At 52.9% G+C, this 57671-nt stretch carries 50 protein-coding genes, 1 pseudogene and 1 riboswitch; of the genes and pseudogenes, 43 read left to right on the top strand and 8 right to left on the bottom strand.

What is annotated here, in order from left to right:
• Nucleotides 1-239 precede the first annotated feature (239 nt).
• From JMF85_RS21355 to JMF85_RS21240, 24 genes are all read left to right on the top strand, one after another.
• Nucleotides 240-1370 (top strand): ROK family transcriptional regulator, encoded by a 1131-nt coding sequence (locus JMF85_RS21355; RefSeq protein ID WP_372813946.1) that lies wholly within the window; start codon nucleotides 240-242, stop codon nucleotides 1368-1370.
• A gap of 62 nt (nucleotides 1371-1432) precedes the next feature.
• Nucleotides 1433-2512 carry an extracellular solute-binding protein gene (locus tag JMF85_RS21350; RefSeq protein WP_127606609.1) on the top strand — a complete coding sequence of 360 codons (1080 nt, stop codon included), beginning with the start codon at nucleotides 1433-1435 and terminating at the stop codon, nucleotides 2510-2512.
• Between the two features lie 58 nt (nucleotides 2513-2570).
• The gene (locus tag JMF85_RS21345; RefSeq protein ID WP_054797264.1) at nucleotides 2571-3665 is read left to right on the top strand and encodes an ABC transporter ATP-binding protein; all 1095 of its coding nucleotides are present in this window, start codon (nucleotides 2571-2573) and stop codon (nucleotides 3663-3665) included.
• 3 nt (nucleotides 3666-3668) lie between these two features.
• Nucleotides 3669-5399 carry an ABC transporter permease gene (locus JMF85_RS21340; RefSeq protein WP_127606425.1) on the top strand — a complete coding sequence of 577 codons (1731 nt, stop codon included), beginning with the start codon at nucleotides 3669-3671 and terminating at the stop codon, nucleotides 5397-5399.
• Nucleotides 5400-5542: 143 nt separating this feature from the next.
• Entirely contained in the window at nucleotides 5543-8077 is a 2535-nt protein-coding gene (locus tag JMF85_RS21335; RefSeq protein WP_127606423.1) for an NEW3 domain-containing protein, read from the top strand.
• A 74-nt stretch (nucleotides 8078-8151) separates the two neighbouring features.
• Entirely contained in the window at nucleotides 8152-8886 is a 735-nt protein-coding gene (locus JMF85_RS21330) for a creatininase family protein (RefSeq protein ID WP_127606421.1), read from the top strand.
• A 28-nt stretch (nucleotides 8887-8914) separates the two neighbouring features.
• Complete coding sequence (gene argH, locus JMF85_RS21325) at nucleotides 8915-10423, top strand: argininosuccinate lyase (RefSeq protein WP_127606419.1); 1509 nt, start codon at nucleotides 8915-8917, stop codon at nucleotides 10421-10423.
• Entirely contained in the window at nucleotides 10423-11412 is a 990-nt protein-coding gene (locus JMF85_RS21320; RefSeq protein WP_201318862.1) for an N-acetylglucosamine kinase, read from the top strand. Before argH ends, JMF85_RS21320 begins: the two co-directional genes overlap by 1 nt.
• Nucleotides 11413-11437: 25 nt before the next feature.
• Entirely contained in the window at nucleotides 11438-12187 is a 750-nt protein-coding gene (locus JMF85_RS21315; protein ID WP_127606415.1) for a PIG-L deacetylase family protein, read from the top strand.
• Nucleotides 12188-12281: 94 nt separating this feature from the next.
• On the top strand, nucleotides 12282-13523 hold the full coding sequence (locus JMF85_RS21310) for an MFS transporter (protein WP_127606413.1): 1242 nt from the start codon (nucleotides 12282-12284) through the stop codon (nucleotides 13521-13523).
• A 73-nt stretch (nucleotides 13524-13596) separates the two neighbouring features.
• Nucleotides 13597-13818 (top strand): hypothetical protein, encoded by a 222-nt coding sequence (locus JMF85_RS21305; RefSeq protein ID WP_201318861.1) that lies wholly within the window; start codon nucleotides 13597-13599, stop codon nucleotides 13816-13818.
• Between the two features lie 792 nt (nucleotides 13819-14610).
• Nucleotides 14611-15627, top strand: coding sequence for a LacI family DNA-binding transcriptional regulator (locus JMF85_RS21300; protein WP_127606409.1), 1017 nt, complete (start codon nucleotides 14611-14613; stop codon nucleotides 15625-15627).
• Between the two features lie 246 nt (nucleotides 15628-15873).
• On the top strand, nucleotides 15874-16938 hold the full coding sequence (locus JMF85_RS21295) for a LacI family DNA-binding transcriptional regulator (RefSeq protein WP_201318860.1): 1065 nt from the start codon (nucleotides 15874-15876) through the stop codon (nucleotides 16936-16938).
• Between the two features lie 58 nt (nucleotides 16939-16996).
• The gene (locus JMF85_RS21290; protein ID WP_201318859.1) at nucleotides 16997-18325 is read left to right on the top strand and encodes an ABC transporter substrate-binding protein; all 1329 of its coding nucleotides are present in this window, start codon (nucleotides 16997-16999) and stop codon (nucleotides 18323-18325) included.
• A gap of 112 nt (nucleotides 18326-18437) precedes the next feature.
• Nucleotides 18438-19295: a carbohydrate ABC transporter permease gene (locus JMF85_RS21285; RefSeq protein ID WP_127606403.1), complete on the top strand. Its 858-nt coding sequence runs from the start codon at nucleotides 18438-18440 to the stop codon at nucleotides 19293-19295.
• A gap of 14 nt (nucleotides 19296-19309) precedes the next feature.
• A complete protein-coding gene (locus tag JMF85_RS21280; RefSeq protein WP_054799787.1) occupies nucleotides 19310-20137 on the top strand; it encodes a carbohydrate ABC transporter permease in 828 nt (275 codons plus the stop codon).
• Nucleotides 20138-20160: 23 nt separating this feature from the next.
• A complete protein-coding gene (locus JMF85_RS21275; RefSeq protein ID WP_127606401.1) occupies nucleotides 20161-21180 on the top strand; it encodes a sialidase family protein in 1020 nt (339 codons plus the stop codon).
• A gap of 49 nt (nucleotides 21181-21229) precedes the next feature.
• Nucleotides 21230-22153 (top strand): dihydrodipicolinate synthase family protein, encoded by a 924-nt coding sequence (locus tag JMF85_RS21270; RefSeq protein WP_127606399.1) that lies wholly within the window; start codon nucleotides 21230-21232, stop codon nucleotides 22151-22153.
• Between the two features lie 35 nt (nucleotides 22154-22188).
• The gene (locus tag JMF85_RS21265) at nucleotides 22189-23982 is read left to right on the top strand and encodes an L-fucose isomerase (RefSeq protein WP_141334645.1); all 1794 of its coding nucleotides are present in this window, start codon (nucleotides 22189-22191) and stop codon (nucleotides 23980-23982) included.
• Between the two features lie 16 nt (nucleotides 23983-23998).
• Nucleotides 23999-25675 carry a ribulokinase gene (locus tag JMF85_RS21260; RefSeq protein WP_141334647.1) on the top strand — a complete coding sequence of 559 codons (1677 nt, stop codon included), beginning with the start codon at nucleotides 23999-24001 and terminating at the stop codon, nucleotides 25673-25675.
• Between the two features lie 166 nt (nucleotides 25676-25841).
• Nucleotides 25842-26537: a metal-dependent hydrolase gene (locus JMF85_RS21255; RefSeq protein ID WP_054797247.1), complete on the top strand. Its 696-nt coding sequence runs from the start codon at nucleotides 25842-25844 to the stop codon at nucleotides 26535-26537.
• A gap of 334 nt (nucleotides 26538-26871) precedes the next feature.
• Nucleotides 26872-28161, top strand: coding sequence for a diguanylate cyclase domain-containing protein (locus JMF85_RS21250; protein WP_155614214.1), 1290 nt, complete (start codon nucleotides 26872-26874; stop codon nucleotides 28159-28161).
• Between the two features lie 279 nt (nucleotides 28162-28440).
• Nucleotides 28441-28839, top strand: a complete 399-nt coding sequence (locus JMF85_RS21245) for a hypothetical protein (RefSeq protein WP_201318858.1) — start codon at nucleotides 28441-28443, stop codon at nucleotides 28837-28839.
• 75 nt (nucleotides 28840-28914) lie between these two features.
• A complete protein-coding gene (locus JMF85_RS21240) occupies nucleotides 28915-30033 on the top strand; it encodes an NADH-dependent flavin oxidoreductase (protein WP_127606386.1) in 1119 nt (372 codons plus the stop codon).
• Between the two features lie 154 nt (nucleotides 30034-30187).
• On the opposite strand, the gene sleB is transcribed toward JMF85_RS21240, so the two are convergent.
• Nucleotides 30188-30844, bottom strand: coding sequence for a spore cortex-lytic enzyme (gene sleB, locus JMF85_RS21235; RefSeq protein ID WP_155614215.1), 657 nt, complete (start codon nucleotides 30842-30844; stop codon nucleotides 30188-30190).
• 212 nt (nucleotides 30845-31056) lie between these two features.
• Between sleB and JMF85_RS21230 the strand changes: the two genes are divergently transcribed.
• Nucleotides 31057-32997, top strand: coding sequence for a TOMM precursor leader peptide-binding protein (locus JMF85_RS21230; RefSeq protein ID WP_201318857.1), 1941 nt, complete (start codon nucleotides 31057-31059; stop codon nucleotides 32995-32997).
• 63 nt (nucleotides 32998-33060) lie between these two features.
• Here the strand turns inward: JMF85_RS21230 and JMF85_RS28185 are convergent.
• Nucleotides 33061-33153 (bottom strand): annotated as a pseudogene (locus tag JMF85_RS28185) (sporulation protein YjcZ); the annotation flags it as partial.
• Between the two features lie 200 nt (nucleotides 33154-33353).
• Here JMF85_RS28185 and JMF85_RS21225 point away from each other — a divergent pair.
• On the top strand, nucleotides 33354-34004 hold the full coding sequence (locus JMF85_RS21225) for an SGNH/GDSL hydrolase family protein (RefSeq protein WP_164751763.1): 651 nt from the start codon (nucleotides 33354-33356) through the stop codon (nucleotides 34002-34004).
• Nucleotides 34005-34105: 101 nt separating this feature from the next.
• On the opposite strand, the gene shc is transcribed toward JMF85_RS21225, so the two are convergent.
• Complete coding sequence (gene shc / locus JMF85_RS21220) at nucleotides 34106-36031, bottom strand: squalene--hopene cyclase (protein WP_397376003.1); 1926 nt, start codon at nucleotides 36029-36031, stop codon at nucleotides 34106-34108.
• Between the two features lie 233 nt (nucleotides 36032-36264).
• Here shc and JMF85_RS21215 point away from each other — a divergent pair, with 233 nt between their 5' ends.
• The 11 genes from JMF85_RS21215 to yhfH all read left to right on the top strand — a co-directional run bounded on the left by JMF85_RS21215 (nucleotide 36265) and on the right by yhfH (nucleotide 47208).
• Nucleotides 36265-36993: an amino acid ABC transporter ATP-binding protein gene (locus JMF85_RS21215; protein WP_141334658.1), complete on the top strand. Its 729-nt coding sequence runs from the start codon at nucleotides 36265-36267 to the stop codon at nucleotides 36991-36993.
• Nucleotides 36994-37019: 26 nt separating this feature from the next.
• The gene (locus JMF85_RS21210) at nucleotides 37020-37871 is read left to right on the top strand and encodes a transporter substrate-binding domain-containing protein (protein WP_127606378.1); all 852 of its coding nucleotides are present in this window, start codon (nucleotides 37020-37022) and stop codon (nucleotides 37869-37871) included.
• 39 nt (nucleotides 37872-37910) lie between these two features.
• Nucleotides 37911-38564 (top strand): amino acid ABC transporter permease, encoded by a 654-nt coding sequence (locus JMF85_RS21205; RefSeq protein WP_054799779.1) that lies wholly within the window; start codon nucleotides 37911-37913, stop codon nucleotides 38562-38564.
• A gap of 12 nt (nucleotides 38565-38576) precedes the next feature.
• Nucleotides 38577-39227: an amino acid ABC transporter permease gene (locus JMF85_RS21200; RefSeq protein ID WP_054797255.1), complete on the top strand. Its 651-nt coding sequence runs from the start codon at nucleotides 38577-38579 to the stop codon at nucleotides 39225-39227.
• A gap of 79 nt (nucleotides 39228-39306) precedes the next feature.
• Nucleotides 39307-40590 (top strand): sensor histidine kinase, encoded by a 1284-nt coding sequence (locus JMF85_RS21195; protein WP_127606376.1) that lies wholly within the window; start codon nucleotides 39307-39309, stop codon nucleotides 40588-40590.
• The gene (locus tag JMF85_RS21190) at nucleotides 40572-41510 is read left to right on the top strand and encodes a response regulator (RefSeq protein ID WP_054797256.1); all 939 of its coding nucleotides are present in this window, start codon (nucleotides 40572-40574) and stop codon (nucleotides 41508-41510) included. Before JMF85_RS21195 ends, JMF85_RS21190 begins: the two co-directional genes overlap by 19 nt.
• 767 nt (nucleotides 41511-42277) lie before the next feature.
• A complete protein-coding gene (locus JMF85_RS21185) occupies nucleotides 42278-42445 on the top strand; it encodes a hypothetical protein (RefSeq protein WP_155614220.1) in 168 nt (55 codons plus the stop codon).
• Nucleotides 42446-42472: 27 nt separating this feature from the next.
• Nucleotides 42473-43753, top strand: coding sequence for an isocitrate lyase (gene aceA, locus JMF85_RS21180; RefSeq protein ID WP_201318856.1), 1281 nt, complete (start codon nucleotides 42473-42475; stop codon nucleotides 43751-43753).
• A 31-nt stretch (nucleotides 43754-43784) separates the two neighbouring features.
• Nucleotides 43785-45389: a malate synthase A gene (gene aceB, locus JMF85_RS21175; RefSeq protein WP_127606372.1), complete on the top strand. Its 1605-nt coding sequence runs from the start codon at nucleotides 43785-43787 to the stop codon at nucleotides 45387-45389.
• Nucleotides 45390-45493: 104 nt separating this feature from the next.
• Nucleotides 45494-46822 carry a DRTGG domain-containing protein gene (locus tag JMF85_RS21170; protein ID WP_127606370.1) on the top strand — a complete coding sequence of 443 codons (1329 nt, stop codon included), beginning with the start codon at nucleotides 45494-45496 and terminating at the stop codon, nucleotides 46820-46822.
• Nucleotides 46823-47025: 203 nt separating this feature from the next.
• On the top strand, nucleotides 47026-47208 hold the full coding sequence (gene yhfH, locus JMF85_RS21165) for a protein YhfH (protein WP_164751762.1): 183 nt from the start codon (nucleotides 47026-47028) through the stop codon (nucleotides 47206-47208).
• Between the two features lie 209 nt (nucleotides 47209-47417).
• On the opposite strand, the gene JMF85_RS21160 is transcribed toward yhfH, so the two are convergent.
• Nucleotides 47418-49568: a methyl-accepting chemotaxis protein gene (locus JMF85_RS21160; protein ID WP_201318855.1), complete on the bottom strand. Its 2151-nt coding sequence runs from the start codon at nucleotides 49566-49568 to the stop codon at nucleotides 47418-47420.
• Nucleotides 49569-49653: 85 nt separating this feature from the next.
• A riboswitch (cyclic di-GMP riboswitch) is annotated at nucleotides 49654-49744 on the bottom strand.
• A 210-nt stretch (nucleotides 49745-49954) separates the two neighbouring features.
• Nucleotides 49955-50161, bottom strand: coding sequence for a YrzA family protein (locus JMF85_RS21155; protein ID WP_127606364.1), 207 nt, complete (start codon nucleotides 50159-50161; stop codon nucleotides 49955-49957).
• Between the two features lie 172 nt (nucleotides 50162-50333).
• Between JMF85_RS21155 and JMF85_RS21150 the strand changes: the two genes are divergently transcribed.
• On the top strand, nucleotides 50334-51752 hold the full coding sequence (locus JMF85_RS21150) for a hypothetical protein (protein WP_201318854.1): 1419 nt from the start codon (nucleotides 50334-50336) through the stop codon (nucleotides 51750-51752).
• Between the two features lie 151 nt (nucleotides 51753-51903).
• Here JMF85_RS21150 and JMF85_RS21145 read toward each other — a convergent pair whose 3' ends face one another.
• Nucleotides 51904-52413, bottom strand: coding sequence for a C40 family peptidase (locus JMF85_RS21145; protein ID WP_127606362.1), 510 nt, complete (start codon nucleotides 52411-52413; stop codon nucleotides 51904-51906).
• A 206-nt stretch (nucleotides 52414-52619) separates the two neighbouring features.
• Here JMF85_RS21145 and JMF85_RS21140 point away from each other — a divergent pair, with 206 nt between their 5' ends.
• The 3 genes from JMF85_RS21140 (at nucleotide 52620) to JMF85_RS21125 (ending at nucleotide 54514) form a co-directional block, all read left to right on the top strand.
• Nucleotides 52620-53102, top strand: a complete 483-nt coding sequence (locus JMF85_RS21140) for a DUF2569 family protein (protein WP_201318853.1) — start codon at nucleotides 52620-52622, stop codon at nucleotides 53100-53102.
• A gap of 252 nt (nucleotides 53103-53354) precedes the next feature.
• On the top strand, nucleotides 53355-54095 hold the full coding sequence (locus JMF85_RS21130) for a hypothetical protein (RefSeq protein WP_201318851.1): 741 nt from the start codon (nucleotides 53355-53357) through the stop codon (nucleotides 54093-54095).
• Between the two features lie 122 nt (nucleotides 54096-54217).
• Nucleotides 54218-54514, top strand: a complete 297-nt coding sequence (locus JMF85_RS21125; protein ID WP_054797261.1) for a DUF6509 family protein — start codon at nucleotides 54218-54220, stop codon at nucleotides 54512-54514.
• 127 nt (nucleotides 54515-54641) lie between these two features.
• On the opposite strand, the gene JMF85_RS21120 is transcribed toward JMF85_RS21125, so the two are convergent.
• Together JMF85_RS21120 and JMF85_RS21115 are read right to left on the bottom strand one after the other, a co-directional pair.
• Nucleotides 54642-54854, bottom strand: coding sequence for a cold-shock protein (locus tag JMF85_RS21120; RefSeq protein WP_201318850.1), 213 nt, complete (start codon nucleotides 54852-54854; stop codon nucleotides 54642-54644).
• Between the two features lie 130 nt (nucleotides 54855-54984).
• The gene (locus tag JMF85_RS21115) at nucleotides 54985-55365 is read right to left on the bottom strand and encodes a cytochrome-c oxidase (RefSeq protein ID WP_141334055.1); all 381 of its coding nucleotides are present in this window, start codon (nucleotides 55363-55365) and stop codon (nucleotides 54985-54987) included.
• A 280-nt stretch (nucleotides 55366-55645) separates the two neighbouring features.
• Here JMF85_RS21115 and JMF85_RS28180 point away from each other — a divergent pair, with 280 nt between their 5' ends.
• Both JMF85_RS28180 and JMF85_RS21105 read left to right on the top strand, forming a co-directional pair.
• Complete coding sequence (locus JMF85_RS28180; protein ID WP_174817567.1) at nucleotides 55646-56203, top strand: NTTRR-F1 domain; 558 nt, start codon at nucleotides 55646-55648, stop codon at nucleotides 56201-56203.
• 774 nt (nucleotides 56204-56977) lie between these two features.
• On the top strand, nucleotides 56978-57671 hold a 694-nt coding region (locus tag JMF85_RS21105), incomplete at its 3' end, for an NTTRR-F1 domain (RefSeq protein ID WP_201318849.1).

Raw genomic sequence — 57671 nt, 5'->3', positions numbered from 1 at the left:
ACCGCGTAAAAAGATGTTTGTGAGAATTGCCGAAATTTGAGCAAGTACATATGGAAGGATATACAAATAAAAGAAAAAGATACAATTTATCATTGAACATGTAAGTGCTTTCATTTACAATTAAACCCATCATACTTAGTTAGTCATTTTAACTAAGTAAGTTCTGCCGACGAAAGGCGGTGAACCAAGCTGCATTGAGAACGAGAGGTCAAACGGGAAATACCAAATTCGTGAAACAGATGAATCGTGAAGGCATTCTTTATCAGCTGAAGCAGAAAAGAATGTCCCGAGCGGAGCTCGCTGCGGAGACGAAATTGAGCCGTCCGTGCATCTCTTCTCTGGTGGATGAGATGATCGGCGAAGGACTGATCCGGGAAATTGGGACGGGACAGTCTCGGGGAGGCCGCAAGCCCGTTCTGCTGGAATACAATTCGCAGGCGTATGCGGTCGTTGGCGCTGTGTATGAGGGCAACTGCATCCACATGGCGATTGCCGATCTGCATGGGCACATCCTGTCCCGTTATCAAGCCCGCTTGAAGCCGCCTGCCGACGGGGAAAAGGCGCTTGCCGCTTTGGAAGCCGGACTGACGAAGCTGCTGGGGCAATGTTCTTTTGAGAGGAGCCAACTGCACGGCATCGGGATCGGGCTGCCTGGCATAACCGAGCGCAACAAAGGCACGATTTCCTTCGCGCCCAGCACAGGGTGGATGGGGCAGCCAGTCCGGCAGGCATTGGAGGAGAGATTGGGACTTCCCGTATTTATTGACAATGACGTTAATATGATGACCATAGGTGAATTTTATCAAGGCGCCGGTCGGGGAGCGAAGAACCTCATCCAGATTTATGTCGGCTCGGGCATCGGCGCAGGCATCGTCATTAACGGGCAGCTGTACAGGGGAAGCAAGGAGGCCGCCGGCGAGATCGGGTACATGATGATTGGCCCATTCCGCAACCGCAGCCAAAGAGAATACGGCGTGTTCGAGAGCAATTTCGGCGTACCTGGCATCTTGTCCAAGGCACAGCCCTTGCTGCCTTCATGGGAGGAAGGAGCGCCTATTCTTCCTCAGCTTCAGGCGGCGGCTGCGGAAGGCCATCCGGAGGCGCGCGCCCTTCTGCAAGATACCTACCGGCACTGGGCGTTCGGCATGGCCAATGTGGCCAGCATTATGGATCCGGAACTGCTGGTTCTCGGCGGAGAAATGATCCATCTCGATGAACAAGGGCTCCAAACGATTCAAGAGCTATTGTCCCGTCTCATTCCCGTCGTGCCGGTAATCAAGACGGCATCGCTTGGCGATCAGGCGGGCATTATCGGCGCGGTCCATTGCGTGCTTGAATCGTTTCCGAACCATAGGTCCTGGAGTGAATAAAACTTAAGGGGGAATTCGAATTGAATTTTGGAGTAGGAAAAGCAGCAAAATGGTTTAACGGCATGCTTGTCAGCTCGCTCGTTCTTGCTTTAGCCGCCTGCAGCGGGGGCGGGGCAAGCGTACAGCCGGCAGAAAAACCGGCGGAGAAGCCCGCCGAGAAACCGGCCGATCCGCCGAAGCCGGCTGAAGCGAAGAAGCTGGTTATTTATACGGCCAGGGATAAAACGGTCGTGGATGAAATCGTCCCCAAATTCAAGGAGCAGAACCCGGGCGTCGAGGTGGAAGTGTTGACGATGGGCGCGCAGCAGGTTCTTGAGCGCGTTCGTGGAGAAAAAGCGAACCCGCAGGGCGATTTCTGGTGGGGCGGTACGCAATCCATGTTTATGACAGCGGCCGACGAAGATTTGTTGGCGGCCTACAAGCCAACCTTTGCGGGTACGGTTCCGGCTCAGTACAAGGACGGCAAAGACCGCTGGTACGGCGAGATGCTGCTTCCGGAAGTCATCATGTACAACCCGCAAATGTTGAAAAAAGAAGATGCGCCGAAAGATTGGGATGACCTGCTCGATCCCAAATATAAAGGAAAAATTTTGATTCGCGGCGTGCTCGCCTCCGGAACGATGCGTACGATTTACTCCGCGATGATTTTCAGACAGGGTGCCGGCGACCCGGCCAAAGGCTACGAATGGCTGAAGAAGCTGGATGTCAACACGAAAGAATATACCCAGGACCCTACGAATCTTTACTTGAAAATGGCTCGCCAGGAAGGCTCGCTTTCGTTGTGGAATCTGCAGGACATCATGATTCAAAAGGAGACGAAAAATCAGCCGTTTGACTTCATCTATCCGGCCAGCGGAGCTCCGATCCTGGTGGATGGCGTAGGCATCATCAAGGGCAGCAAAAACGAAGAAATTGCCAAGAAGTTCTATGAGTTCCTGTTCGAACCGAAGCTTCGTTCGGAGCTTGCGGAGAAGCTGTTCCAAATTCCTACACGCAGTGATATCAGTAAAGATACGCTCCCGGCGTGGCTGAAAGGCATTGAACTCAAGCCGATGGAACTGGACTGGGCAACGATGGCCGCCAAGGAAAAGGAATGGATGGACTATTGGGATCAAAACATTAAAGGCAAAGGCGCAAAATAAAGGGCATGCGGGCGGAGTGAAAGCTCCGCCCCAACATTCCAGCCGGGGGGTTACCGTTTTGATTGATGTGACTTTGGAGCATGTAGGCAAGCTGTTCGGCACGGTCAAGGGCGTGGACGACGTCCATATCCAAATTAAGCCGGGGGAATTTTTCACGTTTCTGGGACCGAGCGGCTGCGGCAAAACGACGACGCTGCGTATGATCGCGGGCTTCTACATCCCCAGCTCGGGCCGAATTTTGTTCGGCAACCGCGAGGTCACGGGGCTGCCTCCCCACAAACGCAATACCGGTATGGTGTTTCAAAACTACGCGCTATTCCCCCATTTGACGGTGTTTGAGAATATTGCCTTCGGTCTGCAAGTCCGCAAAAAATCAAAAGCCGAAATTAAGGAAAAAGTGGAACAAGCTCAAAGATTGGTTCATCTTGAAGGATACGGCAGCCGCCGAATCGATCAGCTGTCGGGGGGCCAGCAGCAGCGTGTCGCTTTAGCGCGCGCATTAGTCATCGAGCCGCAAATCTTGCTGCTTGACGAACCCTTGTCCAATTTGGACGCCAAGCTAAGGGAAGAAACCAGACTCGAAATCAAGAGGCTTCAGCTGGAGCTCGGCATCACGACGATATACGTCACGCACGACCAATCCGAAGCGATGTCCATGTCGGACCGCATTATGGTCATGCAAGGCGGAGTCGTGCAGCAGATCGGAAGCCCTCAAGACATATATAACAAGCCCGTCAACCGGTTTGTCGCTTCGTTTATCGGCGAGACCAATCTATGGGAGGGAACGGTGGAACGGGTGGAGGACGGAGAAGCCTGCGTGCGCTTGACTCCGGATACGGTCATCCGGGGTTACTGCCGGAACGCATCCTCCGGGAACGTCATCCGACCGGGCTCCCGGATCACCGTTTCCGTCCGCCCGGAACGAATTCGCGAAGCGGATGCCGGTTCCGCGGATGAGACGAATACGGTTCAAGGCGATGTGGTGATCTCCGAGTTTACCGGAGTCAGTATGAATTATATAACGGAAACCGGCTTCGGCCCGTTGAAGGCGATGTTCCTGGGTCAAGGACACAATCTGAAGGCAAGCGGCGACCGGGTTTTCTTGATCATCCCGAAAGAGAGCGTCTATTTCTTAAATGACGGGAGGGAGTGACTGATGAAGACGCCGTTGGAGCCAGCAGCCCCGCCCGTCAACCGCTGGACGCTGCTCACTTCGTCCCGTTATTTCATTTATGTGCTTGTCGCCCCCTTGTTCCTGGTGCTGCTTGCTTATGTGGTGTTTCCGTTTTTTCAAACGTTTGTCGACAGCTTTAGGATTCAAGGGCAATTCTCGATGCAAAATTACGCCAAGTTTTTCAGCCTGAAGCATTCCGCGAACCTGGAGGCGCTTTGGACCTCCGTTTACATTTCCGTGATTAGCGTCATCACCTGTGCGATCGTCGGCGTCACGATGGCTTTTCTGCTGGAGCGGTACGAATTTCCGGGCCGCAAAATGTTAACGGTGCTGGCTATGGTGCCGATGGCGCTGCCTCCTTTAATCGGGGTGCTGTCGTTTACCTTTTTATACAGCGAAAGCGGAATTATTCCCCGCACATTGAAGCTGTGGTTCGATCTGGAGCAGGTTCCTTTTTCGTTAAAAGGTTTCTGGGGCGTTATTATGGTTCATACGTTCACGATGTACACGTATTTCTACATGACCGCCTCCACGGCGATTAAAGGTCTGGACCCTTCTCTTGAGGAAGCGGCCGCCTCGTTAGGCGCAGGACGCTTGTACGTATGGAGACGCGTCATCCTGCCGATGCTGACGCCGGCGATGGTTGCCTCCTCCTTGCTGGTATTCATGATCTCGATGGCTTCGTATACGGCTCCGCTTATTTTCGGCATCGACCGTACGATGACCATGCAAATTTATTTGTCGCGGACGAACGGCTCTCTGGATATGGCGGCGACGCAATCCACGATCCTATCGATCGTATCGATCCTCTTCCTGCTGCTGATGCGCTGGTATCAAGGGCTTCGCAGCTACCAGAATGCGAGCAAGGGGGTCAGCATTCACCGGACCGAAGTCAAGAGCGCGCTAGGCAAGTATACCGCTATGGCGCTGTCGACGCTCGGCGTGACGATCCTGCTGCTGCCCATTCTCGTGCTCGTGCTTATTTCCTTTTCCGTGGACGGGACGTGGACGTACCAAATCCTGCCGCCGGAATATACGACCAGACACTATGTAGAGCTGTTTACCGACAGCAAAACGTGGAGACCGATAGCGAATTCGTTCGAGATGAGCGCGATTGCCACCCTTGGCAACGTCCTGTTCGGCGTAGCGGCTGCGTATGCGATGGTTCGTCTGAAATTTAAAGGTAAATTTCTGCTCGACCTGCTGATCATGCTGCCTTGGGCGCTGCCCGGTACGGTCGTAGCGGTCAATCTGATTTCCGCGTTCAGCGAACCGTCCGTTTTCTCCTTCAATCAGGTGCTGATCGGGACGTTCTGGATTTTGCCGATGGCTTATTTCGTCCGGCATTTGCCGCTGGTCTTCCGCTCTACCTCGGCGACGCTGATGCAGATGGACAGTTCGGTAGAGGAAGCCGCACGGAATTTGGGCGCTACGTGGTGGTACAGCTTTCGGCGCGTTGTGTTTCCGATGGCTTTAAGCGGTATTCTCGCGGGAACGCTGCTCGCTTTCGTGCAGGGCATCGGGGAGTTCGTTTCTTCGATCCTTCTGTTTACGAGCAGAACGTCGCCGATTTCGGTAGAGATTTTCCAGCGTATGTACGCCTTTGACTTTGGTACCGCATGCGCCTATGGGGTGCTGCAAATTGTACTGATCGTTATCGTTCTGTTCGTCACCCGGAAAATGACCGGAGGCAATGCCGGGACCGCCATCTAAGGGGCTCCCGGAGGCACCCTTGTTCGCCAACCATTCGTTCGATCATCTCGCGGTGAATTCCTAGGGTTCGAATGCCGCGTTGTGATATAGGGCGGGAAACGGCCGTTTCCGCTTAATTAGGAAGGGATATAAGGAGGAACAGGATGAGTCTACGTGCACGCGTTACGAAGAAATATGTATCCGCCGTTACCGGTCTTGCCGTGGCAGGCACACTAGTTCTGTCGATGGCACCCGCGCCGGCGAATGCGGATCGTGGAGTCGTGGATCTGTGGAAGTCGATCAAGCCGTTAACGACCGTCGCTTCCGCCATGAACACAGGCGCCCACCCGGACGATGAGCACAGCGCGACGCTGGCTTACCTTTCTTTGGGCAAAGGGGTGAACACTTACAGTATCATCGCGAATCGCGGCGAGGGCGGACAGAACGAAATCGGCAGCGAGCTGGGCAACGCTCTCGGCATCATACGGACCCGTGAATTGCAGGAAGCCTCCAAAATTACGAATGTCTCGCTCCGTATGCTGAGTGAAACCATCAACGACCCGATCTATGATTTCGGTTTCTCCAAAAGCCCGGATGAAACTTTGCTGAAATGGGGAGATTCGGTTGTCTACGAACGGCTGATCAGGCAAATTCGCGAGCTGCGTCCCGACGTGGTCGTGCCTGCCTTTCTGAACGAAGATTCGACCCACGGGCACCACCGGGCTATTAATGTGATCACGGTGAGAGCTTATCAAGATGCCGCAGACCCGAAAGTGTTCCCTGAACATTTGCAGAACGGGCTGCAGCCTTGGCAAATTAAAAAACTGTACGTGCCGGCAAACGACAAGACATACAGCGTAGCCGTTCCCGTGGGAGATTACGATGAAATTTACGGCGCCTCCTACACGCAGCTCGGGGAAGAATCCCGCTTCATGCATAAGAGCCAGGGCATGGGCCGCCATGTGGATGAAGGTCCGATCAACAGCTATTATACGTTATTGCAATCCACCGTACCCGGTAAGGAGAAGGAAAAGGACTTCTTCGAAGGGATCGCTTTTACGTTTGAAGATTTGGCCAAAGAGCTGGAAGCGAAAGGAAAGGATGCTCAAGTTGTCAAGGATTTGCGCAGGCTGCAAACCGATGCCGATCAGGTGATTGCCGCTTATCCCGCGTTTTCCGAAGTTGCCGGGAAAGTGGAGGCCATGAAAGCCGGCGTTCAGAACGCTTTGACGGATGTAGCGAAATCCGCTTTGGATCAGGCGACGAAATATGATCTGACTTACCGTCTGCACGTGAAGGAAGAACAGTTGAACAAAGCAAGCATGGAAGCTGCATCTTTGGTGGCCAAGGTGAAGCCGGAGACCGGTGAGCTCGTGCCGGGCCAAACGATGAAAATAACGGTAACCGCCTATAACGGCGGGAAGGTGCTGCTGAAGAACGTTACGCTGAAGCTGAACGTTCCGGAAGGATGGACGGCCAAGGCGGCGGGCAGCAACGTTGTCGGGCTTCTCGCTTATAACCAGACGGCTTCAACGGTTTTTGAAGTAAACGTGCCGGAGGACGCGGCGGAATTTAAGCCTTATGACAAACCGATTATTACCAGCGATGTCGAATACGAAGTGAATGGAGTGAAGAACAAGGTTCAGGTTGTGCCGCCCAATGCGGTCGCCGTGCTTCCTCCGTTCTCCATGTCACTCAGCCCAAGCGCGGCGATCTTGAATACATTGAAGACCGATGAGCCGATTCCTGTGAAAGTGACCGTGCGCAACTACAACCCGGGCGCAGCCAAGGCATCCATTTCGCTGAAGCTGCCGGAAGGCTGGAAGACGGATGCGGCGCAGGAACTGAGCTTCGCGGCCAAAGGGGAAGTGAAGTCCGCAGGCTTCTCGGTCGTCCCTGCTGCGCAAGTGGCGAACGGCAGCTACACGATTCAAGCCGTGGCTACGAGCGGCAGCAGCCAAACCTCGAGAGGCGCACAGGTGATTCAATACGCTCATATCGGCAAAACCTATATGCTGCAGCCTGCGGAGGTGAAGGTGGAGGCCTTCGATCTGGAAGTGCCGAAAGGCTTGAAGGTCGGCTACGTATCCAGCGGGTTCGACAACATTGACCAATACCTGCAGCAGGTCGGAGTCGACGTAACGAAGCTGGAGGAGAAGGACATCCAGTTCGGCGATTTGTCTTCCTATGACACCATCGTTCTGGGCATTCGCGCCTATGCTTTCCGGCCGGAATTGATTCCAAGCAATCAGCGGCTCTTAAGCTACGTGGAGAACGGCGGAAATCTCGTCGTACAGTACCATAAGCCGGAAGACAAGTGGTCGCCGGGCTTGGCTCCGTATCCGATTAAAATCGGAGAACCGTTGATTAAATGGCGCGTTACGGACGAAAATTCCAGAGTGACCCTGCTGGCGCCGGATCATCCGATGTTCAACTATCCGAACAAAATTACGGATGCCGACTGGAATAACTGGATTCAGGATCGTTCCGCTTATAACCCGGCGGAATGGGGTAAGGAGTACACGGCTTTAATTTCCAACGGCGATCCTGGAGAGAAGGAGTTTACCGGCACGTTCCTGACGGCTCCATACGGCAAGGGCATCTATACGTACAGCTCTTTGGTCTGGTATCGCGAAATTCCGAGTCTTGTTCCAGGCTCGATCCGGTTGTTCGTTAACATGATCTCCCAGCATCAGTAAAGGCGCGAACCGGAGGACCTTCCCGGGTCCTCCGGCATTCGAAAATTTCAGGTGAAGCGAGGCAACAGGAATCCATGAATGTAATGACGATCCACGGAAGAGATGCCGGGAAGCTTATGGCACAGGCACGATTTGCCGTTGTGCCTTTAGGGTCGATTGAGTATCACGGGCCGCATTCCCCGCTGGGAACGGATGTCCTGCTGGCTCAAGGCTTTGCCGAGAGGATCGATCCGGACCTGCAGCCGTTGGTCTATCCTCCCATACCCTATACGGCCTGCCCCGGTAAAACTCGTGATTATCCCGGGACGATTTCCATTCGACCGTCCGTATTCATCGAGTATTTGACGGACTTAACCGAGGGCATCTGTTCCTCGGGAATTCGCCGCATTTTGCTGCTTAACGCTCATGATGCCAACATGGGGCCTTCCAGAACCGTCGCGGAAGCCGTGACGGCCCAGTACCCTGACGCCGGCTTTTTATTGGTCAATTGGTGGCAGATGGTGGAGACGGGGCTCATGGAGCGGAAGGGATTGTTCCACGGAACGGCCGGACGCGGGCACGGAGGTCCTTATGAAATGTCCGCGGTCAAAGCGATGCATCCCGGCTTGGTCGAAGTGTCCGATTCCGACGTGGAGTTAGATTCATGTCCTCCTTTATCGCCGCTGCCTTATGTGCTTGTAGAAGGCAAACCTCAAGGCTGGGACGGCTATACAGGCAGAATCAAGCAAACTTCGCTGGAGGCCGGCAAAGTCATTGTGGAGGAAGCCTCGCGCCAGATGAACATGCTGATCCGGAACTGGCTGAAATGAGTAGAAAATAAACGGGAGGAATAGCCGTATGAGCTGCAAAGATCAGATTATCCAGTCGGAAGGTCATCTGTTTCCTGGGAAAACCTATGCCGAATGCGTATTGGAGCCCGCCTTTAACGAAGCCAAGAGGCATCTGCTGGGTCCGATGATGGCGATTAACAAAGCCCATCTCATCATGCTTGCGGAGCAAAAGCTTGTATCCCCCGAAGAAGCGGGGGCGATCGCCAAGGCTCTTCACGGGATCGATCTGAATAAACTCAGGCAATGCTCGTACACGGGACAATTTGAAGACCTGTTCTTCCAGGTCGAACATGAGCTGCTGGACAAAGCCGGGGATATCGCCGGCAATTTGCATCTGGCCAGAAGCCGCAACGACATGGGCATCGCCATCTACAGGATGACGCTTCGGGAGAAGCTGCTGGTTACGGTATCCTCCGCCTTGTACTTAAAGGAAAACCTGCTCGCTTTCGCCGAGGAGCATGTCCATACGATCATGATCGGCTACACGCATACGCAGCAGGCTCAGCCTACTACTATGGCTCATTACACCATGGCCGTCGTCGATTCCTTAAGCCGGGACGTAGAAAGGATGTTTCGCGCCTACGCAAACTGCAACCGCAGTTCCATGGGCGCGGCGGCTTTGACGACATCCGGTTTTGCTATTTCCCGGGAAAGAATGCGTGAATTGCTCGGGTTTGACGGCTTGGTCGAAAATTCTTATGACGCGATCGGAGGAGCCGATTATGTGGCCGAGATCTGCACGGCGGCTCAGCTGGCTGCGATAAATCTGGGCCGTGTCGTGCAGGATCTGCTGCTCTGGTGCACGCAGGAATTCGCCGTGCTTCAAGTATCCGCTCCATATGTGCAAATTTCATCGATCATGCCGCAAAAGCGCAATCCGGTTTCTCTCGAGCATATGCGATCCCTGCTGTCCTCCTGCGTGGGCAGCGCGAATACGGTACTGACGATGATTCATAATACGCCTTTCGGCGATATTGTCGATACGGAGGACGACCTGCAGCCGTATGCCTGGAAAGCGCTGGCGATTCTGGATAACATCTATCGGCTGTTGGCTTCCGTAATTGGCACCATGGAGGTCAATAAAGAAGTGCTGCGCAAACGAACCGAGGGCAGCTTCGCTACCGTAACCGAGCTTGCCGACACCTTGGTGCGAACGGACGGGCTGTCCTTCCGCAAGTCCCACCATATCGTAAGCGGCATCGTAAACAAGGCGCTTGCGCAGGGCTTGGCGGCTAACGGCATTACGCTTGAACTGGTGAATGAAGCTGCGCAAGACGTGATCGGCCGCAGCGTTACTTTGAATGAGGATCAGCTGAGGCAAGCCCTGGATCCCGTTCATTTCGTCACGATCCGTTCGCTGCCGGGCGGGCCGAGTCCCCTTGAGATGGAGCGCATGATCGCAGACCGGAGGGAGCGGCATATCAGCCATTTGGAGTGGAATTATGCGTCCGAAGAAAGATCCCGTCAGGCGCTTCAACATTTGGACACGGTCATTCAAGACTGGAGCCGGTCTTAGTGGGCGCGCGGACATTCTCTCTGCTGGCCGTCGATGGCGGAGGCACGAAGTGCCGTGCGGTCGTTGCGGATGTTCGGGGCGGTTGGCTCGGTGAAGGTCGGGCCGGCTCCAGCAATTATCAAAGCGTCGGCCAAGACGCGGCCGCGCGGGAAGTTTCCCTTGCCGTGAAGGCGGCTTTGACAGACGCGGGTTATGCGCCGGAGCGGGACGGAAGCGGCGGCGTCAAGCTCGGCTGTGCGGTATTTGCTTTGGCGGGGCTGGATACGGAACAGGATCGGACTGTGCTGACGGCATTGGTAGTGGAAGTTCTTCACGGGCTGGACATTCAGGTTGACCGGTTAATCATTGAGAATGACGGCTTCGCCGCTCTGCTGGGAGCAACCGATGGGGCGCCCGGCGTTCTCGTTATCGCCGGCACCGGATCGATCGTGTACGGCGTGAATAAGGAAGGGATGAACTGCCGGGCGGGGGGCTGGGGACACCTCGTAGGCGACGAAGGCAGCGGCTACTGGATCGGCAAAAAAGCCATCACGGCGGTTATGAAAGCCGAAGACGGCCGGGGGCGACCGACCCGGTTAACGGAACGGCTCCTCTCCCATCTCGGCTTGAATAATGCCGAAGAGCTGTACAATTGGACCTTCTCTCCGGAATATTCGGTTGAACGGGTAGCCCAGCTGTGGGAAGTCGTCAGCCAAGCCTTGAACGACGGGGATGAGGCCAGCCGCTTGTTAGTTGAAGAGGCGGCTGATGAACTGTACCAGGGAGCGTCTGCCGTCATCCGCAATTTGAGTATGGAGAACGAGAAATTTTCCGTTATTTTGCAGGGAGGCGTACTGCAAAACGCGCCGTACTTGCGAGGGCTGATTTGCGGGCGGATCCGTTCCGATTTTCCTTCGGCTCAGTGGGATTCGGCCAAGAAAGAACCGGTTTACGGCGTTATTTCCATGGGACTGGCTCATATACGCCAAATAGGGCTGCACGAATCGTAGCTCCAATCTTATGGAGGTGAATGGCATGGAAAACAAAAAGAAACTGCTCTTTATTTTTGCGCATCCCGACGATGAATCGTTTGCCTGCGGGGGGACGATGGCCAAATGCTCCAGCATGGGTCATGAGCTCGTTCTGGTATGCGCCACATCGGGTTGTAAAGGCAGATGCGGCCCGTTTTCCTTCCAAACGCGTGAGCAATTGGTTGCCCATCGGGAAGGGGAGCTGAGGCAGGCCTGTCATATTCTTGGCGTCTCGAGCTTGATTCTTTACCGGTATCCGGACGGATATTTGAAGGACCAGGACCGCACGGAACTGATCGGGAAATTGAAAGACACGATTGTCGATCAGCAGCCTGACGTTGTCGTTACTTTTCCGCCGGACGGGGTTACGGGACATCCCGACCATATCGCGATCTCGGAAGCTGCGGAGCAGGCGATGCTGCTGGCGGAGGAGCTGCTTGCACGGAACCGGCTCCCGGCGTTCTATTATTCGTCGATTCCTCATTACTATAAGCACTGCGCGGACAAAGGCCCGGACCGGTTATTTCCGATTACCGGCAAGGTCGATATTCGTGAATTCCGCGCGATCAAGGGACAGGCGCTGCAAGCCCACCAAAGCCAGGTTTACTCGGTTAATCGCGCTTACCCCGGCGTCATGGAGGGCGACTTATCGGTCATCGGACCTTACGAATACTTCACGCTGGTTCGTCAACATGGACAACCGGTACCTATAAACAAGGATGTCAAGGACATTCCGCTCATGGAGCTGATCTAAAACATTCCATGCGGGTATTTCCGTTTAGGGATGCGTATTCTTGTCAAAAATGAGATACTAAATGCACTAAAAGACGGGGAAAAGGGGCCTGAACATGAATAAAGCGGGTTTGCTGCGTGAACCGAAACAACGGAAGCTGCTGTTCAGCGCTGGACTTAGCTGGTTATTCGATGCGATGGAAGTCGGGATGATCTCATTTATCGTTGCTGCGCTAGCTGTCGATTGGCATTTAAACGCGCAGCAGGTTGGATTTCTGACAGCGGTTAATTCAATCGGAATGGCCGTCGGAGCGGCAGTGGCGGGCTCGTTTGCGGATCGGTACGGACGCCGGGCCGTGTTGCTCTGGACGCTTCTCATTTTCTCTGCCGCAAGCGGGCTGTCCGCCCTGGCGACCAGCTTTGCCGTATTGTGCGCGCTTCGCTTCATCGCAGGCTTCGGATTAGGCGGGGAGCTTCCGGTCGCTTCAACGCTTGTCTCCGAGTCGGTGCCTGCCCATGAGAGGGGGCGTGCCGTTGTGCTGCTCGAGAGCTTCTGGGCCGGCGGATGGATCGTCTCCGCACTGATCGCCTATTTCATCATTCCTCATTATGGCTGGAAGACTGCCTTTATCATCGGCGCTTTACCGGCATTATACGCTTTGTACCTAAGACGGGCGATACAGGATTCGCCTCGTTATACCGCGCAGCAAGACCGAAAGCTGTCGTTTGGGGAGCGGCTGGCTTCCGTATGGTCATCGTCGCACCGCAGATCCACGATCACGCTCTGGATCTTGTGGTTGATGGTCGTATTCTCCTATTACGGCATGTTTCTGTGGCTTCCGTCCGTTATGGTGATGAAGGGCTTTAGTCTCGTGAAAAGCTTTCAGTACGTCTTCATCATGACGCTTGCACAGCTGCCCGGATATTTTACCGCCGCTTACTTGATTGAAAAGCTCGGCCGAAAGTTCGTGCTCGTCACCTACCTGCTGCTTACGGCTGCCAGCGCTGTATGGTTCGGTAACGCCGGTACGGAAGCGATGCTGATCGCGGCCGGGGCTTCCCTCTCCTTCTTTAACCTTGGGGCCTGGGGAGCCATGTATGCCTACACACCGGAGTTGTACCCGACGGCAGTCCGCTCCACGGGTGTCGGGCTTGCGGCTGCCTTCGGACGGATCGGCGGTGTAATGGGTCCCTACCTTGTAGGCATACTGATAGCACAAAACGTTGCGCTTAGTTCGATATTTATAATATTTTTCGTTGCCATTATTATCGGAGCGCTTGCCGTGTTATTCTTCGGAAAGGAAACAAAAGGGACGAACCCGGATCAAGTCGCCGATGAGCGCAAGGGCAGGCAGTGAAACAAATAGGCCCGCGATCTCGTCTGAATTTGGAAGGGTGACGATAATCGTATAAACGGAGAAGGATTACAGGATGCAAAATCGGATAAAGACATTGGAATTTAAAAGAAAATGTTTGGAATTTCATTATAGTCAAGCGGCAAATGCGGCTAACGCATTGACGCCTGATCGTTTCCATGTATGCGTGAGCGAGTTTGCAGCTATGATGGAGGTCATGCATACCTGTATTGAAATCGCCTTATTATCAACAAAGGGAATTAGTTCCTTATATGATGAAAGTAAAAGGTTTGGCTGAACAAGTCATATCAAGATTTGATGGACCTGTACAGGCAGGATCATATAAGCTTTGATCAAAGCTGGAGAACGGTTGATGGGTACAGAAGCTCTCTGGCTTGTAAAGCTTGCGGTACGCAGGTTACAAGGACGCTAAGGCACCTGGGGGATTTGAGAGAAATTTCTTTAAAAGAAAAAAGAAAGTTATGTACCGCGGTTTTCCTATGTTTATGGGCATGAAATCATTAGGGCCGATCTTCTTCCCTACCAGGGTGCGAATGAAATAACGGATGCTGAACTTATCGTCCATATCGAAAGTCTGGATACGACGACAATCCGAAAGACAGCGGGCGGATGCTGCGGTCCTGATGCATCGGTTTTTAATATTTTTTGTAAAAACGGACATCCTATCGGAAAAGAAGGTTCCGATTGCTGGATGCCGCACTTTATACGCATTCCTTTGCAAGGTATCAAGAAGCATGACCTGATCAGATCGAAAGTTCGTCAAATACAGTCTCCTTCCCGCGCTCAATCGCAGAGGATTAGCCCATAAGGACCTGGCGGTGATCTTCCGCCAGGTTTTTCTTCGTTCGCGCGCCTCGCGCCCAGCCAGTAGGGGCACAACTAACGGGAGCGAGTCCGGTCGAGGCAAGCAAGTGTCCAAGTGTCCCCGGCTTGTCATCCGTTGACATAGCAGGATTTGCCAAGTAAGATAAATTAACGGATTCGCACAGTTGATTTGAAACCTTATACAATACTTGTAAGCATGACGATGCGACGTCCATTTTTATCAATATATCGGGGTGCAATTTTTATGGCAAGCATTAAAGAAATCGCCCAATTGGCTAACGTTTCCCAGGGAACCGCCTCTATTGTGCTAAACGGCAAAGGAGATCAATACCGCATTTCCGCCCTCACGCAGCAAAAAATATATGAGGTTGCCAGGCAGCTCAACTATCGGCCCAATATTTCGGCCAGACGTCTTCGAAGCGGAGGCGAAACGGTACTGCCGATCATCGCTCTCTTCTGGGCGCTGGATACCCGAACCGTGTTAATCAGCCGGTTTTTGCACGGGCTGCAGAAGGAGCTTGCTTCCATAGAAAGTGAGTACGAGCTGCTCATTCAGCCTTATGTCGGCACCAAATTGAAAGAAATGCGAAGCTTGATTACGGGCACAAGGTTTAACGGTGCAATTATCGCTATTCCTACGGAAGAAGACGAGGAATTTTTGGAGCAGGCTCAATTGAATGTGCCTATCGTGCTGTATCAGAGAAGTTCGGCAAAATATGCTTCGGTGTACGTTGACAGCTACGGAACGGGGAAAGACGTTGCCGCCATGTTTGCCGCGCGGGGACACCGTAAAGTAGGGGCGCTCGTGCCGAACGTTTCGTCCAAGGCGATACGGCTTCGCAAGGAAGGCTTCTTGGCGAAAGCCGCAGAGCTCGGTCTGCATGTGGAGCCGGAGCATATCCTATTCTCCGATTTCTCGGAACGCGGAGGGTATGAGGCGATTCAGCGGATGGTTGAGACCGACGGGCAGCTGCCGTCCGCATTGTTTGTCATCAGCGATCAAATGGCGGTCGGTGCATTGTCGGCGCTGCACACCTATGGAAAGCGCGTCCCGCAGGACATCGAAATGATCGGCTATGACGACGATGAAGTGACCCGGTTTACGATCCCGTCCTTGTCAACCGTACACTTGCCTGTAGAAGAAATGGCCGGCGAGTGCGTCCGTATGCTGACGGATTTAATGCATCACAAAACGACGGGGCCGTCATCAAAAATCTTCGATGCGCATATCGTCGTTCGCCAGTCGTGCGGGGCCAATTGAATCAAGCGAAAGCGAAGGAAGACGGGCCGGGCGCTCAACCGATGGGAATCGGTTGAAGCGCCCGGTCCTTTTTTTAACCGCCGAAAGGGGCTCCGATCAGCTGCTTTTTTTCTTGCTAAAACGTTTTTACAAAAAGGATTGACGTGAAAACGTTTGTAAAATATAATAAAAACGTATTAGCAATACGATTTAGCAAAACGTATTAGCAAGAAGCGTCAGACCGCATTGCTTGCAAGGAGGTGAAGCATGGCCAGTATTAAGGAGATCGCTCAATTAGCAAACGTATCTCAAGGAACGGCATCCATGGTACTGAACGGCAAGGGCGATCATTATCGGATATCGGCCGCTACGCAGGAGAAGATTATGGAGGCGGCCAGGCGGTTAAACTATCAACCGAACATCTCGGCCAGACGCTTGCGAAGCGGTGGAGAAACCGTTCTTCCGATCATTGCGTTATTTTGGTCGATCGATACCCGAGCCGCGCTCATCAACCGGTTTTTGAAAGGGCTTCAACAATCCATCAATGCCATAGCGGATGAGCAAGAATACGAGATATTGATTCAGCCTTACGTTGGCACCAAGCTGAATGAAGTTCACAGTCTGCTAACGGGCACGCGATTTAACGGGGCGATCATTGCGAACCCGACAGAGCAGGATGAAGCGTACTTGGAAGAAGTAACCCCGATGGTGCCGATTGTATTGTACCAACGCAGTTCCAACAAATACTCGTATGTCAATGTCGACAGTTATTTGACCGGCGAGAAAGTGGCGGAGTTGTTTGCGAGCCGCGGCCATCGTCAGGTGGGAGTGATTGTACCGGACGTTTCTTCCAGCGCGATCCGGCTGCGTATGGAAGGGTTTCTGAATAAAGGACGCGAGCTGGGCATGGAAATTCAGGAGCAGCATCTGGTGTTTGAAGATTTTTCCGAAAGAGGCGGTTATCAAGCCGTGCAGCGTCTGCTCGATCATGGGAGCGCTCTTCCTACGGCGTTATTCTCCGCGAGCGACCAAATGGCGGTCGGCGCGTTGATGGCATTAAACGAAGCGGGGAAAGCGGTTCCGCAAGATGTGGAAATCGTGGGTCATGACGATGATGAAATTACGCAATACACAGTGCCGACGCTGACGACGGTTCATCTGCCCGTTGAACAAATGGCGGACGCCTGCTTCCATTTGCTGGCCGGGATGATGCAGCATCGGTATCAGCAATCCGTCAGTAAAGTGTTTGAGACGCATCTGGTTATTCGCCGGTCCTGCGGCGATTTTCAAGGAAGAACAAGCAGCTTAAATGCGGATTCGGACGTCACATAGCAGGATCGACGCTGGAACGCTTTAAGATATAACCAACAACTACGGGAGGGTTTCACGAATGAAATTCAAAAGGGTGTCGGCGATTCTTGCATCAACCGCGTTATTTACAGTATTTGCAGGTTGTTCGAACAATAGCGACCAGCCTGGCGCCGGACAGCCGGCCGCGAGCGGCGGAACGGCTTCGCAGAGCGGACCGGTCAAGATCGATTATTGGGGCGGCTGGACGGGTCCCGACCTGGAAACGATGAAAGGCTTGGTTGAAAAGTTCAATGCCGAGCAGAGCAAAATTCATGTTGAATTCAGCTCGATGCAGTGGACGCCGTTGTTTACGAAATTTTTGACCGAAATGAAGGGCGGAGAACCGCCGGAGGTTCTGGCTATGCATCCGTTCGAAATCGGACAATTTGCCGAGATGGGCGTATTGGATGCGAAAACCGTTGAGGCGGTCAAGATGAATAAAGCGGATTACTCCGAATTTGCCTGGGGCGGTACGCTGTATAAAGGAACGCAATATGCGGTGCCGCTTGATGTGCATATGCACGGTGTTTTCTATAACAAAGATCTGTTCGCTAAAGCCGGTGTAAGCGCTCCACCGACAACGGGAGAAGAACTTATCGCCGCCGCCCAGAAGCTGACGGTAGACAAGAACGGCAAGCATCCGAACGAAGCGGGCTTTGACGAGAACAACATTACACAGTACGGCTTAGGGTTCAGCATGAACCATCACGCGTTCTATCAGTTCTACGCTTTGCTCAACCAACAAGGAGACAATCCGTTCAAGGAAGATATGAAGAAGCTGGTGCTCGACGAGCAAAAAGCGGCTAAAGCTTTAGGCTTCCTGGAGGATCTGATCTTTAAATACAAAGTGGTGCCTAAAGGCCAAAAATCTCCTGTCGATGACTTTACGTCCGGCAAAGTGGCAATGATCGTGGACGGCCCGTGGCAAATGCCGAAGCTGGAAGCTTCCGGCATCCAGTGGGGCAGCGCGCCATACCCGAAAGTGTTCGATAAGCAGGCCGCATGGGGCGCAGCAGAAGTTCTGACCTTCCCGGTGAACTCGAAGGCAAGCGCGGAAGAGAAAGCCGCTGCCGTTGAATTCGTGAAATGGCTGGACAAAAACTCGGGCGATTGGGCCAAATCCGGACAGCTTCCTTCCAGCAACGCAGGTATGGAAGTCGCCAAGAAAATGCCGGGCCGCGATGCATTTGTGAACAGCCTGAACAACGCGGTTCTCTTGCCAGCGCATCCGAAAGCCGCTCAGTTGTTCTCCAGCACGGCGCCAAGCCCGATCTTGACGGCTGCGCAGGATGCTGTGTTGAACAACAAGGATCCGCTTGAAATCGTGAAGAAGCTGCAGAAGGATATGGACGCCTTGCTCGCGGAATAATCCCGATCCCACCAAGGATACGGCCGAATGAACGTTCGATCGATCGTCCGTTCGGCCGTATCCGATTCACTTATCAACTACATGTTATTTTAGCGGAAGGGTTGTAGAATCTATGAAAAAACAAGGAAAGGTTGCGGCGCTGTTTCTCTTGCCTTACTTGTTGGTCTTTCTCGTATTCCGTTTCGGACCGAGTGTGGCCGGCTTATTCGTCGGCTTTATGAAGTGGAACATCGTAGGCACGGCATCCTTCGCAGGCTTGAACAACTTTATTAAGCTGTTTCGCGATCCGATTTTTTACACATCGTTAAAAAACACATTGGTTTTTCTGCTTATGACACTGCCGCCGCTCGTTGTATTCAGCTTGCTGCTGGCGATCCTGCTTAACCAAAAATTGCGGTTTCGCAATGCGGTACGGACCATTTCGATCATTCCGTACGTCTTGATTCCGGCTGTCGTCGGGATTATCTGGAACTGGCTGTATGACAACAACTTCGGGATTTTGAACTATTATTTGAAGCTGGTCGGGCTGAACCCGGTTGAATGGCTGACGAATGAAAAATACGCGCTGTTCTCCGTAGCGATCGTGACCGTGTGGTCTTTCCTGGGCTATAACATGATTCTTTATTTGGCCGGTTTGCAGGACATTTCCAAAGACTTGTATGAGGCGTCGGAGATTGACGGAGCGAACAAGTACCAGACGTTTCTGAAAATCACGTTCCCGTTATTGAAGCCGATCACCTCAATGATCATCACGCTAACGCTCATTAACACGATTCAAGTGTTTGACCAAATTTTCGTCATGACCAACGGCGGACCAGGCACGGCGACCCTGACGCTTGTTCAATACTTGTACGGCACCGCTTTCCAAAATTACAACTTGGGTTACGGATCGGCGCTCGGTGTTGCCATCTTGGCTATCTTGATCGTGATGGTTCAAATCCAATCCAAATTGCTGAAGCTGGATGACTAGGAGTGAATGTTAGCATGAATGCGAAAAAGTTACCGGTATACCTTGTCATGATTGTCGTTAGCATCATATTCTTGTTCCCTTTGCTCTGGTCATTCCTATCGTCGCTCAAGCCGGAGGCCCAGATCGTAAGCTACCCGCCGAAATGGGTGCCGGAAGTCATTACACTGGAAAACTACACGATGGTTTTGAAAAACTATCCCTACCTTAGCTGGATGATGAACAGTGTCGGGATGACCGTCGCTTCGACTTTGTTTGTTCTCGCCTTGACGACACTCGCCGCCTATGCGTTCGGCCGCTTGCATTTTACGGGCAAGAAAGTGATCTTCACGCTCGTCGTATCGATGCTTTTAATTCCGATTCAAGCGTACATCGTTCCGTTATTTCTCTTGGTATCCAAGTTAGGCCTTCTGAACAGCTATTATGCCATTGTTCTTGTGGCGGGCGCCAACGTTACGAGTGTCTTTATTCTTACCAGCTTCTTCAAGAGTATTCCTAAAGAGCTGGAGGAAGCGGCTCGGATTGACGGCTGCCAGGATTTCGGGATTTTCGGTAAAATCATGCTTCCGCTTGCGAAGCCTGCCGTATCCACCGTCACCATTCTCATGTTCATTACGAACTGGAACAACTTCCTGTGGCCGTTGATAGCGATTCGCGAAAATTCCTTGAAGCCGCTAGCGGTCGGTATCGCACAGTTCATGGGCGGCGCCAACTCGACCGCGCAGTTTCAGTATGGGACTTCGCTGGCAGGGGCTTGTATGGCGATTATTCCGTCCATCATCGTTTTTCTTTCCCTTCAGCGGTATTTTGTTGAGGGTATAGCCAATACCGGGATTAAGGGATAGATTGTTCACAGGAGGAAATCAGCATGGAATTTACACCCGTTGTCAAAGAGCTTATTTTTGACACAAATAAGCCGTTTGCAAGCTGTCATGCCTCTCATCTGACGCTGCTGCCGAACGGTGACATTCTTGCCGCCTGGTTCGCCGGAAGCGAGGAAGGGGCGGACGATATCTCCATCTGGGGTTCGCGGCGCGAAGGCGGAATTTGGACGAAGCCGGTCCAGCTCGCGGATGAGGTGAACGAACCGCATTGGAATCCGGTGTTTCACAGGAAAGCGGACGGCGAACTCGTTCTCTTCTATAAGGTCGGTCGTTTGCTGAAGGAATGGTACACCATGGTCAAGACGTCCCGGGATGAAGGCCGAAGCTGGTCGGCGCCGGTCGAATTGGTTGCAGGAGACCGCGGAGGCCGGGGGCCGGTGCGCAACAAGCTGATCGTGCTGAAGGACGGAACTTGGCTTGCTCCCGCTTCGACGGAAGACGGCATTTGGCAGTCGTTCGCGGATCGGTCCGAGGACGAGGGGAAGAGCTGGACCAAGAGCGGAGACATTCGCATCGAAGAGCTGGACTACGGGAACATTCAGGAAGTGACGGACAGCGATATTCCGGTTTCCAAGCAATCGTTTATCGGCCGGGGCGTCATTCAACCTACGTTATGGGAATCGGAGCCCGGGAAGGTTCATATGCTGCTGCGCAGTACGGAAGGCTTCATCTATAGAAGTGATTCCGACGATGGCGGCCGTTCCTGGTGCGGCGCATACCCGACATCGCTTCCGAACAACAACAGCGGCATCGATGTGGTGAAGCTGGATAACGGTACGCTGGTACTCGCGTTTAACCCGGTCGGCGACAATTGGGGACCGAGGTCGCCCCTCGTGCTGCGCGCTTCCGAGGACAACGGTTTGACGTGGGGAAGCGAGTTTGTGTTGGAGAACGAGGCCGGGGAATATTCCTATCCCGCCATTATTGCCGAAGGAAACAACTTGTATATGACGTATACGTGGAAAAGAGAAAGTATAGCTTTTAGACAAATATCCGTGGGATGAAGCGGAATATAGATATGGAAACCTACTACGGATCGTGAGGGAGAACCGGATGATGAAACAAATTCCTGCGGGTGTGTGGCCTACAATGATCACCCCGTTCACAGAATCGAACGAGATTGATTATGACGCTTTGGAACGATTGATCGATTGGTATATCGGGCATGGCGTTGACGGATTGTTTGCGGTATGCCAGTCGAGTGAGATGTTCTTCTTAAGCAAGGAAGAGCGAGTGAAGCTTGCGGCATTCGTGAAGGAAAAGGCTGCGGGCCGAGTTCCTGTTATTGCATCGGGGCACATATCGGATAAGTACGAGGATCAGGTCGAGGAACTGAAGGCGCTTGCCGATACGGGAATCGATGCGCTTGTGTTAATTACAAACCGGCTGTCCTCGGAAGGAGAACCGGACGCGACCTGGAAGCGAAATTTGGAGAAGCTGCTGAAGGAGCTTCCGGAAGAAACACCGCTCGGATTCTACGAGTGTCCGTTCCCTTACAAAAAAATCATTTCCCCGGAAGCGCTGAAATGGTGCGCTGAAACCGGCCGTTTTCTGTTTCTGAAAGACACCAGCTGCGATGCCGAGAATATAAGATTGAAATTGGAAGCCGTTCAAGGGACCGGCTTGAATATATATAACGCGAACACGGCCACGCTGCTCGAGACGTTGAAGCTCGGCGTCACCGGGTACAGCGGCGTCATGGCCAACTTCCACCCGGAGCTGTATGTCTGGCTCATGCAAAACTGGCAGCAGAAGCCGGAGGAAGCGGATCATCTGAGCAATTTCGTAAGTATCGCTTCCTTCATCGAGAAACAATTGTATCCGGTTAACGCCAAATATTATTTGATGCTGGAAGGGGTTCTCTCCAACTATCATTGCCGCTCCAAGAACCATCTGGACTTTACGGCTACCAACCGGCTTGAGATCGAGCAGCTGCATCGCTTGTCCAAGACGGTTGCCAAGACATACGGAATTTAAAAATAAACGTTTGTTTAAAACCAAGGAGGAAAACCATGAACTCGTCCCGATTCGTAAACCGTTTGCAAGGAGATATGCCTAAGATCGGAATTCGCCCTATTATTGACGGCCGCCGAGGCGGTATCCGTGAATCGCTGGAAGAGCCGACGATGAATATGGCCATCGCTTGCGCCAAATTTTTGAGCGAAAATTTGCGTCATTCGAACGGGCTGCCGGTCGAATGCGTCATTGCCGATACGACGATTGGCGGCGTAGCGGAAGCGGCGAGAGCAGCCGAGAAATTCCGCAAGGAAGGCGTAGGCGTTACGATCTCGGTGACGCCGTCCTGGTGCTACCCGCTTGAGACGATCGATACGGATCCTTTCATGCCTAAAGCCATCTGGGGCTTTAACGGGACGGAAAGACCGGGTGCCGTATACTTGGCATCGGCGCTGGGGGCGCATAATCAGAAAGGGCTGCCGGCCTTCAGCATTTACGGCAAGGATGTTCAGGATATGGGCGACAGCTCGATTCCGGAGGACGTTCAAGAGAAGCTGCTGCGCTTTGCCAAGGCGGGCCTTGCCGTCGCTACGATGCGGGGCAAGTCATATTTGGCGCTCGGCACTGTGTCCATGGGGATCGCAGGCTGCATCGTGGACGAATCGTTCTTCCAAGACTATTTGGGCATGCGCAATGAGTATGTGGATATGACGGAATTTGTCCGGCGGATGGAACGGGGAATTTACGATAAGGAAGAATTCGAACGCGCTTTGGCATGGACCAAAGAAAATTGTCATATCGGCGCAGATGTGAATCCTCCTGAGCTGAAGAGAACCGACGAACAGAAGGAGCAAGATCTGGAGACGGTTGTCAAAATGACGCTGATCGCCCGCGACCTGATGATCGGGAATCCGAAGCTCGCGGAGATGGGCTACGAGGAAGAGGCGCTCGGACATAACGCGATCGCCGCCGGTTTCCAAGGACAGCGCGCCTGGACCGATCACTTTCCGAACGGCGACTTTATGGAAGCGATATTGACCAGCTCGTTCGATTGGAACGGCATTCGCGAACCGTTCATAATGGCTACCGAGAACGATAACCTCAATGCGGTCACGATGCTCTTCGGTCACTTGTTGACGAACAGCGCGCAAATATTCGCCGATGTGCGTACGTATTGGAGTCCGGAAGCGGTCAAGCGCGTGACGGGACATGAGCTGACCGGGCCTGCTGCCGGCGGGATCATTCACTTGATCAACTCCGGACCTGCGGCACTGGATGCGACTGGCGAGCAAACAATCAACGGACAGCCGGCCATGAAGCCATTCTGGGACATTACGGACGATGAAGTGAAGAAATGCCTGGATGCGACGAAGTGGTGTCCGGCAGTCGATTTCTTCCGCGGAGGCGGGTATTCGACAGACTTCACGACGCGTGGCGGCATGCCGATGACGATCGCACGGATTAATCTGATTAAAGGCGTCGGCCCGGTCCTGCAGCTTGCAGAGGGCTATTCGGTCGAGCTTCCCGAGGACGTTCACGATGTGCTTGACCAGCGCTCCAACCCGACTTGGCCGACGACCTGGTTCGTGCCGAAGCTTACCGGGAAAGGCGCATTCAAAGACGTCTATACGGTCATGAATAACTGGGGCTCGAATCATTGCGCCGTCAGCTACGGTCATGTCGGCGGAGATTTAATTACGTTAGCTTCGATGCTGCGGATTCCGGTGTGCATGCACAACGTTCCCGAAGATCAAATATTCCGTCCTAGCGCATGGTCGGCGTTCGGTGTGAATGAGCCGGTGGGAGCCGATTATCGGGCATGCTCGACCTTCGGCCCGTTGTACCGTTAGAACGGAGGAACATGCGATGGGAAAACGATATGCGATAGGAGTCGATTACGGGACGGAGTCCGGCAGAGCCGTCATCGTTGACGTCGACAACGGTGAGGAGCTTGCCGTCCACGTGACGCCGTATCCTCACGGTGTGATCGATGAACGCTTGCCGGGGTCCGGCAAGCCGCTGGAGCCGAACTGGGCGCTTCAGCATCCGGACGATTACATGGAGGTCCTAAGACGGTCGGTTCCCGAGGTGCTGCGCATTTCGGGGGTTGATCCGGCGCAAGTGATCGGCATCGGGATTGATTTTACGGCGTGCACCATGCTCCCTGTCGATGAGGACGGCAATCCTCTATGCGATCAAGAGGCTTACCGCGATGAGCCGCATGCGTATGTCAAGCTGTGGAAGCATCATGCGGCGCAGGACGAAGCCAACCGGATTAATGAAACGGCCGAGGCGCGGGGCGAGCTGTTCTTAAGCCGGTACGGCGGTAAAACCTCGTCGGAATGGATGGTCGCCAAAGCGTGGCAAATCATGAATGAGGCTCCTGAAGTGTATGAGGCGGCCGACCGGTTTATGGAGGCTGCGGACTGGACGGTTCTTCAACTAACCGGCAATCCGGTCCGCAGCAGCTGCGGCGCAGGCTACAAAGCATTCTGGCATAAAGCGGACGGCTATCCTTCGCCCGACTTCTTCAAAGCTTTGGATCCGAAGCTTGAACGATTCGTGGAAACGAAGCTGGCGGGCGACGTCGTGTCGCTTGGAACGAAAGCCGGCGAATTGACGGCGGAAGCGGCTGATATGCTGGGGCTGCGTGCCGGAACGGCAGTTGCCGCCAGCATCATCGACGCGCACGCGGGCGTTCCGGGTACCGGGGCCGTTCGCTCGGGTCAAATGGTCATGGCCATGGGCACCTCATTGTGTCATATGCTGCTGAGCGACAAAGAAATTCATGCCGAAGGCATCAGCGGTGTCGTGGAAGACGGCATCATTCCCGGGCTTTACGGGTATGAGGCGGGTCAGCCCGCGGTAGGGGATCTGTTCGGCTGGTTTGTTGACCACCAGGTGCCCGGCTACGTGCTGGAAGCGGCGGCAAGCGAAGGGCTCAGCGTTCACGGCTGGTTGGAACGACGGGCAGCGGAGCTGAAGCCCGGCGAGCACGGCTTGCTGGCGCTCGATTGGTGGAACGGCAACCGTTCCGTGCTGGTGGATGCCGATTTAAGCGGCATGATCGTCGGATTGACGCTCCAGACGAAGCCGGAGGAAATTTACCGTTCCTTATTGGAAGCAACCGCCTTCGGCACACGTAAGATTATCGATACGTTCGAGGCGGCGGGCGTCGAGGTGAACGAACTGTTCGCCTGCGGAGGCTTGCCGCAGCGCAACCGTCTGCTGATGCAAATTTATGCAGACGTGACCGGCCGTGAGATCAAGATTGCCGCGTCGACCCAAACCCCTGCGCTTGGGGCGGCGATGTTCGGAGCCGTGGCTGCGGGGGCCGAACGCGGCGGCTACGACAGTATAGCCGAGGCTGCTGCGAAGATGGCGCATGTACGTGAGGAAACGTATCTCCCGAATGCTGCGAACAAGGCTGTTTACGACGAGCTGTACGCGGCTTACAACCGGCTGCATGATCTATTTGGCCGGGGCGGCTGTCAAGTGATGAAAGAGCTTCTGAGCATCAAGCGACTGCAAAGTGAAGCGTAACGGATAGAGAAATAGAAGAAACGCCTTCATCAGAACCTTTACCGGGTTTGATGGAGGCGTTCATTGTTTTGAGGAAATCCTTTTTTTGACATGGGGAAAATTAATCGGTAACATGATTTTGAATAACGATAACCAACTGTTGGGCAAATAAGGAGGAATCGAGAAAATGGAAATTATATACCATGGACATTCTTGCGTTCAAATCGTAACCGGGGACAAATCGCTCATCATCGATCCGTTCCTGCGGGGCAACGCCCTGGCGGTAACCAAACCTGAGGACATTAAGACGGACGCGGTTCTTCTGACACATGCGCATATGGATCATATATTGGATGCGGAGCCGATCGCCAAAGCCAATGATGTGCCGGTCGTAGCCACGTTTGAGCTTGCAGCCTACATGTCCTGGAAGGGACTCCGGACGATTGGCATGAATACGGGGGGAACCGTCGATCTGGGTTTTGCGAAGGCAAAAATGATTCAAGCGTTCCATAGCTCGGGGATCGTGCTGGAGGACGAGCAGCGAATTGTGTACGGCGGCATGCCGGGCGGCTTTATCGTTACCGCGGAGGGCATTACCGTACTTCATGCGGGTGACACGGCGCTTTACGGCGATATGAAGATGATTGGAGACCGTCATTCGATTGACGTTGCCTTCATTCCCATGGGCGACCATTATACGATGGGACCTGAAGATGCCGTCCAAGCGGCGGAATGGTTCGGGGCCAAGCTGGTCGTACCGGTCCACTATGATACGTTCCCGGCTATTCGGCAGGACGCTGAAGCGTTCGTTCGCAGGCTGGAGGAAAAAGGTATACAAGGCCGGGTGCTCAAACCGGGCGAGCAAATGACGGTTAAATCGTAACCCTGTACGACTATCGGCTTTTCAAGAATCGGTACAAGGCAACTCGGCGTTCTAGGCGAATTTGCTTTGTCAAATATCAGGCACGAATGTATCTGTTTCGAAAGGGCTCCGTATAGGAGCCTTCTTTTTTTATGTGCCGGAGATGAACGGTACCACTATGGAGGAATTTTGTCGAAATTTGTTTCAAAATGTAGTATATTGACGGAAAATAGATTGATAAGTATCCAATCATGGAATAAGATGAAGAGAAAGTTGTGTAAGCGTTTGATTTTGGAACAAACCATTGTGGTGAAGATCGTGTTGCTTGGGAAATTAACGGATAAAGAAGGTGAACATGCTGGACGCTTTATTACGAACCTGCCGGTTGAATTCATTGATTATAGAATCGTTGTCCGAACCTGCCGTATTTATAAACAAACAGGGCGCTATTCATTTTGTAAATCAATCATGGATTAACTTTCCGATCCATAGCGGCGAGAAATTAGATGCCTATCTCGGTATACGTTATTTGAATTTATATGATGGCGACGACGATCTTAAGCAAGGGATCGCCCGTGTAATGTCTGCAGGTCTGCCGTCTTACAAACATGAGTTTGCTGTGCAAATCAATGAGGATAAACAATATTTTTTAATGAAGGCAACGCCTATCGAGGATCATGGAACCGGGATTTTGGGCGTTTTCATGATTTATTTTAATATTACAAATCAAAAAAAATTGGAGCAAATGTTAAGAAAAAAAGAAGAGCAATACCGGCTCATTGAAGAACACTCGCAAGATATGATCAAAATCACAGATATTCACGGCAAGATCGAGTATGTATCTCCATCCCATCAGCACCATACCGGACATTGTAACGATGAATTCGACATCTTCCATTACTTACACGAAGATGATGTAATTAAATTGAAAGAAACGTATCGAGAGATGATACAAACGAAAGACTCGTATGTGCTGGAAATTCGGAACAAGATCAGGAACGGTCAATGGGTCTGGTATGAAGCCGCATGTTCCCCGATCTTGTCGGACGAAGGCGAAGTCCATCAAATTTTAATCGTTTCGAGGGATATCACCGTTAGAAAACAAACCATGCAAGAATTGGAATTTATGGCGTATCACGATTATTTAACAGGGCTTTATAACCGCCGGAAGATCAAACTCATTTTGGATGAGACGCTGGAGGAGGCGGTTCGCCAAAATGAAGATTTTGCTTTGCTGATTATGGACATCGACCAATTTAAAACCATCAATGACACGTATGGCCATGATGTAGGCGACATGGTTTTGAAGGAGTTTTCCAATCGCTTGCTGAACTGCAAGCGGGAAGGTGACTTTGTAGGCCGATTAAGCGGAGACGAATTTACCGTTATCATGAAAAACATTCATGGCAAACAGGAAATAACCGCTTTTATACACCTGTTCCTGCAATCGCTGGGGGACCCCTTTCCTGTGCCGGATTTAAATGACGGCATCATCGTAAATTCAAGTATAGGGTACTCTATATATTCGGAGCATGGAACCAACATGATGAAGCTTTTTAAACATGCGGATATTGCGTTGTACAAGGCAAAGAAGAAAAGTAAAAAGGGCAGAGGCAAGTCTGCCTTGCTCAATAGACAAATATGAGCTGGTTGTATCGGCAAGTGTCGGTATAAGCAGTTACCCCCGAGGATGCTCCCATTCTTAAAGATCTGATGAAAAACGCCGCCATCGCCATGTATGATCCTGAGTTTTGTAGAAGCACAAGGGGATTCGTTTAATTACGGTTCCCTTTTTGTCGTGGTTTTCAAAATGAAAGAAGACAGTTGACACTTTAAACTGTTACAAATATAATGACAGTAAGCGAACTGTTACTAAAACGATCTCAGATAGGTTGGCTTAGTAAAAAGAAAGAGGTGACCGGATATGAATCCAGCAAACGATGCGTTGATTAGAGAAGGCGATTGGGTAAGCGGCACATCCGTTAAGGATGAAAAATTTATCGGATACGTCGAGTCGATGAACGAAAATGGCGAACTGAAGGTTGTGGTGACACAATGCGACCTTCAGGAAACGGTGGGTACGACCATCGAAACCAAGCTTGCCAGAGTAAAGAAGTTGCCGGCCTACACACCGTCAGCTCCGGAAGAAGTGCGCAGTTTGATTGAACTTGCTCTGATGACGCATGATAAAGAATGGTTCGAACAACTGAGAGCCAGGCAGTCTGCAGCCTCCGCAACCGGATCGGCTGGCCGGCAGCACACCCATCATGCGCCTGCTTCAAGGCTGTTTGGAACGGCTCCAAAAAATCGGAGCGGGTCCTGATGAAATGCTAAAAAGCATGAAACCAGAACAAACTAGCTACAGATATTGTTTATAAATTGGGGAGGAATCATACCTTTGGACACAAAATACAAGCCTTTATTCGAAACTTTTAAGTTTAAAAGCGGCATTCAACTGAAAAATCGCATCGTGATGGCGCCAATGACCAACTTCTCATCGCACGAGGATGGCACAGTCAGCGACGCGGAAGTCAGCTACTATGCCCGCCGGTCGAACGGGGTCGGCATGGTGATTACCGCCTGCACCTATGTAACCCCCAACGGCAAAGGATTTCAAGGTGAGTTTGCCGGCGACCGCGACGAGATGATTCCAAGTTTACGTCGTCTGGCTGAAACGATTAAGGAACAAGGTGCCAAGGCTGTCCTGCAAATTTTTCACGGCGGCCGGATGTGTCCCCCGGAACTGGTTGACGGCGATGTCGTAAGCGCCAGTGCCGTTGCTTCGGAACAGGAAGGAAGCGTCGTGCCGAGAGCTTTGTCTGATTCGGAGATCGAGGCGATTGTTCGCGATTTTGGAGAAGCTACCCGCCGGGCTATCGAAGCCGGATACGATGGCGTCGAAATTCATGGAGCCAACGGTTACTTGATCCAACAGTTTTTCTCCCCGCATTCCAACCGCCGCGAAGACCGCTGGGGAGGAAGCTTGGAGAAGCGCATGACCTTCCCGTTAGCTGTTGTGGAGGAAGTGAAGCGGGTTGTGGCCAAGCACGCGAAGCAACCGTTTCTGGTGGGCTACCGCTTTTCCCCGGAAGAAGCGGAAACTCCCGGGATCACGATGGAGGATACGCTGCAATTGGTCGATGCGTTAGCGGACCGGGATCTCGACTACATCCATGTATCGTTAATGGATTTCTGGTCCAAACCTAGACGTGGCGCAGACGAAAGCAAGTCTCGGATCGAATGGATCCGCGAGCGTGCCGGTAACCGTGTGCCTGTCATCGGCGTAGGCTCGCTTCACAGTGCGGATGACGCGCTGAAAGCTTTGCAAACGGGAATTCCGCTCATTGCTCTGGGCCGCGAGCTCATTATCGAGCCCGATTGGGTTGTGAAAGTAGCCGAAGGCCGGGAGTCGGATATCCAAACTACCTTAACGAAAGACGATCAGGAGCGTCTGGTCATCCCGGATCCGCTGTGGCAGGCCATCATGCATACGCCGGGCTGGTTTCCGGTCGTTTAACCCCTGACCGCTTTAAGCAATTGAAGACAGGCAGTCCCTTGCGAACGGCCTGTCGCGCACTAGCGTTTCGAACGGAACGCAAACAGCCCCGCTACCTGCAACGGTAACGGAGCTGTTTTTTTATATAGGATCAATCATAGCCGTTCTTATTTTTTTACTTGGCAAAAATGTGCTTGCCGATTTTTACGGTTTGCGGGCGGGACCAAATCCACGCGCTGGTCGCCGTATCCGGATTGAAATAATAAAGCGAATTGTTTGTAGGGTCCCAGCCGCGAACAGCGTCCTGTGCCGCCAAATAAGCGGTTTTGTTAGGCGTTAACCAATATTGGCCGTCATCGACTGCTGTGAACGCTCCCGGCTGAAACACGACATCGCGGATATTGTCCGGGAATTGGGCGGATTGAATCCGGTTCATGACTACAGCCCCAACGGCAACTTGTCCTTTATAAGGTTCTCCGCGGGCCTCGCTATTAATAATTTTGGCCATAACGTCCAGTTCGCTTCGGTTCAGCGAATACTTTTTTAAGGCTTTCCAGGTATTTGGGCCAACGACGCCGTCTGGCGCCAAGCCGTAATCTTTTTGGAATTTACGAACCGCCGTTAAGGTTTGGGTTCCGAACTGTCCATCTAACGCCGTTTGATAATATCCTAATGTTTTTAAACGGAACTGTAAGTCCCACACATCCCCGTTTGACGTCCCTTTGGTTAATACCGCAGGCTTCGTTGCCGCCTGGGCGTGCCCTTCATGAAATGTGCCGGCACTTATGAGCAGTACCGCGACAAGAAAGGCGAATGCTTTCATTCGCATCATGGATGATCCTCCCCTTTCCTTCACCCATTATAAATTAATAAAATTTGTGTTCAATACATAAATGATGGAAATCAGTCGTCCGACCTTGCTGCTGCTGCTGATGTTTCGCAACCTCGTTACCGTAATCGGAAAGCGTAACAAAAGCGGATCGTTCATCATACTTGTAATGTATTCGGAGCAGTTCCTGCAAGGCTGCGGAAGGAGGAATCTCGGTGGGCGCTGTTGTGGCAATTGTAGGAGAAGGGCTGCTGGCGGACTTCGTGTGCGAAGCCTTGTCCGGCCCGCACCAAGTCTTTCGTCAGACGGATTTCAAGGCAATTGTACCGGAAGCGGCGGAATTGGTGCTGGTGCTGCAGGATGATTGGAACGCTTCCGTCAATCAGGAAGCGGAAGCGGCACTGCAGCCCAGCGGCAAGATTTGGCTTAGCGGCTTCGCTTCATCGGACGAGGGCGTAGTCGGACCACTGGTTCGACCGGGTACGCCGGGATGCTCCCAGTGTGCGGACATGCGCCGGCAAATGGCGGGACGCGGTCAGGAGATGTCGGAGCTGCAGATGATGCTGCTGGTGAACGGGGGAATGCCGCGTCAGCGGCGGGCGTCCCGAACAGCGCTTTGGCAGCTGAGCCGCCTGCTTGCAGCGGAGGCCCGGAGGGTGCTGCAGGGCGGCCGGGCCCGCTCGGAAGGACGGGTCTATCTCATGAACATGAACACGCTGGAGAGCTCGCTTCACTTCTTTCTGCCCGACCCGTTGTGTCCGGTTTGTGGGCGGATACCCGACGATACACCGGCGGCATCCCGAATTTCGCTGCAGCCTAATCCTAAGATCAGCGCCTCCAGTTATCGCTGCCGTCCGCTGGACGACCTGAAGAAAGTTCTCGTTAAAGACTATCTGGATGACCGGACCGGTCTTCTGAAAGGGAAGAGGATTGATCTCGTGTCGCCGTTTGCCAATGTTTGCGTGAGCTTGCCGTTGTTCGCGCAAGATGAGATAACGGCCGGCCGAACGCATTCGTATGTGGAAAGCGAGCTGACTGCTATATTAGAGGGCTTGGAACGAAACTGCGGGATGGCTCCCCGCGGCAAGCGGACCGTGATGAATGACAGCTACCGCCATGTGGCGGAGCAAGCGCTCAATCCGGTCACGGTAGGGGTATATACGAAGGAACAGTATGCGCAGCCCGATTTTCCGTTCCAGCCGTTTGATCCGGACCGGCCCATCGATTGGGTTTGGGGCTATTCGTTCCTGCGGGAACGTCCGATTCTGGTTCCGGAGCTGCTTGCCTATTACAGCGTAGGTTTTGGGGAAGGGTTTGTGAACGAAGCATCCAGCGGTTGCGCGCTGGGTGGAAGTTTGGAAGAGGCCGTGTTATACGGCATATTGGAAGTGGTGGAACGCGACTCGTTTCTGATGACCTGGTACGCGCAGCTGCCTGTACCGCGCCTGGATCCTTATTCAGCGGGCGATCGGCAATTGCGGCTGATGGTCGACCGTCTGCAGGCGGTGACCGGGTATAAGCTGCATTTGTTTAACACAACGATGGAGAATGGAATTCCGAGCGTAGTGGCCATCGCCAAAAACAGCAAACCGGCGGGAGTGAATCTCATCTGCGCGGCCGGGGCTCATTTGGACCCGGTAAGAGCCGCGAAGAGTGCGATTCATGAGCTGGCCGGCATCCTGCCGATGCTAGGCGAGAAATTGGAGACAAACCGGGAAGATTATGTACCTATGCTGCACGATGCGTCCCTGGTGCGGCAGATGGAAGACCATTCCATGCTGTACAGCTTGCCTGAAGCCGAGGAGCGCCTGCATTTTTTACTGGATGGCAGCCGCCCTCTGCGCACGTTTGATGAGGAGTTCAAGCTGAAAGACAGGCGTGCGGATTTGACCGATGATCTGAAGGACGTCATTCAGACGTTCGGCCGGTTGAACCTCGAGGTGATTGTCATCGACCAGTCCACGCCGGAAACGTTACGAAACGGATTATATTGTGTCAAGGTGCTGATTCCGGGGATGCTGCCGATGACATTCGGGCATCACCTGACCCGCTTGGCGGGACTGGAAAGAGTACTGACCGTACCGGCAGAGCTGGGGTTTAGGAAGCAGCGTTTGGCTATCGATCAGCTGAACCCGCATCCGCACCCGTTTCCCTAACCTGAAAGGCATGGCAGGTGAAGAAAGGACCTTGCCGTCAACAAGATCCTTTCTTCGGATCGATTATAAGAGCCAGCCGCGAAGAACAATAACAAGCAGAATGAACAGAACAAGGATGACGCCCGTGCTAGTGAACCCTCCGCAAGAACCGCCGCCTAAAAATCCCCTAGATAACGCCTCCTTTCCTTAGGAAGTGGTTGGCGGGAGGCGTGCTCTTTTCTTGGACTCCGTGTAAAATGTGTCCGGGAAATCTTGATCCCGGCTTTGATTCGTTGGCGGCAAAGGGGCGGCCGCATATGCAAATACTCCCATTATTGCGTAAGATAGTACATCACAATAAGAGAGGGAGGAACGGCATGTTCGTATATGCGGCATTAGGCGATTCCATTACGTTTGGTCAAAATGCAAGTTCCGTCGAGCGAATGTATCCCAGCCTGATCATTTCCATGCTGCGTTCCAAAGGCATACAAGCCAAACGAATCGTGCTCGCTCGTCCGGGATGGACAAGCGCTGATCTGGTAGATGCATTGGATACGGATCCTTATCCGTTTCGTTTCGTCGATACGGTGACGGTATGGATCGGCGGGGTTGATCTCATTAGCGGCGGCTTGCAAATGCTTCAAGGCTCCGGCAAGTCTGGTTTGGAAGCGATGATTCGCCAATATGAAAGAAGACTCGGTGCCATACTCCGCCACATCCGCACGGCCGGATCGTGCGACGTGGTCTGCTGCACCCAGTATAACCCGTTTCCGAACAGTCCGATCGCCGTGACCGGCATAGGCTTGCTGAATCAGGTCATCAGCGGAACGGCTGCCCGAACCGGCTGCTGCGTTGCCCGTGTGGATCAATGGTTCTCCGGTAACGAGCCGCATTTGATTGACGGCTACCGGAGCGGCAGCGTCGAGGAGGTTCCCCGCGGAATCACAGCGGTGCATCCGAACGATAACGGGCACAGCGTCATCGCGGCAGGCCTTTTACCCATCGTTTATTCGGGCCGGAAGCGTTAAAAGCCGAAGAACTAGGGGGATTTATATGGCCCGGGGCAACTCCGATGCGCCACCCGGCAAACGACCGGCTCAGCGCGTGTAAAATGGCTGTCGCCGGCCTCCTAACCGCTGTATTTTTTCCTGTAATGGCTTAAGGCCAGAAGCGGCCAAATGTACCGATAGCTGTGGTAATGCATATAAAATGCACCCGGAAGGCCCGCCCCGGTAGGATAAGCGGCGGCCCAACCGTCCTCGCTCAATAGGGCGAGGAGCCTTTGCATGCCTTTCTCCACTTCGGGAACCGGCTTCGGATGAAAGGCGATCAGGGCGTCCAGCGCCCATGCGGTTTGCGACGGCGTACTGGCCCCGAGCGGCACATACCGCATAAGCCGATCGCTTCTGCAGGATTCTCCCCAGCCGCCGTCGGGATTCTGGATGCTGCTTAGCCAGCTGACGCCTCTTTGCACAGCGGGATGGCCCGTGTCTACCCCCGCCGAGATCATTCCCGTCATCGCGGCCCATGTGCCATATATATAGCAAATCCCCCAACGTCCGTACCACGAGCCGTCCTCTTCCTGATGATCGATCAGCCAATCTGTTCCGCGGCGAACGAAAGGGTGCTTTAGGCCGAGCCCCGCCGTATTCCCCAAAAATTCCAAGGTTCGTCCCGTCAAATCGGCTGACGAAGGGTCGATAGCCGTCGCTTGGGCTCCGTCGATCGGGAGCCAAGCGAGCAGCTTGTTATCCGTGTCTCGTTCGAATGCGGGCCATCCTCCATCGCGATTTTGCATCGACAACAGCCAATTCAGTCCGCGGTTCCATGCATCCCGGCTGGGGGGATCGCTCTGCGCCAACCGCTTGATCGCTCTTAACGCTGCTGTCGTATCGTCCACATCGGGATTGATCGTATTGGAGTCCGAAAACCCCCAACCACCCGGTACGGGATTCCGGTTATGGAGGCTCCAATCGCCCAAAGTCCGCTGTTGCTTGGAAACGATATAAGAGGCGGCGCTCCGGATCGCCTTGCTTTCGGGGGCAACCCCGGCTTCCTGCAGCGCGTGGGACAGTAATGCGGTATCCCAGACGGCCGATGGCGAGTTTTGCAGAAACATCTTCCCGTCCGAGCTGCAGACCATGGCCGTTAAGCCCCGAACCGCACGGGTAATGACCGGATGCTGCTTGTCATAGCCGAGCGCGAGCAGTGCGAAGATCATCAGAAATGTGCAGCTTGCATAGCTGTAGAGCGTTCCGTCCGGCTCGATCCTCTCCAGCATGTATTGCTCCGCCCGTTTGGCAGCGGCCATATGCAGCTTGCCAGGGATGCCGACGAGCTTCCCCAGGCCCGCCTTGATTTCATCAAGCAAGGCTTGAAAGCCGTCTGCGGGCTGTCGTTGACCGGCCGGGCCCGACGGGTCCAGGCTGCCTGACCGGGCGGCCGACAAGTCGGACAAGTCGGACAAGTCGGACAAATCGGGGGAGGCTTGCGTTTTCATAGCGAATCGGCGATCGGCCATGAGAAGAATGGGAGCAAGATGCACTCTCGCATAAGCGGAAAAATCGAAAAAGTTAAGCGGGAAAGACGGAGGGAGCAGCAAAAATTCAAGAGGAATGAAGAGTGAAGCCGGCCATGGATATTGACCGGTGGCCGCGAGCAGCACGATGGTCAGCAGGCTGTCGATGCTGCGGACCCCGCCTTTTGACAAGATGTACTGCTTGGCTTTCCTCATCGACTCGTCCGATGTGGCACTGTATCCCGAATACAAAAGCGCATAGTAAGCTTCCACCGTGGCGGACAAGTTCCCTTCCTCTTCATCGTGAAACAATTTCCAGGAACCGTCGGCTTGCTGGGCAGCTGCAATCCGGTCGTGCAGCTGCCGGATCAGGCTTTCGTCGGGCTCCTGCAAGGTTCGCAGGACAACGATCATATAGGCATCTGTTACCGTTCCGTTCTCAAAGCAAAAGCGCCATGACCCGTCTTCCTTCTGCAGCCGCAAAAGCTCTTCCGTCAGGCGCTGGATTTCCGAGTTTGTCTCGCTCATCGTATCCATCCGAGCATCCACCCTCCCTTGTCCCCTCGTTCCCCTTGAACCAATCGCGCCAATCAGCATCGCATACGTTCGCAGTTGATCGTCTTCTCCATTATATGAAAGGTGATGCGGATAACATGCGATTCCGATTTTCTTCGTCGTTTCCGGTAGAAACTGGTAGGCTGGTGTTTACACTAGCTTTACAAGAGGTTAAATAATCAGAAAGTCGATTCATCCAAGAGGGGGGGATCCGGTTGATCAGTTTTCATCAGGTTCAGAAGCATTACGGCAGCTTTCACGTCTTAAAGGATATTAATCTGCGCGTCAACCTAGGGGAAGTCGTGGTCGTCATCGGTCCCTCGGGCTCCGGCAAAAGCACATTGGTTCGATGCATCAACCAGTTGGAGAAGATTACGAGCGGCGACCTGATTGTCGATAACGTGAAAGTGAACGGCAGGGGCACCGACTTGAACAAGCTGCGCCGGGAGATCGGCATGGTGTTTCAACACTTTAATTTGTACCCGCACAAAACGGTTCTGCAGAACATTACGCTGGCACCCGTCAAGGTGCTTGGGGTATCGGAGACCGAAGCGAAAGAAACGGCGATGTTCTATCTGCAGAAGGTCGGCATCGCCGAGAAGGCCGGCAGTTATCCGGCGCAGCTGTCGGGCGGCCAGCAGCAGCGGGTGGCGATCGCCCGGGGACTGGCGATGAAGCCGAAGATCATGCTGTTCGACGAGCCCACCTCGGCACTCGATCCCGAGACGATCGGAGAAGTGCTCGATATTATGAAGACGCTGGCCAAGGAAGGGATGACCATGGTTGTCGTGACGCATGAAATGGGCTTTGCCCGCGAAGTGGCCGACCGCATCGTCTTCATGGATCAAGGGCGAATTTTGGAGGAAGCGCATCCGCGCGATTTCTTCTCCCAACCTCGGGAAGAACGGGCGCGTTTATTTCTTAGCCGTATCCTCAATCACTAATTTCATGAGAAAAGGGTGGATGAACGATGAAAAAAACGTGGAAAAGCATGGTAGGTCTCAGTTTGGCTGTTGTCTTAAGCGCGACGGCATTAGCCGCATGTACGCGGGTGGAGCCGGCGCCAAGCGCGAAACCGGAAGACAAAGCGCAGGTTACGCCTGCGGCAGGCACGCTCGCTGAAATGAAGAAGCGCGACAAATTCGTCGTCGGGGTCAAGTACGATCTGAACTTGTTCGGGCTGAAGGATCCGGGCACCGGCAAGGTCGAAGGCTTCGATATCGACATCGCCAAGGCGATCGCGAAGAAGGTGCTCGGCGACGAGAACAAAATCGAGCTGAAGGAAGTAACGTCCAAGACGCGGATTCCGATGCTGCGCAACGGCGAGATCGATGCGATCATCGCGACGATGACGGTTACGGAAGAACGCAAGCAAGAGGTCGACTTCTCCGACATTTACTTCATGGCCGGCCAGTCGTTCCTCGTGAAGAAGGACAGCCCGATCAACGGAATCGCCGATATCAAGAAAGGCACGAAGGTTGTGACGGCTAAAGGCTCGACATCCGCTGTGAATGTTCGCGCCAAGGCGCCTGACGCCACGGTGCTTGAGTTCGAAAACTATGCGGAAGCGTTCACGGCGCTCAAGGCCGGGCAAGGCGACGCGCTGACGACCGATAACGCGCTGCTCTACGGGATGGCCAAGCAAGATCCGAACTACCGTGTCACGGAAGGCGCATTTACCGAAGAACCGTATGGCATTGCAATCAAGAAAGGCGATCAGGAGTTCGTCACGCTCGTCAACGATACGTTGAAAGAGCTGAAGAATAACGGCGAATACGACAAGATCTATGAGAAATGGATCGGATCGAAGCCTGCGAAATAATGTAAAGATGTGATGCAGAAGGAGAAGGGAGCTTGACGAATGCTTGATCTTACCGTGCTGACAGAGCATTGGGGGATGTACGCGGAAGGGTTCGGCAACACGGTCAAGGCAAGCGTCTTGGCGCTGATCGGCAGCTTCGTTCTCGGAACGGTGTTCGCCGTATTCCGCATAGCGCCTTACCGTGTGTTGAATTGGGCGGGTACCGCTTATGTGGAATTTGTTCGAAACATCCCGCTCATTCTCGTCGTATTCGTATTCTTCGTCGGCTTGCCCGCCGTAGGCGTCCGGCTTGATTCGTTCACAGCCGGAACGCTTGGGCTTACCGTATACACGGCGGCCTTCATCGCCGAGACGGTTCGCGCGGGGATTCTCTCCGTGTCCAAAGGCCAGATGGAAGCGGCCCGATCGTCGGGCCTGACGTACATCCAAGCGATGCTTCATGTCATTTTGCCGCAGGCCATCAAAATCGTGATTCCTCCGATCGGCAACCAGTTTATTAACCTGGTGAAGAACTCCTCGATTCTCGGCGTCATCGCCGGTCTCGACTTGATGTACTTCGGCGATCTTATCTCTACAAGGACGTTCATTACGTTTGACGTCTACATCATTGTCGGCTTATTCTATCTCGTTCTAACCGTTCCGCTCAGCCTGATGGTCGGGTACCTGGAGCGGCGTTTAGAGACGAACCGCTAAGGGGGGAGATCCATGGATTTTACAGGAGCGTACTCTCCCGAGCATCTGTCGTTCTTGCTCCAAGGATTTGGGGTCACGCTGGAAGTAGCCTTCTACTCGATCGTGCTTAGTTTTATCGTCGGGACCGTGCTCGGCGTTGTGCGTTACGCCAAAATTCCCGTCCTCTCGCAGGCGGTGGTATTGGCTGTGGAAACCGTACGGAACCTGCCGCTGCTGTTGATCATCTTCTTCACGTACTTCGCATTGCCGGAAATCGGCTTTAAGCTGGATAAGATGTTCGCCGCCGTGCTGGCCCTCGTTATTTTCGAGTCGGCGATGATCTCCGAGATCGTGCGAAGCGGGCTGAAGTCGGTCGAGAAGGGGCAGATCGAAGCGGCCCGGTCGTCGGGGCTGAACAATGTCCAGACGCTGTGGCATATCGTACTGCCGCAAGCGCTGCGGCGCATGGTGCCGCCGATCGTCAGCCAGTTCATCTCCTTGCTCAAGGACACCTCGCTGGCGGTCGTCATTGCCCTGCCGGAACTGATGAACCATGCGCAAATCATTAACGGCCGCAATGTAAACTATGTGATTCCGATCTTTGTATGCGTAGCGGTCATGTATTTTGCCGTTAACTATGCTTTGTCGGTGCTGTCCAGGCGGCTCGAGCGACGCGTTTCCTAAATTTCATTGGTGTTAAAGATCGCCATTTCTTAGTAATATAGGAATGGGGGTCTTATTTTTTATCGAAAAGAGGGAGCATGTGCGCGAGCGACTTGCCATCTTAACCATCATTATGTTCGCGACGGCGTTCTTCGGGGAAATGAAAGTAAATCCGTTCGGAGGCTCGTTCCGGTTCTCGTTAGGCATCGCCGCCTTCTTCTTCGGCTTACTGTGGTTTCGTTCCGTTCCCGTTATCCCCACCGGCTTGCTGACCGGCGCGTTCATCTTGTGCTTTCGTCTCAGTTTCGATCAATTTTTTTACGGTATCGCCTATACGGACAGTTTACAAGCCCACTTGCCGTCGGCCGTTTATTACGTCAGTTTTACGCTGTTGATCCATATGAGCCGGGCGCGACGGCACCTGGAATTTCCGTTTCGGGTCGGGTTAATCGGCACGGCGGTCGATTTTACTTCCAACATGGTCGAACTGCTGGTCCGCTACTCGCTGGGCGATCATATCTCGCCGACCTGGCAAAGCATCTCGCTTCTGCTGCTTTTCGCGTCCCTGCGCAGCATGTTCGTTGTAGGGCTGTATAACAATTTCTCCATTCGCCAATTGCGCGCCGTAGGCAAGGTTCGTCAGCAGGAATTGGAACGGCTTCGGATGATTAATACGAATCTCTATGAAGAAACCTTTTATTTGCGCAAATCGATGGCCCACCTCGAGGAAATTACGCGTAAAAGCTATCAGTTGTATAAGCGGTTGTGCGAGACGGATCATCAGGACGCTTCTACAGCCCTGCACGTTACGGAAAATGTGCATGAAGTCAAGAAAGACTCGCAGCGGATCTTGGCAGGCTTATCCAAGCTGATGCATCAAGAGGAGCTGGCTTCCCGAATCACCGTCATGGAACTGTGCGGCCTGGTCATTCGCACGAACCGGAAGTATGCGGAAATGTTAGGCAAGCCGATCGCTTTTCATGAATCGTGCGGCATTCCATTGGTCACGTCGCAAATTTATGCGCTGCTGTCGGTATTGAACAATCTGGTCGCCAACGCCGTGGAGGCTATCGGGCATGCGGGCCGGATCGAGCTTGCTGTTCATGTGGACGGGCGGGATCTCGTATTTCTCGTTGCCGATACCGGTCCCGGCATCCCGCAGGAGGAGCAGGAATGGGTGTTTCAATCCGGATACACGACGAAATACGATACGGAAGGGAATGCCTCGACGGGAATCGGGCTGACGCATGCGCTCGGGATTGTACATAGCTTGAACGGAACGCTAAGGCTGCTCCCGAGCTCCAGAGGGACGCGTTTCGAGGTAAGGATTCCTATCGATCAATTGCTCAGTAAGGAGGTGGTCGCATGCTCCGTTTCTACCTGATTGAAGACGATGCGGTCGTACGAAGAATGCTCGAGCGCATCATTAACGAAAGCGGGCTGGGAGAGATTGCGGGTCAGGCGGAGGATGGTCTTCACGTTTCGGCGGATCAGCTATACGGGATAGATGTCGTCCTGATCGATCTGCTGCTCCCAGGACTGGACGGCATTCGAACGATCCGGAAATTGCAGTCGGGGGGATTTGCCGGCCGGTTTATTATGATTTCCCAGGTGGAAAACAAAGAAATGATCGGGGAGGCTTACCAGCAGGGCATCGATACGTTCATCCAGAAGCCGATCAACCGCCTGGAAGTGCTGTCGGTCTTGAAGCGGGTGGCCAATCATATTACGCTCGCGGTATCGCTCCATTCGATACGCAAGTCGCTGCAGCTGCTGGATGAGAAGGGCAAAGAACAGACGGAGCCCGGAGGCGGCAGGAGCGAATCGGGCCTCGGCTACGGCACCTACGAGCAAAACAAGCTTGAGCAGAAGGTTCGTCAGATGCTGCTGCAGCTCGGCATCGCCGGGGAAGCCGGGGCCCCGGACCTGCTGCTGATGATGCAGTGGCTGCATCAGGACGAACGGGGGGAGGAGCTGCTGTTCGAGCTGCAGCTCAAGGAAATTTACATCCAGGTGCTGCACAAACTGCACGGTCACAAGGAAGACGACCCGGTCGTGCAGCGCGAGGTGCGCGCGATGGAGCAGCGAATTCGCCGCATGGTGCTGCAAGCCTTCACGCATCTGTCGTCGATGGGGCTGGCGGATTATGCGAATCCGACCTTCGAGCATTTTGCGCCTCGGCTGTTCGATTTCCAGGAGATCCGCTTACGCATGCATGAGCTGGAAGCCGATGTGAAATCAACGAAATGCCGGATCAACGTCAGAAAGTTTTTGTCGGTTTTCTACATGGAGGCGCTCGGATAAAGCAAGTCGAAACAAACAGCAATTCTACACAAGCCGGACGTAAAAGCTTCACGCGAAGACAGGTTGAGTATGTTATAGGTGATTAATAGCAAAGCCACACCCGTATACGCTGCGTATACGGTTTTTTTCAGTTGAACCAGAGGCCGAACCTCGCTCCAGAGAAGCAATGCGGTCAATAGCGCATACCCCGTGAGCAGCAGCGGGAAAAAACTTCAGATGAAAATTTAATATATAACACAGTTTATTTTAATAAAACAGTATTGAACATAAATAATTATTGTTATATATTTATATAAAATAATTTAAATGTTTTATAACATTAATACGGGAGGTTGTTTCCATGGAAAGATCAGGATGTCAAGGCAGTGAAGAACTGGAGAACCTGGCGTCGCACGGAAGTCCGAACGCGCTTCAAGCAGATTGCACCTGTGAGGAAACGGTTTTTTTACCCGCTTTCCCCGGTTTTTTTAACCATGTATCATTCTTTGCTGCTGGAGGCCGGGTGAGGTTGTCCGTCTTACGAAACCGCACGCCGCATGACCTGGAACGAGGTGGATGATCAAAGAAAAGCCCGTTTGCTTTCCTCAAGGAAAGCAAACGGGCTATTCGGGCGATACGCTTGATGGACAAAAGACAGGATGTAAAGTTAATTGTTATAAAACAGATTAATAATAAAAAAACAGTATTGCACAATGGTAAGTATTGTGATATAAAATATATATGAAATTAAAAACTGTATTAATACATTGGAGGAGGGGAGAACGACAATGGACTGTCCGAGATGTCACGGTAACGGAGAATTGGAGAGCAGCGCCGGGAGTGGAGCTTCAGGTTTGAATGAAGAGAAACATTACGGAGCGGACCGGGAGCGGGGAGCTTGGCCTGCCACCTGCCCCACCTGCGAAGGCAGCGGTTATTTAGAGGAATCGATGTAACTACAATATTAAAGGAGATTGATAACGATGAGTGATCGACAACAACAACAGGAACAATTGCAGGCAAGCTGGAGCTCCAAACGGTATGAAGGGATTACACGGCCTTATTCGGTTGAAGATGTGCTTCGTCTTCGCGGATCTGTCTTGGTTGAGCATACGTTGGCGGCTCGGGGGGCCAAGAAGTTTTGGGAGCTGGTCAACTCGGAAGATTTCGTTCCTGCTCTCGGTGCGCTCACGGGCAACCAAGCCGTACAGCAAGCGAAAGCCGGACTTAAGGCGGTTTATTTGAGCGGTTGGCAGGTAGCTGCCGATGCGAATTTGTCCGGTCACATGTACCCAGATCAAAGCTTGTATCCGGCTAACAGCGTTCCGCAAGTCGTGAAGCGCATCAATCAAGCGCTGCAGCGGGCCGACCAGATTCAACATTCCGAAGGCCAAAGCAGCATCGACTTCTTTCTGCCGATCGTGGCGGACGCCGAGGCCGGCTTCGGCGGACCGCTCAACGTGTTCGAGCTGATGAAGGGAATGATCGAAGCGGGGGCGTCGGCCGTTCATTTCGAGGATCAGTTATCCTCGGAGAAGAAATGCGGCCACTTGGGCGGTAAAGTGCTGCTGCCGACGCAGCAGGCCGTTCGAAACCTGATCGCCGCACGGCTGGCAGCCGACGTCCTGGGCGTAGAAACGGTATTGATCGCCAGAACGGATGCGAATGCCGCTCGCCTGTTGACAAGCGATATCGATGAGAACGATCGTCCTTTCCTGACAGGCGAGCGTTCGCCGGAAGGCTTCTACTATGTAAACGACGGCTTGGACCAAGCCATTTCCCGCGGTCTTGCCTATGCGCCTTACGCCGACATGATCTGGTGCGAGACGTCCGAGCCGAATCTGGAGGAAGCGCGCCGGTTTGCCGAGGCGATTCATGCGAAATTTCCAGGCAAATTACTCGCTTACAACTGCTCCCCGTCCTTCAACTGGAAGAAGAAGCTCGATGATGCCACGACGGCCAGGTTCCAACGTGAGTTAGGGAAAATGGGCTATAAGTTCCAGTTCGTAACGCTGGCCGGCTTCCACGCCCTGAATCACAGCATGTTTGAGCTGGCATACGACTATAAGGATCGTGGAATGGCTGCATACTCCGAGTTTCAGCAAGCCGAATTTTCCAGCGAGGCTCGCGGGTATGAAGCGACCCGTCACCAGCGCGAAGTAGGAACGGGTTACTTCGACGAGGTGTCGCAAGTGATTGCGGGCGGTACCTCGTCTACCACAGCGCTTGAAGGCTCGACCGAGCAAGAGCAGTTTACCCATTGAGGACAGTCGACCCAAGAAGGAGAGGAATCGGATGGCCGGTAAGACGCTGCCGACAGGCATACAAATAACGGGCGAGGTTTCCAGCCCTGAACGGGAACATATCCTTTCGGCGGAAGCGCTTGAGTTCGTGGCCGAATTGGAACGCAAGTTCGGCGGGAGGCGGCAAGAACTTCTGCGCGAGCGCGACGTCCGGCAGGCTCGTATCGATGCCGGAGAACGACCCGACTTTTTGCCGGAGACGGCATCGGTTCGGGAAGGCGACTGGAGCATTGCTCCGGTCCCTGCGGATTTACAGGATCGACGCGTCGAAATAACGGGCCCGGCCGGTGACCGGAAGATGGTCATCAATGCGTTTAACTCCGGAGCTTATGTGTATATGGCCGATTTTGAGGATGCCAATTCGCCGACATGGGACAACTCGATGGACGGTCAGGTCAACTTGCGGGATGCGGTCAACGGTACGATCCGGTATAGAAATCCGGACGGAAAAGAATACCGGTTGAACGACAAAGCGGCGACTCTCAAGGTGCGCCCCCGCGGATGGCATCTCGAAGAGAAGCATATTCAAGTGGACGGCAAGCCCATTTCCGCTGCATTGCTCGATTTCGGACTTTTCTTCTTTCATAATGCGAGAGCTTTGCTGCAAAAGGGCAGCGGACCTTACTTTTATTTGCCGAAAATGGAGAGCCATCGGGAAGCCCGGCTGTGGAACGACGTATTCGTCCATGCCCAGGATGCGCTCGGCATCCCTCAGGGCACGATCAAGGCTACGGTGCTGATCGAGACGATTTTAGCGGCTTTCGAGATGGACGAGATTTTGTATGAATTGCGGGAGCACAGCGCAGGCTTGAATTGCGGCCGGTGGGATTATATTTTCAGTTACATCAAAAAACTGCGCAAACAGCCCGACGTCATTTTGCCCGACCGCGGTCTTGTTACGATGGAGACGCCTTTCATGCGATCCTATTCGCTGTTGGCCATCCAGACCTGCCATAAACGGGGGGCGCACTGCATCGGCGGCATGGCTGCGCAAATTCCGGTGAAGAACGATCCGCAGGCAAACGAAGAGGCGATGCATAAAGTGCGCGCGGACAAATTGCGGGAAGTCAGGAACGGCCACGACGGAACATGGGTTGCGCATCCGGGGCTCGTTCCGGTCGCCCAAGAGGTGTTCGACGAGCATATGCCGTCGGAGAATCAAGTGGACCGCCAACTGACGGATATCCGGATCGCCGCGAAGGATCTGCTTGAGGTGCCTTTAGGCCCGATTACGGAGAAGGGCGTTCGTACGAACGTGAGCGTTGGCCTGCTGTATTTGGAAGCATGGCTGCGCGGATATGGAGCCGTTCCCATCCACAATCTGATGGAAGACGTGGCGACGGCCGAAATATCCAGAGCCCAGCTGTGGCAGTGGATTCATCATCCGAAAGGGGTGCTGGAGGACGGCCGCAAGCTGACGGCAGATCTGTTCCGCCAAATTCAATACGAAGAGCTGGCGCGTATCGAAGCCGAGCTGGGCGAAGATACGCTCCGCACCCGGAAATTCGACGTGGCCTCCGCGCTATTCACGCAGATGACCGTCTCGCCGGAGTTTGAAGATTTTTTGACGCTGCAAGGCTACCGGTATTTAGATTAACAGAACAGCATCCGAACAGCATCCTTTTGGGGATGCTGTTCTTTTTGCGCCAAGTATACTATAATTGTCTAAATATTATAGTACAGTTCGGTGGGGTGCGGAACATGAACCTGGGCCATTCGGAGCTCAATACGAAGCATGAGCAAATTACGAAATACATCGAGTCGTTGAGTGTGGGCACGAAGCTGTCCGTACGGAAAATCGCTCAAGAACTGGATGTCAGCGAAGGAACCGCTTATCGGGCTATCAAGGAGGCGGAGAACAGCGGATTGGTCAGTACGAAACGCCGGATCGGCACGATCCGCGTAGAGAAGAAAGAGGAGCCCCACATCGATAAGCTGACGTTCGAAGAAATCGTCAATGTGGTGGAAGGGGTCGTGCTGGGCGGAGCGGCGGGCATCCAGAAGTCTTTGAACAAGTTCGTCATCGGCGCCATGCAGCTCGAAGCGATGCTTAAATATATTGAAGCCGGCAACCTGCTGATCGTCGGCAATCGTGTACAAGCCCATATGTGCGCGCTCGGTCAAGGCGCGGGGGTCTTGATTACGGGCGGATTCGATACGACTCCGGAGGTCAAGAAGCTTGCCGACGATCTGGAACTGCCGATCATCGGTACGACTTTCGATACGTTCACCGTGGCGACGATGATTAACCGGGCGATCGAGGACCGGTTGATCAAGAAGCAAATTATGGTCGTCGAGGACATCATCCGCAAGGATTCCCCGGTCTATTCCTTGCGGCCGACCAATACGGTGGAAGAGATGCAGGAGCTGGTCGTGGAAACGACCCATACCCGTTATCCGGTCGTGGATGAAGAGATGAGACCGGTGGGCATGGTGACGACGAAAGATATCCTGGGGGCCAAGCCTTCCGAAACGATCGGCAATTTAATGACGCACCATCCGCTTGTCATCAGCGCGCGAACGTCCGTCGCTTCCGCCGGTCATACGATGGTGTGGGAAGGCATTGAGCTGCTGCCGGTTATTGATGCAGAGCGGCGCATGATCGGCGTCATCAGCCGTAAAGATGTCATGAAAGCGATGCAATACATGCAGAAGCAGCCGCAAAATGCGGAAACGTATGAGGTACAAATTTGGTCCGGATTTGAAGAATTGCGCGACAAGGACGGCAAGCTGTTCTTCAAGGGGACGGTGACCCCGCAGATGACGAATTTTGAGGGCCTGGTCTCGGAAGGCGTCTTGTCGACCGTCATCATCAGGGCCGCTTACAGAACGGTACAGGAGCAGAAGAAGGGGGATTTGATCATCGACAGCTCCTCCAGTTATTTTCTGGTGCCTTTGCAAATTGACGATGTGATCGAAATCATACCGACGATCGTTGAGCTAAGCCGCAGATTTTGCAAAATGGATCTGGAAATAAGAAGCAATGGGATTCGAGTGGCGAGAACGATGGTAACGGCGCGCATTTTGTAAGGCCGCCGTCCCTGGAGTTTCATCGATAAGGAAGCACTGGCCGATGCGCGAAGGCGCAATCGGCCGGTGCTTCTTTGGTTAAGACGCATACACCTTTCACGAATGTTATATAATAATGAATAAAAGTCTTGAACTGTTTCGAATACTGTTATATAATAAAACACATCAGATCAAAATATTATATGATAGTGGAGGGTTTTATGATGATGAAATCAACCCGGTTTCTAGAGACGCTCGAGCCCAAATGCTGTGAGAAGTGCGGACAATCGGTGGAGCAGCTTGCAGATTGTCACACGAACGTTTGCTTTCAATGCAATGAGTCGAACTTTTATCCGTTATCCCCGGTCAATACAAACAAACCGTTTCACACCGTTGTTTACGAATGAGGGAGGGTGCAGCCATCGCAGCCGTCCAAACAACAGAAGATCGCAACCCATGAAGCCAATACGGTTCGTGCGGGTGCGATCTTCTTTGTTGTTTTTGGGATCCCCCAAACGCAAACGAAATCGACAGCTTGGGTCATGCGGTATAGAAAAAGCCGGACTTTCCAAGAGATCGACTCTTGAAAAAGCCCGGCTAAAGCCATGATGGCGGTTTATACGACCGTATACCTTCGAATTACCTGCTGAAGCTCCTGCGCCGAAGCATGCAGCGCCTCGGCGGATGCATGAATTTCCTGCATGGTCGCAAGCTGCTCCTGCGACGATGAGGACACCTGCAGCGCATTGTCGGCGGATACGCGGGAAATGCTGACGATTTCGCCCATGGAGGCGGTCACCTGCTGCGTACCGGCCGACATTTGCTCCGCGGCCGCCGATACTTCTTGAATTTGATGGGCCACATGCTCGACCGCGCTCATGATCTGTTCGAACGCGTCACCGGTTTGCTTGATGACCTCTTGACCTCGTTTCGTTTCAAGTACGCCTTCGTTCATATGTACGGACGCATCCTTCGTTTGCCCTTGAATGTGTTGAATCAGCTCGCTAATTTGAGCGGCGGCCGTCTTCGTTTGTTCTGCCAGCTTCTTCACCTCGGAAGCGACCACCATAAACCCGGCCCCGTGTTCGCCGGCTCTAGCGGCTTCAATAGAGGCGTTAAGCGCCAGCAAATTCGTTTGGATGGCGACGTCCGTAATCAAGCTGCTGATGCTGCCGATTTCTTGCGATCGTGCGCCCAGCTCCTCAATGACCTTGGCGGAAGTGTCGACGTGCTTGTGAATATTTTCCATCTGCTTGACAGCCTTGCGGACAGCGTCGTTCCCTTTCTGCGCAAGCTGGGACGTTTGCGTTGCGGCTTCGGAGACACTGGAAGACGTCTCGGCGATCCGCTGTACGCCCTGAGCCATTTCTTCCATGGCTGTGGACGTTTCTTCCGCGCCCTTCAGCTGCGTATTCGCACCCTGGGCAACTTCCTGAATGGCATCCGTGATCCGATTGCTGGTCTCGGTCGACTGGGAAGCGCTTTGCGTCAACGACTGGGCGGAGACCGCCACCCGTTCCGATACGGTAATGCTCGTCTGAATGGCGTTGCGGAACGCCTCGGTCATCTGATTGAACGAGTTGCCCACAATGGCAAGCTCGTCCCGGGTTTGAAGCTGTACCCGCGAGGTGAGATTGCCGTTTGTCACTTCCGTGGCCGTTTGCTCCAACGCGGAGACGGCTCGTTTGACTGACAAATAAAAGCTTATAAAAATATAGAGCAAGGCGAGCGTGATGAGCAGACCCAACAAGACGAGCAGCGTATTCTTCTGATGTAAGCCAGTTAGCTTCGTCTGCAGCAGATGCTCATAAGCCTTCAGCTCGGTGTCGTAATGAATTTGAGTTTGCTTGACGAGATTAGACAGGTCATCGAATACCGCTTTGGGAGTCTGATCTACTTGTTTAGGTATGATGATCTGATTGTTTATCCAGCGATTCAGTTGGAGAACGAGCTGGTTATGCTCCTGCCAAGCATCGAGAAGTTCGAAGCTCAGCATCTCGTTCTCCGTTCGGAGCGATTCAAGGTTGCCTTTAACGTTGTCCATCGACGTGCGGATTTGGTCCAGCAGCGATGTCAGGGTTCGTTCTTCCGCGGTGAAAATCGGCGTTTTCGCCCCCGCGTAATGAACGGCCAGAGCACGTGCTCGTCCGACGCGATCCATCAGAGTGGGGAATTGGCGGACTGTCGAGTCCATTAAATAATAGCTGTCTAGCTGGGAATCGAGCACGAGATGCGACGCATTGGCGATTCGCGTGATGATCGCCCGGGTATCCGTCAAGATGGCACCGTATTGGTCCAATGCATCTTGACCCGTGAGGCTGACGCCCCTGCCTTTCAGTTCCGACCATTTCGATTGAAGAGCTTTCCATTGTTCCGTCGAATTCAAGCTCTCGCCTAACCGGCCATCCAATTCGTTCAGCCCGGCCACGATTTGATTCAGGGCTTCCTCATTGGCAGCTAATTGGGACTTCAAATCTTTATCGCCGTGTATGGAACCGACAATCAATGCGCGGTGAACATCGACCGCGATCAGAAAGTCGTTTAACCGGCTCACGTACTCCAGACCGACCTGCTTTTGCTCGGTGAGAGCGATTTCTTTGGCGGACGCGGACAATTGCAAATACAAGAAGATGCTGAGCGGTACGAGCACAAGCAGTCCGATTAATAAAAACTTACTGGCATATTTGAAGCGGTTCATAAGCCCGATGCCGGGGGTGAAAATAATGAGGAACTTCTGTCTGCGCTGAGTTCGATTACCGTTTGCCATGCTAATGCCCTCCTGATTGTTGATTGAATACATAAAAAAGAGACCAGCCATCACCGGTCTCCGCGCCAGGTACCAGAGCCGAGCGTTCGGAAGCTGGCTGGCATACGAAACTCCCGTTTCGTGAAGCCCCTGTAGCTTTGCGGCCTGCACTTTCGTACAGTGTGCCTTTTCGTGTCTTATTTCCTAGATCCAGTCGTTTATATGAGCTTATCATACTATTATGTAATAGAATTGTAAAGATTTGTAGAAAGTTGTTCCAAAATGTAGAAAGGAACGGAATTTAGTCTTAATGCTATCGTACAGAGTCGGAGAGCGGCGGCCGGCTTTCGCCGCCGGTGCAGGTCCGGATTTGCGCAGCCTGGCCGCTTGGGACGCGTCCTGCCGCTTTACTTCGCCTTAAAATGAACGACGGCGCTGTACGACAACTTGCCCGCATTGGGATCAAATACGGTGTGGTGCTGAACGGCAAATACGTCCAACATGAGCGCTTTGTTGTTTTCAATTTGCTGGTCGATTTGACGCTCCAGCGATTTCAAGTCGTACGCTTGAAAAAACTCCACCTTGTTTTCGATTCTTTCCAAACGGAACTCCACGGTAAATCCTCCTCGATCTCGGGTAGTATGCTGCTCTTATGATCACATCTTAACAGTATGCCGGGACGGATGCACGTACTTTCCGTTATCGGCTCCTCCCTCCGCGAACGCCTATCCCATCGCCTGCATAGGATGTAGGACTTCACGAGTCAAGGCGGGAGGGTGGTTTCGAGTGGATATTCAACTGGTTCCTCTGCATGGCGTGTACCTCGCGTTTATCGTTTTCATCATGGCGCTACTTATTATGAGACGCGACACGGCCATGATTTGCGTGGTCGGGATTTTGACGCTCGGCCTGCTGGCGACGGAAACCTTAAGCGGCTCCGTAGCCGGTATTTTTAACAGCTTTATTTATGCCACGAAGGAATTGATCGGCACCATTTTCATTATTTCCATCATCGTGGCGATGAGCAGGGTGTTGATCCAAACCGGCGTGAACGAGATGATGGTCGCGCCGCTGACCCGATTTTTGCGTACGCCGGCCTTAGCGTTCTGGGGGATCGGTCTGATTATGATGGTCACGTCCTTCTTCTTCTGGCCGTCGCCTGCTGTTGCGCTGATCGGCGCGGTGCTGCTGCCCGTTGCTGTCCGGGTCGGATTGCCGGCGCTGGGCGCTGCGATCGCGATGAACCTGTTCGGGCACGGCATCGCGCTTTCCGGCGATTATATCATTCAGGGCGCGCCCAAGCTAACGGCCGATGCGGCCGGTTTGCCGGTAACGGCGGTCATGGAAGCAAGCATTCCGCTTGTAGTCATGATGGGGCTTGTAACGACCGTCACGGCCTACTGGATGATGCGCCGCGATATGAAGAACGGCACGTGGCGGGACGGACTCGTGACGGGCGGCTCCGCTCCGGATAGCCTCAACGGAGCGGAAGGTATACCCGCAGCCGGTACGGTTGCGCTTCCGCTGCGCGTTAAGCAATGGCTGGCGGTACTCATTCCGCTGTTATTTGCGGCGGACCTTGCAGCGATGATCTTGCTCCGCCTGCAAGGCGGAGATGCAACCGCACTCATCGGCGGTACGGCGGTGCTCATTCTGATCGTCATGGCGCTGCTGGCTCATCGAAATCGGGGCTTGGAACAAACGACTGTGTATTTGATCGAAGGGTTTCAATTCGGCTTTAAAGTGTTCGGGCCTGTTATTCCGATTGCCGCCTTCTTTTACCTTGGCGATGCGGCCTTCACCGAACTGTTCGGCAACCGCCTTCCCCAAGGCTCGTACGGCATCGTCAACGACCTTGGCGTTGCGCTCGCTCACAATGTTCCGTTGAACGATGCGGTTGGTGCCCTCACGTTGGCCGTTACGGGTGCGATTACGGGTCTGGACGGCTCCGGGTTCTCCGGCATCTCGCTCGTTGGCTCGGTCGCGCAGCTGTTTGCAGGCGCAAGCGCCGCAGCTACGGCCACCTTGACCGCGCTCGGGCAAGTGGCGGCTGTCTGGGTGGGCGGCGGAACCCTTATTCCGTGGGCGCTCATTCCGGCGGCGGCGATTTGCGGCGTGAGCCCCTTCGAGCTGGCGCGGCGCAATCTGAAGCCGGTGCTGATCGGCTTGGCGGTCACGACGATCGTGGCGATGTTTCTGATGTGAGCAGGGAAACCGCGTTCCGGCAGCGAATAGATGAAGGTATATACTTGGGGATGAGGCTATGAATATAAAAAAAGAGCAGAGCTCTTCGTGAGCTCTGCATGTTTGCAGTCAAGCTATGAGATAATAAAATAATGGCCTAGAGGTATTCCCCTTATTTAATCACGCGACGTGCTGTTACGTAAGTCTTGTCCCAAATGCTGCCTTTAAAATTGGAAATGGTAACTCCCACGCCGACTTTATACGTATGAAGTATTTTTCCGTCGCCCATATAAATGCTGACGTGATTAATAACCCCGTCTCTGTTCGTATCCGAGAAGATTAAATCGCCCGGCTTCAACTTGCTTTTTGGAACATAGGTGCCTGCTTTAGCCTGGTCCCTGGACGAACGGGGAATGTTGATGCCGTTTCGTTTAAATACATATTGCGTGAACGAGGAGCAGTCAAAGGCTTTGGTATTTCCGGCTTTAGCTCCGAATTGATAACGTGTCCCGAGATATTGTTTACCCGTTGAGATCACTTTGTCCGCTACGGAAGCATTGCTTGCGACGGCCGCTTGAGCCGACTGAGGCGCCAAGAACATGCTGCCCGAAAAAAACAGGGAGAGGCTAAGGCTGACTCCCACCAAGGTTTTACCGAGACGGTTTTTCTTCGTGTTGTTCATCTCTTATTTCCTCCCTTTAGGTTGTTGTTTGGATACGGCTTGTCCGCAAGAACAACGATACCATATCTTAAACTTCCATGAATTACCGGCGGTCGGAGCGAAGCCCTTCGCGCCTGGGATGAGCCGCTACTATTAGAATTTCATTAGAAAAGTTTAATGAAAAATTTCTTGACATCGATAAATCTCAATATCAGGGGGAGCTAAGCATGGTTTCAAGCCAAAATGACTTGCAGGAAGGGAGTCCGGGGAATTTGGCCCAAACGCAGCTAACGGATACGAGTCGAGTCTTTGCCGGCATTAGAGGATGGCTGAGCCTGCCGGCTGTAGGCCTTGTTTATTCGTTGGCGGCAACGCTTGTCAGTTTGTTTATGAGTGACTCGAATGCTGCGGTCAACAAGCCGCTTTATTACTTTTCTTATACGTTAAGCCTGCTGTCGATTCCTGTATATCTGATCCTCATTGCGAAATGGTGGAAGAGAAGCCGGACGCTGCCAAACTTAATGAAGGCTTATTATCTCGTAAATATAGGGGCTAGCTTGATGATCGCTATGTATTTGTTCGCCGTTCAAAAGGAAAGCATCGATGAGATGAAGCTGGCGGCGAATACGGGCTTGACGGTAATCGTATCGTGGATCTGGATGATGTATTTTCATATATCCAAACGGGTAAAAGCTACTTTTACCGAGTAACGGTTTGATGAACGGAATTCAAGCCGTTAGAATCGTTTTCCCGCAAATGGGGTATACTCGTCGTAAACGTTGCAGCCGCGGCCGCCTCGGGCATTCGCTGGGGCGGAGCCGGATGCGCGCTTTGCACCTTTGTGGGGGCCTTCTGCTGGAGCGCCTGATTTAACAAAATGTTTACATAGTTCACGTATGCGGTTAACATCCGTCTTCTATCCTATACCTATAGACTGAAGTACTCTCAGGAGGCGGATCTCATTGAAACGTTGGCTGAAGAAATACGCTGCTCACCTCATGCTGCTGATCCTTCTGAGCTTGACCGCTATCCCGTTTGAAGCGATCGCGGGAAGCATCGGGCCTGCCGCGGCATTCCGGAACGAAGTCTTGCGTACGTCTACCGGGGAAGCGCCGCTCGTATCCGTAATGGAAGCTAAAGACCTCCCCGGTCAGCTCGTCACCGTACAAGGGGTCGTCGTGAAGAATCAGGTGCGAATCCGCGGCGGGAAGCGGTCGGTCCATATTCAAGACGAAACCGGAGGCATTCACATCTATGATTATCGCGGTCCCGATGCGAAGGCGGGGAATCGGATTCAGGTGACGGGCGTGGTTGGCGACCGCCAAGGCCTTCTGGAGATTCGTCCGACAGCCGCCCCGATTCAGGTGCTGCAAAAGAATAAGTCCGTACCTGCACCGAGCTCACTGCAAATGGCCGATTTGAATCATGCCGGACGAGCGGAAGCGTTGAAAGGACAGCTGGTAAAGCTGCCCGGACAATTGAAGGAGCTTCCTGCCGGGCCCACGGATGGCGTTTACCGCATTCCGGTCGCGGATGAAGCAGGGAACGTCATTACGCTGGTTGCGATGGAGGGTCTGCTTGATCTTCATGAGATTCGAGTTGGGGGCACCTATGAAATTACAGGCATTTTGAGTCAATACGAAACGTACGAAATCATTCCGCAGAGCCCTGCAGATCTGGTTGCGATAAATCCGAACAAATAGAACGACCTATTCAATGCCGGCTGCTGCTTCAAGCCGGCCTTATTTGTTTTTCTCAAGGAAGCTTCCTATAATGAAAGAATCACACGTTTACTAACTTTAGAAACAGAAGGCGGAATGAAGCAATGTTAACGGTTACCGGATATGAAGTGGAATTGGTCAAGGACCCTTATGGAATATTAGCGGGCAAGCGGTACGAGTTCGTCCTGGATATCGAGGTGCCCGAGGATGACGAATTGTACTCCGAACAGGGCCTGTATATTCGGGTCATTTATAAAGTCGAAGAAGACAGCAGCGGAATTGTCAAATACGAAATTTTCGAGCGAACGACGGAACGTTATCTGGAGTTTGAGATGGAAGACGATGAGATTGCGCTCGTGGATGCGTTTTGTAAAGAGCATTTGGCGCAAGCGGCGGAGTAGGATAAGGGAATGCCGACAGGCTCTCCCGAATCCCAAACCCGTTCGACCGTTTACAGGGCCTCTTCTTCGTTCGGATACCCCTGCATGCAAAAAGACTGCCTCTCGGGCAGTCTTTTTGCATAGGAAATTACGCTTCTATCGACTTATTAATCAGAACAGGCGACTTATTAATCAGAACAGGGAGTTGTCTCGTGCCTTGTACCATATCCGAATTGCAAAATGGACAGACGGGACTTTTTTCAAACGTGAAGTTTTGTCTCATCCAACCGGTGCAGCTCTCTTCGCCGCACAGCCAAATGGATGTTTCCTCAATGGGGACCGGATCCGGTTTCCTGTACAATTGACGGCCTCCTCCTCGGCATCATGTTAGCCAGTGCATTTCTTACATGATATGCAGCTTATGGAGTGTTAGACCGAAAACTTGTCCGCGAGGAGCCAGGTGCCCATTAAGCTTACGAAGTGCTTATCCTTTACGGGGCAGGGGTTGGACGGACCTGTTGAAACAAGTTGATCGTGAACAGGATAACGCCGATGACGACCAACAGTGAACTCACGATCGTGATGGGCAGGAATGCCATATTTTCGGTCGTAATTTGCAAAGCGATGCTGATCTGCATGATCGGGAGGCCGATATTGTGGAGCCAGAAGTGTGTTTTGGCTAATTTGGTTTGCCCCGCACCCGGATAGAAATGATAGATAAGACCGAATAAAGCCATCGAGACCCAGCCGAGCAAGTTAAAGTGAGCGTGAACCGAGGTCAGCCTGAAATCGTGAATGATGCCCATCACCATACCGAGCAGGACCCCCACCGTAAAATAAATCGCAGCCAGCTTCAAGTAACGTTGTGCCACTAAAATCACTCCATTTTCCATAGTCGTACTTTTCTCAGTATATGAGCCTTTCGTCATTTCAAGAAGTTACACGTGCCATATGCATCGCCCATTCATTGCTCGGTGCATGCCCTTTTTTCGAGGGTTAGAAGACGTCACTGTTCCGTATAATCTATGAAACTATTACCAAATGAATGGAAATGTATAGTTGTCCTCCGGCTTCATCTATGCGACATACTTTATATGAAGTGGGTTCAAGTTAATCTACTTGTATCGGCTAAAAATATGGAGGTGAGCAAAGTTGCCGCTAAACAATATTGTAGTAAACGGGGGGTTCGAAACCGGGTCGCTGGTCCATTGGCTATCGCTGAACGCGTCTATTAACAGCGCTAACAGCCATTCCGGGTTCTTCAGTGCGCAGCTGAATGGAGGAGGCTTAAACTCGTTCATCGTCCAATTCGTTCCGATCACGGCGGGGGATAATCTGGAGCTGTTGTTTTCGTTGGCCAAACTTGGCGCCCTGCCGAACCCGATCGTCAGTACCTCGGTTTCATACTACGCCTTATTTAACTTTCTGGGGACCGGTTTGATTGTGAATAACATTTCCTCCCGTCTTCCGGATGCGGCGACGGACGATACTTGGCTCGAAGTGTACAATGTGACGACTCCGGCACCTGCAGGCACGACGCAAGCGTTGATCGCGATTAATGCGCTGCCGCAAGCCGGAACGGCTGACGTACTGGTAGACGATGTCGAGGCTCTGGTGGTCACAGGTGCAGGGGGAGCGACAGGAGCGACGGGCGTAACGGGAGCCACGGGGGCTACGGGAGCAACAGGAGCCACGGGAGCGAAGGCGTAACGGGAGCAACAGGAGCCACAGGACCTACAGGTGCGACAGGTGTAGTAACACAAATTTTAAACCAGCAGTTTACAGATATTATTCCGTTTGATGTCCAAAATAACGTAACTCTAACACTGATCGCCACATTAGGTCCAGGTCAAAAAATAAAACTGGACGGGAATGTTTCAGGAGTTTTTGAGCAATCGGCTAATTCCACCCTTATCTATGGATTTAACATCTTCTTTAGGAGAGGCGTAACCATTCTTACTAATGAAATTGATGATGTAGTTTATTTCCTTAGTGGCGGTATTACCATTCAAGGTTTTTTTCAACAGATAAGTACGATTACATGGGTAGATGATCCGCCGCCAGGAACTTATACGTACACTTTCTTTATAATAGCCAGTACGGGTCCAGGAGTGAATTTGGCAAACAGCAACTTTGGGGAAAGAAGTTTCACGGGTACCATTTATAAAGGATAGACAGTGGACGGGCACTTGCCGATGTGTCTCATGATGAAGCAATGAAGGCAAGGAATCAGAGGAAGGGCTGGTAAGCAGCCTTTCCTCTCTTTTTTAAATCTTATATATAGTGTTAATAGAACCAAAAAATAGTTACTTGGAGTCAAATGGGGCTCTATTTTTCTACAAATCTACTAAACAATAGAGTAAGAATGGATGTTTGTCCTTTGGCATACGCCGACTCCATTCTCATTGTGGTGACATACCGTAAATTAAGTTGGTTCAAGGCAACATATGTGAATCGACTTAAATGAACTGGAGGTGAGTTAAATTGCCGTTAAACAATGTTGTTGTGAACGGCGGATTTGAAACGGGAACGCTGGACCCTTGGCTTTCGCTGAACGCGTCTATCAACAGCGAACACAGTCATTCCGGTTTTTTCAGTGCGCAGTTAAATGGCGGAGGATCAAACTCTTTTATATCCCAATTCATTCCAATTACGGCGGGAGAAAAATTAGAGCTGCTGTTTTCGGTGGCCAAGATCGGCGACTTGCCGAACCCAATCGTCAGTACGAGTGTTGCATATTATGATAGTGCATTTAATTTCCTCGGTATTGGCCTGATCGTGAATAACATCTCCTCCCGGCTTCCAGACGCGGCGACGGATGATACTTGGCTCGAAGTTTACAATGTGACGACTCCGGCACCCGCAGGCACAACACAAGCGTTGATCACGATTAATGCGCTGCCGCAAGCAGGAACAGCTGACGTACTGGTAGACGATGTTGAAGCTCTGGTGGTCAGCGGAGCGACAGGCGCAACGGGAGCCACAGGAGCGACGGGAGCCACGGGAGCGACAGGTGCGACGGGAGCCACAGGCGCAACGGGGGCAACGGGAGCCACTGGAGCAACGGGAGCGACTGGTGCGACAGGCGCAACAGGAGCCACGGGAGCGACAGGAGCAACGGGAGCCACAGGAGCCACGGGAGCCACGGGAGCGACAGGAGCAACGGGAGCCACAGGTG

It is taken from the genome of Paenibacillus sp. EPM92 (genome assembly GCF_016586185.1).
In the GTDB taxonomy this organism is placed as follows: domain Bacteria; phylum Bacillota; class Bacilli; order Paenibacillales; family NBRC-103111; genus Paenibacillus_G; species Paenibacillus_G validus.
The sequence above is the reverse complement of the archived record's forward strand: the minus strand, read 5'-3'. Positions and strand labels throughout refer to the sequence as shown.

What these genes read in the sequence shown, in the direction of transcription:
- JMF85_RS21275 (WP_127606401.1), top strand. Translation starts at nt 20,161, where the DNA reads ATGGAATTTACACCCGTTGTCAAAGAGCTTATTTTTGACACAAATAAG.
- argH (WP_127606419.1), top strand. Translation starts at nt 8,915, where the DNA reads ATGAGCTGCAAAGATCAGATTATCCAGTCGGAAGGTCATCTGTTTCCT.
- JMF85_RS21310 (WP_127606413.1), top strand. Translation starts at nt 12,282, where the DNA reads ATGAATAAAGCGGGTTTGCTGCGTGAACCGAAACAACGGAAGCTGCTG.
- JMF85_RS21185 (WP_155614220.1), top strand. Translation starts at nt 42,278, where the DNA reads ATGGACTGTCCGAGATGTCACGGTAACGGAGAATTGGAGAGCAGCGCC.
- aceA (WP_201318856.1), top strand. Translation starts at nt 42,473, where the DNA reads ATGAGTGATCGACAACAACAACAGGAACAATTGCAGGCAAGCTGGAGC.
- JMF85_RS21340 (WP_127606425.1), top strand. Translation starts at nt 3,669, where the DNA reads ATGAAGACGCCGTTGGAGCCAGCAGCCCCGCCCGTCAACCGCTGGACG.
- JMF85_RS21245 (WP_201318858.1), top strand. Translation starts at nt 28,441, where the DNA reads ATGAATCCAGCAAACGATGCGTTGATTAGAGAAGGCGATTGGGTAAGC.
- sleB (WP_155614215.1), bottom strand. Translation starts at nt 30,844, where the DNA reads ATGATGCGAATGAAAGCATTCGCCTTTCTTGTCGCGGTACTGCTCATA.
- JMF85_RS21205 (WP_054799779.1), top strand. Translation starts at nt 37,911, where the DNA reads ATGCTTGATCTTACCGTGCTGACAGAGCATTGGGGGATGTACGCGGAA.
- JMF85_RS21250 (WP_155614214.1), top strand. Translation starts at nt 26,872, where the DNA reads ATGCTGGACGCTTTATTACGAACCTGCCGGTTGAATTCATTGATTATA.
- JMF85_RS21315 (WP_127606415.1), top strand. Translation starts at nt 11,438, where the DNA reads ATGGAAAACAAAAAGAAACTGCTCTTTATTTTTGCGCATCCCGACGAT.
- yhfH (WP_164751762.1), top strand. Translation starts at nt 47,026, where the DNA reads ATGATGAAATCAACCCGGTTTCTAGAGACGCTCGAGCCCAAATGCTGT.
- shc (WP_397376003.1), bottom strand. Translation starts at nt 36,031, where the DNA reads ATGGATACGATGAGCGAGACAAACTCGGAAATCCAGCGCCTGACGGAA.
- JMF85_RS21300 (WP_127606409.1), top strand. Translation starts at nt 14,611, where the DNA reads ATGGCAAGCATTAAAGAAATCGCCCAATTGGCTAACGTTTCCCAGGGA.
- JMF85_RS21335 (WP_127606423.1), top strand. Translation starts at nt 5,543, where the DNA reads ATGAGTCTACGTGCACGCGTTACGAAGAAATATGTATCCGCCGTTACC.
- JMF85_RS21160 (WP_201318855.1), bottom strand. Translation starts at nt 49,568, where the DNA reads ATGGCAAACGGTAATCGAACTCAGCGCAGACAGAAGTTCCTCATTATT.
- JMF85_RS21140 (WP_201318853.1), top strand. Translation starts at nt 52,620, where the DNA reads ATGGTTTCAAGCCAAAATGACTTGCAGGAAGGGAGTCCGGGGAATTTG.
- JMF85_RS21295 (WP_201318860.1), top strand. Translation starts at nt 15,874, where the DNA reads ATGGCCAGTATTAAGGAGATCGCTCAATTAGCAAACGTATCTCAAGGA.
- aceB (WP_127606372.1), top strand. Translation starts at nt 43,785, where the DNA reads ATGGCCGGTAAGACGCTGCCGACAGGCATACAAATAACGGGCGAGGTT.
- JMF85_RS21270 (WP_127606399.1), top strand. Translation starts at nt 21,230, where the DNA reads ATGATGAAACAAATTCCTGCGGGTGTGTGGCCTACAATGATCACCCCG.
- JMF85_RS21355 (WP_372813946.1), top strand. Translation starts at nt 240, where the DNA reads ATGAATCGTGAAGGCATTCTTTATCAGCTGAAGCAGAAAAGAATGTCC.
- JMF85_RS21265 (WP_141334645.1), top strand. Translation starts at nt 22,189, where the DNA reads ATGAACTCGTCCCGATTCGTAAACCGTTTGCAAGGAGATATGCCTAAG.
- JMF85_RS21210 (WP_127606378.1), top strand. Translation starts at nt 37,020, where the DNA reads ATGAAAAAAACGTGGAAAAGCATGGTAGGTCTCAGTTTGGCTGTTGTC.
- JMF85_RS21305 (WP_201318861.1), top strand. Translation starts at nt 13,597, where the DNA reads ATGCAAAATCGGATAAAGACATTGGAATTTAAAAGAAAATGTTTGGAA.
- JMF85_RS21290 (WP_201318859.1), top strand. Translation starts at nt 16,997, where the DNA reads ATGAAATTCAAAAGGGTGTCGGCGATTCTTGCATCAACCGCGTTATTT.
- JMF85_RS21190 (WP_054797256.1), top strand. Translation starts at nt 40,572, where the DNA reads ATGCTCCGTTTCTACCTGATTGAAGACGATGCGGTCGTACGAAGAATG.
- JMF85_RS21330 (WP_127606421.1), top strand. Translation starts at nt 8,152, where the DNA reads ATGAATGTAATGACGATCCACGGAAGAGATGCCGGGAAGCTTATGGCA.
- JMF85_RS21145 (WP_127606362.1), bottom strand. Translation starts at nt 52,413, where the DNA reads ATGAACAACACGAAGAAAAACCGTCTCGGTAAAACCTTGGTGGGAGTC.
- JMF85_RS21255 (WP_054797247.1), top strand. Translation starts at nt 25,842, where the DNA reads ATGGAAATTATATACCATGGACATTCTTGCGTTCAAATCGTAACCGGG.
- JMF85_RS21350 (WP_127606609.1), top strand. Translation starts at nt 1,433, where the DNA reads ATGCTTGTCAGCTCGCTCGTTCTTGCTTTAGCCGCCTGCAGCGGGGGC.
- JMF85_RS21200 (WP_054797255.1), top strand. Translation starts at nt 38,577, where the DNA reads ATGGATTTTACAGGAGCGTACTCTCCCGAGCATCTGTCGTTCTTGCTC.
- JMF85_RS21285 (WP_127606403.1), top strand. Translation starts at nt 18,438, where the DNA reads ATGAAAAAACAAGGAAAGGTTGCGGCGCTGTTTCTCTTGCCTTACTTG.
- JMF85_RS21225 (WP_164751763.1), top strand. Translation starts at nt 33,354, where the DNA reads ATGTTCGTATATGCGGCATTAGGCGATTCCATTACGTTTGGTCAAAAT.
- JMF85_RS21280 (WP_054799787.1), top strand. Translation starts at nt 19,310, where the DNA reads ATGAATGCGAAAAAGTTACCGGTATACCTTGTCATGATTGTCGTTAGC.
- JMF85_RS21125 (WP_054797261.1), top strand. Translation starts at nt 54,218, where the DNA reads ATGTTAACGGTTACCGGATATGAAGTGGAATTGGTCAAGGACCCTTAT.
- JMF85_RS21260 (WP_141334647.1), top strand. Translation starts at nt 23,999, where the DNA reads ATGGGAAAACGATATGCGATAGGAGTCGATTACGGGACGGAGTCCGGC.
- JMF85_RS21170 (WP_127606370.1), top strand. Translation starts at nt 45,494, where the DNA reads ATGAACCTGGGCCATTCGGAGCTCAATACGAAGCATGAGCAAATTACG.